58 protein-coding genes (2 of these 58 only partly in view) are annotated in these 56099 nt (G+C 70.3%); 38 read left to right on the top strand and 20 right to left on the bottom strand.

Going from position 1 to position 56099, the window contains the following annotated elements; genetic code table 11:
- Window positions 1-420, bottom strand: the 5' portion of a protein-coding gene (locus AB0N22_RS10940; protein ID WP_364639607.1) for an NADPH:quinone oxidoreductase family protein. Its footprint begins 543 nt before the window's first position; the window shows 420 of its 963 coding nt (coding positions 1-420); it begins with the start codon at window positions 418-420; its stop codon lies beyond the left edge, outside the window.
- A gap of 97 nt (window positions 421-517) precedes the next feature.
- Between AB0N22_RS10940 and AB0N22_RS10935 the strand changes: the two genes are divergently transcribed.
- A complete protein-coding gene (locus tag AB0N22_RS10935; RefSeq protein ID WP_364639604.1) occupies window positions 518-3037 on the top strand; it encodes a DUF3516 domain-containing protein in 2520 nt (839 codons plus the stop codon).
- Window positions 3038-3113: 76 nt separating this feature from the next.
- On the opposite strand, the gene AB0N22_RS10930 is transcribed toward AB0N22_RS10935, so the two are convergent.
- The gene (locus AB0N22_RS10930) at window positions 3114-4421 is read right to left on the bottom strand and encodes a cytochrome P450 (protein WP_364639601.1); all 1308 of its coding nucleotides are present in this window, start codon (window positions 4419-4421) and stop codon (window positions 3114-3116) included.
- Window positions 4421-5887, bottom strand: coding sequence for an NAD(P)/FAD-dependent oxidoreductase (locus tag AB0N22_RS10925; protein WP_364639599.1), 1467 nt, complete (start codon window positions 5885-5887; stop codon window positions 4421-4423). Before AB0N22_RS10925 ends, AB0N22_RS10930 begins: the two co-directional genes overlap by 1 nt.
- 53 nt (window positions 5888-5940) lie before the next feature.
- Here AB0N22_RS10925 and AB0N22_RS10920 point away from each other — a divergent pair, with 53 nt between their 5' ends.
- Entirely contained in the window at window positions 5941-6549 is a 609-nt protein-coding gene (locus AB0N22_RS10920) for a TetR/AcrR family transcriptional regulator (RefSeq protein ID WP_364639596.1), read from the top strand.
- Here AB0N22_RS10920 and AB0N22_RS10915 read toward each other — a convergent pair.
- Both AB0N22_RS10915 and AB0N22_RS10910 read right to left on the bottom strand, forming a co-directional pair.
- Complete coding sequence (locus tag AB0N22_RS10915; RefSeq protein ID WP_364639593.1) at window positions 6530-7681, bottom strand: PQQ-dependent sugar dehydrogenase; 1152 nt, start codon at window positions 7679-7681, stop codon at window positions 6530-6532. The genes AB0N22_RS10920 and AB0N22_RS10915 overlap by 20 nt on opposite strands.
- Before the next feature lie 41 nt (window positions 7682-7722).
- Window positions 7723-8214 (bottom strand): inorganic diphosphatase, encoded by a 492-nt coding sequence (locus tag AB0N22_RS10910; protein ID WP_056209957.1) that lies wholly within the window; start codon window positions 8212-8214, stop codon window positions 7723-7725.
- A 76-nt stretch (window positions 8215-8290) separates the two neighbouring features.
- Here AB0N22_RS10910 and dacB point away from each other — a divergent pair, with 76 nt between their 5' ends.
- The 4 genes from dacB to hpt are packed head-to-tail and all read left to right on the top strand — an operon-like array spanning window position 8291 to window position 12301.
- Complete coding sequence (dacB, locus tag AB0N22_RS10905; protein ID WP_364639590.1) at window positions 8291-9697, top strand: D-alanyl-D-alanine carboxypeptidase/D-alanyl-D-alanine-endopeptidase; 1407 nt, start codon at window positions 8291-8293, stop codon at window positions 9695-9697.
- A 31-nt stretch (window positions 9698-9728) separates the two neighbouring features.
- Window positions 9729-10775, top strand: coding sequence for a zinc-dependent metalloprotease (locus tag AB0N22_RS10900; RefSeq protein WP_364639587.1), 1047 nt, complete (start codon window positions 9729-9731; stop codon window positions 10773-10775).
- A gap of 10 nt (window positions 10776-10785) precedes the next feature.
- On the top strand, window positions 10786-11739 hold the full coding sequence (tilS, locus tag AB0N22_RS10895) for a tRNA lysidine(34) synthetase TilS (protein ID WP_364639584.1): 954 nt from the start codon (window positions 10786-10788) through the stop codon (window positions 11737-11739).
- 4 nt (window positions 11740-11743) lie between these two features.
- Complete coding sequence (gene hpt / locus AB0N22_RS10890; protein WP_364639581.1) at window positions 11744-12301, top strand: hypoxanthine phosphoribosyltransferase; 558 nt, start codon at window positions 11744-11746, stop codon at window positions 12299-12301.
- Here the strand turns inward: hpt and AB0N22_RS10885 are convergent.
- Window positions 12298-13278, bottom strand: coding sequence for an ATP-grasp fold amidoligase family protein (locus AB0N22_RS10885; RefSeq protein ID WP_364639578.1), 981 nt, complete (start codon window positions 13276-13278; stop codon window positions 12298-12300). The two genes, hpt and AB0N22_RS10885, sit on opposite strands and share 4 nt — an antisense overlap.
- 149 nt (window positions 13279-13427) lie before the next feature.
- Here AB0N22_RS10885 and ftsH point away from each other — a divergent pair, with 149 nt between their 5' ends.
- From ftsH to AB0N22_RS10850, 7 genes are read left to right on the top strand one after another with little or no spacing between them, the layout of a single operon-like run.
- Entirely contained in the window at window positions 13428-15437 is a 2010-nt protein-coding gene (gene ftsH / locus AB0N22_RS10880) for an ATP-dependent zinc metalloprotease FtsH (RefSeq protein ID WP_364639575.1), read from the top strand.
- The gene (gene folE / locus AB0N22_RS10875) at window positions 15434-16000 is read left to right on the top strand and encodes a GTP cyclohydrolase I FolE (RefSeq protein WP_364639572.1); all 567 of its coding nucleotides are present in this window, start codon (window positions 15434-15436) and stop codon (window positions 15998-16000) included. Before ftsH ends, folE begins: the two co-directional genes overlap by 4 nt.
- Before the next feature lie 39 nt (window positions 16001-16039).
- On the top strand, window positions 16040-16861 hold the full coding sequence (gene folP, locus AB0N22_RS10870) for a dihydropteroate synthase (RefSeq protein WP_364642728.1): 822 nt from the start codon (window positions 16040-16042) through the stop codon (window positions 16859-16861).
- Entirely contained in the window at window positions 16858-17292 is a 435-nt protein-coding gene (locus tag AB0N22_RS10865; RefSeq protein WP_364639569.1) for a nuclear transport factor 2 family protein, read from the top strand. The genes folP and AB0N22_RS10865 overlap by 4 nt, the downstream gene beginning before the upstream one ends.
- Window positions 17289-17666: a dihydroneopterin aldolase gene (gene folB, locus AB0N22_RS10860; RefSeq protein ID WP_364639567.1), complete on the top strand. Its 378-nt coding sequence runs from the start codon at window positions 17289-17291 to the stop codon at window positions 17664-17666. The genes AB0N22_RS10865 and folB overlap by 4 nt, the downstream gene beginning before the upstream one ends.
- Complete coding sequence (gene folK, locus AB0N22_RS10855) at window positions 17663-18226, top strand: 2-amino-4-hydroxy-6-hydroxymethyldihydropteridine diphosphokinase (RefSeq protein ID WP_364639564.1); 564 nt, start codon at window positions 17663-17665, stop codon at window positions 18224-18226. The genes folB and folK overlap by 4 nt, the downstream gene beginning before the upstream one ends.
- Before the next feature lie 13 nt (window positions 18227-18239).
- Window positions 18240-18743, top strand: coding sequence for a DUF3180 domain-containing protein (locus tag AB0N22_RS10850; protein ID WP_364639561.1), 504 nt, complete (start codon window positions 18240-18242; stop codon window positions 18741-18743).
- 4 nt (window positions 18744-18747) lie between these two features.
- On the opposite strand, the gene AB0N22_RS10845 is transcribed toward AB0N22_RS10850, so the two are convergent.
- Window positions 18748-20409, bottom strand: coding sequence for a DUF885 domain-containing protein (locus tag AB0N22_RS10845; RefSeq protein WP_364639558.1), 1662 nt, complete (start codon window positions 20407-20409; stop codon window positions 18748-18750).
- Window positions 20410-20431: 22 nt separating this feature from the next.
- Here AB0N22_RS10845 and AB0N22_RS10840 point away from each other — a divergent pair, with 22 nt between their 5' ends.
- Window positions 20432-20719, top strand: coding sequence for a DUF1330 domain-containing protein (locus AB0N22_RS10840; protein ID WP_364639555.1), 288 nt, complete (start codon window positions 20432-20434; stop codon window positions 20717-20719).
- 118 nt (window positions 20720-20837) lie between these two features.
- Here the strand turns inward: AB0N22_RS10840 and AB0N22_RS10835 are convergent, their stop codons facing one another.
- The 3 genes from AB0N22_RS10835 to AB0N22_RS10825 are packed head-to-tail and all read right to left on the bottom strand — an operon-like array spanning window position 20838 to window position 24387.
- Window positions 20838-21980 carry an NADH-quinone oxidoreductase subunit D gene (locus AB0N22_RS10835; protein WP_364639552.1) on the bottom strand — a complete coding sequence of 381 codons (1143 nt, stop codon included), beginning with the start codon at window positions 21978-21980 and terminating at the stop codon, window positions 20838-20840.
- Window positions 21977-23458 (bottom strand): polysaccharide pyruvyl transferase family protein, encoded by a 1482-nt coding sequence (locus tag AB0N22_RS10830; protein ID WP_364639548.1) that lies wholly within the window; start codon window positions 23456-23458, stop codon window positions 21977-21979. The genes AB0N22_RS10835 and AB0N22_RS10830 overlap by 4 nt, the downstream gene beginning before the upstream one ends.
- On the bottom strand, window positions 23455-24387 hold the full coding sequence (locus tag AB0N22_RS10825) for an SAM-dependent methyltransferase (protein ID WP_364639545.1): 933 nt from the start codon (window positions 24385-24387) through the stop codon (window positions 23455-23457). The genes AB0N22_RS10830 and AB0N22_RS10825 overlap by 4 nt, the downstream gene beginning before the upstream one ends.
- A 36-nt stretch (window positions 24388-24423) precedes the next feature.
- Between AB0N22_RS10825 and AB0N22_RS10820 the strand changes: the two genes are divergently transcribed.
- From AB0N22_RS10820 to AB0N22_RS10790, 7 genes are all read left to right on the top strand, one after another.
- Window positions 24424-25884 carry a glycosyltransferase family 2 protein gene (locus tag AB0N22_RS10820; RefSeq protein WP_364639542.1) on the top strand — a complete coding sequence of 487 codons (1461 nt, stop codon included), beginning with the start codon at window positions 24424-24426 and terminating at the stop codon, window positions 25882-25884.
- A 127-nt stretch (window positions 25885-26011) separates the two neighbouring features.
- On the top strand, window positions 26012-26914 hold the full coding sequence (locus tag AB0N22_RS10815) for a Rossmann-like and DUF2520 domain-containing protein (RefSeq protein WP_364639539.1): 903 nt from the start codon (window positions 26012-26014) through the stop codon (window positions 26912-26914).
- Window positions 26915-26916: 2 nt separating this feature from the next.
- Window positions 26917-27756: a pantoate--beta-alanine ligase gene (gene panC / locus AB0N22_RS10810; protein ID WP_364639536.1), complete on the top strand. Its 840-nt coding sequence runs from the start codon at window positions 26917-26919 to the stop codon at window positions 27754-27756.
- The gene (gene panD, locus AB0N22_RS10805) at window positions 27753-28190 is read left to right on the top strand and encodes an aspartate 1-decarboxylase (RefSeq protein ID WP_364639533.1); all 438 of its coding nucleotides are present in this window, start codon (window positions 27753-27755) and stop codon (window positions 28188-28190) included. Before panC ends, panD begins: the two co-directional genes overlap by 4 nt.
- A 1-nt stretch (window position 28191) precedes the next feature.
- Complete coding sequence (locus tag AB0N22_RS10800; RefSeq protein ID WP_364639531.1) at window positions 28192-28971, top strand: type III pantothenate kinase; 780 nt, start codon at window positions 28192-28194, stop codon at window positions 28969-28971.
- A gap of 125 nt (window positions 28972-29096) precedes the next feature.
- The gene (lysS, locus tag AB0N22_RS10795) at window positions 29097-30554 is read left to right on the top strand and encodes a lysine--tRNA ligase (protein WP_364642725.1); all 1458 of its coding nucleotides are present in this window, start codon (window positions 29097-29099) and stop codon (window positions 30552-30554) included.
- A gap of 132 nt (window positions 30555-30686) precedes the next feature.
- Window positions 30687-33200 carry an ATP-dependent Clp protease ATP-binding subunit gene (locus AB0N22_RS10790; RefSeq protein WP_364639528.1) on the top strand — a complete coding sequence of 838 codons (2514 nt, stop codon included), beginning with the start codon at window positions 30687-30689 and terminating at the stop codon, window positions 33198-33200.
- Between the two features lie 68 nt (window positions 33201-33268).
- Here AB0N22_RS10790 and AB0N22_RS10785 read toward each other — a convergent pair whose 3' ends face one another.
- On the bottom strand, window positions 33269-33595 hold the full coding sequence (locus AB0N22_RS10785; RefSeq protein WP_364639525.1) for an SMR family transporter: 327 nt from the start codon (window positions 33593-33595) through the stop codon (window positions 33269-33271).
- A gap of 67 nt (window positions 33596-33662) precedes the next feature.
- Here AB0N22_RS10785 and AB0N22_RS10780 point away from each other — a divergent pair, with 67 nt between their 5' ends.
- On the top strand, window positions 33663-34199 hold the full coding sequence (locus tag AB0N22_RS10780) for a TetR/AcrR family transcriptional regulator (RefSeq protein WP_364639522.1): 537 nt from the start codon (window positions 33663-33665) through the stop codon (window positions 34197-34199).
- 9 nt (window positions 34200-34208) lie between these two features.
- Here AB0N22_RS10780 and AB0N22_RS10775 read toward each other — a convergent pair whose 3' ends face one another.
- The gene (locus AB0N22_RS10775) at window positions 34209-35105 is read right to left on the bottom strand and encodes an A/G-specific adenine glycosylase (protein WP_364639520.1); all 897 of its coding nucleotides are present in this window, start codon (window positions 35103-35105) and stop codon (window positions 34209-34211) included.
- Between the two features lie 105 nt (window positions 35106-35210).
- Between AB0N22_RS10775 and AB0N22_RS10770 the strand changes: the two genes are divergently transcribed.
- The gene (locus tag AB0N22_RS10770; RefSeq protein WP_364639517.1) at window positions 35211-35900 is read left to right on the top strand and encodes a hypothetical protein; all 690 of its coding nucleotides are present in this window, start codon (window positions 35211-35213) and stop codon (window positions 35898-35900) included.
- Window positions 35901-35903: 3 nt separating this feature from the next.
- Here AB0N22_RS10770 and disA read toward each other — a convergent pair whose 3' ends face one another.
- From disA to AB0N22_RS10745, 5 genes are read right to left on the bottom strand one after another with little or no spacing between them, the layout of a single operon-like run.
- Window positions 35904-37004 carry a DNA integrity scanning diadenylate cyclase DisA gene (gene disA, locus AB0N22_RS10765; RefSeq protein ID WP_364639514.1) on the bottom strand — a complete coding sequence of 367 codons (1101 nt, stop codon included), beginning with the start codon at window positions 37002-37004 and terminating at the stop codon, window positions 35904-35906.
- A gap of 45 nt (window positions 37005-37049) precedes the next feature.
- Window positions 37050-38426 (bottom strand): DNA repair protein RadA, encoded by a 1377-nt coding sequence (gene radA, locus AB0N22_RS10760; protein ID WP_364639511.1) that lies wholly within the window; start codon window positions 38424-38426, stop codon window positions 37050-37052.
- Window positions 38427-38462: 36 nt separating this feature from the next.
- Entirely contained in the window at window positions 38463-39254 is a 792-nt protein-coding gene (locus AB0N22_RS10755; protein ID WP_364639508.1) for an alpha/beta fold hydrolase, read from the bottom strand.
- 34 nt (window positions 39255-39288) lie between these two features.
- Window positions 39289-39927 (bottom strand): VOC family protein, encoded by a 639-nt coding sequence (locus tag AB0N22_RS10750; RefSeq protein ID WP_364639505.1) that lies wholly within the window; start codon window positions 39925-39927, stop codon window positions 39289-39291.
- Between the two features lie 42 nt (window positions 39928-39969).
- A complete protein-coding gene (locus AB0N22_RS10745; protein ID WP_364639502.1) occupies window positions 39970-40713 on the bottom strand; it encodes a hypothetical protein in 744 nt (247 codons plus the stop codon).
- Window positions 40714-40778: 65 nt separating this feature from the next.
- Here AB0N22_RS10745 and AB0N22_RS10740 point away from each other — a divergent pair, with 65 nt between their 5' ends.
- The 9 genes from AB0N22_RS10740 (at window position 40779) to AB0N22_RS10700 (ending at window position 48195) form a co-directional block, all read left to right on the top strand.
- On the top strand, window positions 40779-41690 hold the full coding sequence (locus AB0N22_RS10740; protein WP_364639500.1) for a Ppx/GppA phosphatase family protein: 912 nt from the start codon (window positions 40779-40781) through the stop codon (window positions 41688-41690).
- A gap of 24 nt (window positions 41691-41714) precedes the next feature.
- Window positions 41715-42500: a sugar phosphate isomerase/epimerase family protein gene (locus AB0N22_RS10735; protein ID WP_364639497.1), complete on the top strand. Its 786-nt coding sequence runs from the start codon at window positions 41715-41717 to the stop codon at window positions 42498-42500.
- A 102-nt stretch (window positions 42501-42602) separates the two neighbouring features.
- On the top strand, window positions 42603-43247 hold the full coding sequence (locus AB0N22_RS10730; RefSeq protein WP_364639494.1) for a LysE family translocator: 645 nt from the start codon (window positions 42603-42605) through the stop codon (window positions 43245-43247).
- Between the two features lie 20 nt (window positions 43248-43267).
- Window positions 43268-44074, top strand: coding sequence for a pyrroline-5-carboxylate reductase (proC, locus tag AB0N22_RS10725; protein ID WP_364639491.1), 807 nt, complete (start codon window positions 43268-43270; stop codon window positions 44072-44074).
- 69 nt (window positions 44075-44143) lie between these two features.
- Window positions 44144-45319, top strand: a complete 1176-nt coding sequence (locus tag AB0N22_RS10720; protein WP_364639488.1) for an acetoin utilization protein AcuC — start codon at window positions 44144-44146, stop codon at window positions 45317-45319.
- A gap of 155 nt (window positions 45320-45474) precedes the next feature.
- Window positions 45475-45660, top strand: a complete 186-nt coding sequence (locus tag AB0N22_RS10715; protein WP_364639485.1) for a helix-turn-helix domain-containing protein — start codon at window positions 45475-45477, stop codon at window positions 45658-45660.
- A 199-nt stretch (window positions 45661-45859) separates the two neighbouring features.
- On the top strand, window positions 45860-45961 hold the full coding sequence (locus AB0N22_RS10710) for an AURKAIP1/COX24 domain-containing protein (protein WP_019143756.1): 102 nt from the start codon (window positions 45860-45862) through the stop codon (window positions 45959-45961).
- 6 nt (window positions 45962-45967) lie between these two features.
- Window positions 45968-46951 carry an NAD-dependent epimerase/dehydratase family protein gene (locus AB0N22_RS10705; protein WP_364639482.1) on the top strand — a complete coding sequence of 328 codons (984 nt, stop codon included), beginning with the start codon at window positions 45968-45970 and terminating at the stop codon, window positions 46949-46951.
- The gene (locus AB0N22_RS10700; protein WP_364639479.1) at window positions 46948-48195 is read left to right on the top strand and encodes a lysophospholipid acyltransferase family protein; all 1248 of its coding nucleotides are present in this window, start codon (window positions 46948-46950) and stop codon (window positions 48193-48195) included. Before AB0N22_RS10705 ends, AB0N22_RS10700 begins: the two co-directional genes overlap by 4 nt.
- 24 nt (window positions 48196-48219) lie before the next feature.
- Here AB0N22_RS10700 and AB0N22_RS10695 read toward each other — a convergent pair whose 3' ends face one another.
- The 3 genes from AB0N22_RS10695 to AB0N22_RS10685 all read right to left on the bottom strand — a co-directional run bounded on the left by AB0N22_RS10695 (window position 48220) and on the right by AB0N22_RS10685 (window position 51008).
- Window positions 48220-49278, bottom strand: coding sequence for a DUF5667 domain-containing protein (locus tag AB0N22_RS10695; protein WP_364639476.1), 1059 nt, complete (start codon window positions 49276-49278; stop codon window positions 48220-48222).
- 97 nt (window positions 49279-49375) lie between these two features.
- Window positions 49376-50077 carry a sigma-70 family RNA polymerase sigma factor gene (locus tag AB0N22_RS10690; protein WP_364639473.1) on the bottom strand — a complete coding sequence of 234 codons (702 nt, stop codon included), beginning with the start codon at window positions 50075-50077 and terminating at the stop codon, window positions 49376-49378.
- Window positions 50078-50123: 46 nt separating this feature from the next.
- Window positions 50124-51008, bottom strand: a complete 885-nt coding sequence (locus AB0N22_RS10685; protein ID WP_364639470.1) for an HAD-IB family hydrolase — start codon at window positions 51006-51008, stop codon at window positions 50124-50126.
- Window positions 51009-51061: 53 nt separating this feature from the next.
- Between AB0N22_RS10685 and AB0N22_RS10680 the strand changes: the two genes are divergently transcribed.
- The 6 genes from AB0N22_RS10680 to AB0N22_RS10655 form a co-directional block, all read left to right on the top strand.
- Window positions 51062-52633: an AMP-binding protein gene (locus AB0N22_RS10680; protein WP_364639468.1), complete on the top strand. Its 1572-nt coding sequence runs from the start codon at window positions 51062-51064 to the stop codon at window positions 52631-52633.
- Window positions 52630-52893: a glutaredoxin family protein gene (locus AB0N22_RS10675; protein ID WP_364639465.1), complete on the top strand. Its 264-nt coding sequence runs from the start codon at window positions 52630-52632 to the stop codon at window positions 52891-52893. The genes AB0N22_RS10680 and AB0N22_RS10675 overlap by 4 nt, the downstream gene beginning before the upstream one ends.
- 143 nt (window positions 52894-53036) lie before the next feature.
- Entirely contained in the window at window positions 53037-53729 is a 693-nt protein-coding gene (locus tag AB0N22_RS10670; RefSeq protein ID WP_364639462.1) for a redox-sensing transcriptional repressor Rex, read from the top strand.
- 79 nt (window positions 53730-53808) lie between these two features.
- Window positions 53809-55104 carry a glutamyl-tRNA reductase gene (locus AB0N22_RS10665; protein ID WP_364639459.1) on the top strand — a complete coding sequence of 432 codons (1296 nt, stop codon included), beginning with the start codon at window positions 53809-53811 and terminating at the stop codon, window positions 55102-55104.
- On the top strand, window positions 55101-56021 hold the full coding sequence (gene hemC / locus AB0N22_RS10660; protein WP_364639457.1) for a hydroxymethylbilane synthase: 921 nt from the start codon (window positions 55101-55103) through the stop codon (window positions 56019-56021). The genes AB0N22_RS10665 and hemC overlap by 4 nt, the downstream gene beginning before the upstream one ends.
- Window positions 56022-56068: 47 nt before the next feature.
- Window positions 56069-56099 carry the start of a uroporphyrinogen-III synthase gene (locus AB0N22_RS10655; protein WP_364642722.1) on the top strand. The gene runs 1580 nt beyond the window's last position, so the window shows 31 of its 1611 coding nt (coding positions 1-31); it begins with the start codon at window positions 56069-56071; its stop codon lies off the right edge, out of view.

Genomic DNA, 56099 nt, shown 5'->3' with positions numbered 1-56099 from the left:
CTCGCCCTCGGTGATCCGGCCTCGCTCGACGAGGGCGAAGATCGCGGTGCCGTAGTTGAAGACGATCGCGGCCCCCTGCTCGTACGAGATGGAGTCGGGGATGGGGAACGTCTGGTCGACCGGGGCGACGGCCTCCTCGGCGAACCCGCCGAGCAGGCACAGTGCGGCGACCCGGTCGCCGGGGGCCAGTCCGGACCCCTCGGGCGCACTGATGACGTCGCCGGAGATCTCGGCGCCCGGCGTGAAGGGCAGCGGTGGCTTGAGCTGGTAGAGCCCACGGCTCTGCAGCACCTCGGGGAACGCGACGCCGGCCGCGCGGACCCGGATCAGGACCTGGCCCTCGGCGGGCTGGGGGCTCGGGACGTCGACGAGCTCGACGGCGGCAGGACCGTCGAGGGTCGTGATCTGCACGGCTCTCATGGTCGTGAGACTAGCGCACGAACTAAGCGATCGCTTAGTGCCAGGCGTGCTTGGTGCCGGGGGCCCGCGCAGCGTGCCCTCAAGGGACAATGGCGCGATGCGACTCATCGACCTGCTGCCGAAGGGTGTGACGGACGACGAGGACGTCGTCTACGACGCGATCACCCAGTGGGTCGAGCACCGCGGCCTGACCCTCTATCCCGCACAGGACGAGGCGATCCTCGAGTGCGTCGCCGGGTCCAACGTGATCCTCGCGACGCCGACGGGCTCGGGCAAGAGCCTCGTGGCCACCGGCGCGATGGCCGCTGCCTTGGCACGTGGCGAGTGCAGCGTCTACACCGCCCCGATCAAGGCGCTGGTGAGTGAGAAGTTCTTCGACCTCTGCGAGATCTTCGGGGCCGACAACGTCGGCATGGTCACCGGTGACGCGGCGGTCAACGCCGACGCCCCGATCATCGCCGCCACCGCCGAGATCCTCGCCAACATGGCCCTGCGCGAGGGTGCCGGCGCCGACATCGGCCTGGTCGTGATGGACGAGTTCCACTTCTACGCCGACCCCGACCGCGGCTGGGCCTGGCAGGTGCCGTTGATCGAGCTGCCCAAGGCGCAGTTCCTGCTGATGTCGGCGACGCTCGGCGACACGACGCGGTTCAAGGCCGACCTCTCCCGGCGCACCGGGCGCGAGACCACGCTCGTGACCACGTCCGAGCGCCCCGTCCCCCTGGTCTCGGAGTACGTGTCGACGCCGATCCAGGAGACCCTCGAGCAGCTGATCGAGACGCACCAGACCCCGGTGTACGTCGTGCACTTCACGCAGGTCTCGGCCCTCGAGCGGGCGCAGGCGCTGACCAGCATCAAGGTCGCGACGCGCGAGGAGCGCGACGTCATCGCCGAGCACCTGGGCGACTTCCGCTTCTCGTCGGCGTTCGGCAAGACGCTGTCGCGCCTCATCCGCATGGGTGTCGGTGTGCACCACGCGGGGATGCTGCCGCGCTACCGCCGGCTCGTCGAGACGTTGACCCAGGCCGGTCTGCTCAAGGTGGTCTGTGGCACCGACACCCTCGGCGTCGGCATCAACGTCCCGATCCGCACCGTCTTGTTCAGCGGGCTGTCCAAGTACGACGGTGTGCGCCAGCGCCAGCTCCAGGTGCGCGAGTTCCAGCAGATCGCGGGTCGCGCCGGCCGCGCCGGGTTCGACACCGTCGGGCACGTGGTCGTCGAGGCGCCCGAGCACGACATTGAGAACGCGCGACTCGTCCGCAAGGCCGGTGACGACGTCAAGAAGCAGCGCAAGATCCAGCGCAAGAAGGCGCCCGAGGGCTTCGTGTCGTGGGGCGAGGGCACGTTCACCAAGCTCTCCACCGGGGTGCCGGAGCCGCTCGTGTCCCGCATGCGCGTCAGTCACGCCATGGTCCTCGACGTCATCTCGCGTCCCGGCGACGCCCGCGCGTCGCTCGAGCGCCTGCTGAGGGAGAGTGACGAGACCGAGGAGTCGCAGGACCGGCTGCTCGCCCAGGTCGACGAGATCATCGACGCGCTCCTGACCGGCGGGGTCGTCGAGCAGGTCGACCCTCCGGATGCCGACGGACGTACGCTCCGGCTGACGGTGGACCTTCAGGCCAACTTCGCGCTCAACCAGCCGCTGTCTCCCTTCGCCGTGGCGGCGTTCGACCTGCTCGACCGCGACGATCCGGCGTACGCGCTGGACATGGTCTCGGTCGTCGAGGCGACCCTCGACGACCCGCGCCCGATCATCAACGCCCAGCGGCACCGAGCCCGCGGCGAGGCCATCAACGAGATGAAGATGGACGGCATCGAGTACGACGAGCGGATGGAGCTGCTCGAGGAGATCACGCATCCCAAGCCGCTCGAGGAGCTGTTGGGTGCCGCCTACGAGTCCTACCGCCAGGGCCACCCTTGGGTGGCGGACCACGAGCTCCGGCCCAAGTCGGTCGTGCGGGAGATGTGGGAGCGGGCGATGACGTTCTCGGAGCTGATCGGCGACTACCAGCTCGCGAGGTCCGAGGGACTCGTGCTGCGCTATCTCTCCGACGTCTACAAGACGCTGCTGCGCACCGTCCCCGAGCAGCTGCGCAACGAGGAGCTCATCGACCTGACGGAGTGGCTCGGCGAGCTCGTGCGGCAGACCGACTCGAGCCTGCTCGACGAGTGGGAGCAGCTCATCAGTCCCGGCACGGACCCCGTCGAGGTCCGGGCCAAGGCCGAGGGCAGCGCCCCGCCGCGACCCGTCACCGGCAACGCCCGCGCGTTCCGGGTGCTGGTGCGCAACGCGCTGTTCCGCCGGGTCGAGCTGGCGGCACTCGGCCGCTGGAGCGAGCTCGGGGCGCTGGACGGCGAGGACGGCTGGGACGCAGCGGCGTGGATGGAGGCCATCGCGGCCTATCGCGAGGAGTACGACGCGATCGGCACCGGACCGGCTGCCCGCGGCCCCGAGCTGTTCATGGTCGAGGAAGGCGCGTCGACGTGGGCCGTGCGCCAGACGTTCGACGATCCCGAGGGCGACCGCGACTGGGGCATCACGGCCCAGGTCGACCTGCCGGCATCCGACGAGGCCGGCGAGGCCGTCGTCACGATCCTCGACGTCGGCCCCCGATAGCTGCCCCGACTTCTGAAGGGTTGCGGCCCACACGACGGGCAGAACTGGGCCCCAACCCTTCGAGAGTTGGGGGCGGTCAACGGGCGGTCAGCCGCAGCGGGGCCTTGTCGCCGGGGACGTTGGTGATGTTGCGGAGCTTGTTGGGCGCGACGGCGTCGGCGCTGACGGCGAAGCGCTGCAGCACCTCGCGCAGCACGACCGTGCCCTCCATCAGGGAGAAGGCCGCGCCGATGCACCGGCGCACCCCGCCGCCGAAGGGGATCCACGTGTTGGCGGCGAGCTTGCCGGCGGTGAACCGCTCGGGCCGGAACACGTGCGAGTCGGCGAAGCTCTCCTCACGGCTGTGCGACAGCATGATCGACGGCGTGACGGTGGTGCCACGCGGCAGACGCCGCCCGGCGACGACCTGGTCGCTCTGCAGCGTGCGGGCGACGAAGTCGATGATGGGGTGCAGCCGCATGCCCTCCTTGAGGCACGCCTCGAGGTAGGCGTCGTCGCCGGAGTCGGCGGCTGCGAGCGCGCGGGCATGGATCTCGGGATCGCGGCCGATCTCGTGCAGTGTCCAGGACAACGCCGATGCGGTCGTCTCGTGACCGGCGAGCAGCAGGGTGACGAGCTGGTCGCGCATCTCGACGTCGGTGAGGGGTTCCTCGCCCTCGTCGCCGACCCGCAGGAGCCGGGACAGCACGTCGTCCCGGCCGTCGAGGTCGTGGGCCGCACGCCGGTCGGCGATGACGTCGTACAGGAGCTCGTCGACCTCCTGCTGGTTCTTGAAGTAGCCGCGCCACGGCGGGAGCTTGAACAGGCGGGGGTACGACCACGCGAGCAGCATCTTCGCGTCGATGTTGACCATGCGGTTGACCTTGGGCCGCAGGACCGCGAGCCGCTCCTCGTCAGTGACGCCGAAGACGACCTGCAGGATGACGTCCAGGGTGATGGCGTTCATCCGGTCGAGGGTCACCAGGGTGTCGCCGTCGTGCCACGAGTCGACCTCCACCTTGGCGATCGCCTCCACCAGCGGCTGGTAGCCCCGCATCGACGGCCCCGTGAAGGCCGGCATCAGCAGCTTGCGGGCCCGCTGGTGCTCGAGGTCGTCCGTCAGCAGGACCGAGTGCTTGCCCATGACCGGCTTGAGGATCTCGTTGCCCTTGCCGGCGTGGAACTGCGACGGATCGGCGGCGAAGATCTCCTTGATGTCCGCCGGGTCGCTGAACACGACGAGCATACGAGGCCCCGGCAGGATCCGGAGCGAGAACGTGTCGCCGAACTCGCGGTGGTACGCCGGCACGGTGCCGGCGCGGTCGCGCAGGAACTTCCACGTCATCCGGGCGGGCGAGCCCTTGGGCCCTGCGGGGATGTCGTAGCCGTCGCTGCGCGGCGCCATCAGGCGGCCTTGTCCCAGACGAAGTCGGGGGCGTTGACCTTGCGCGTCTCCCACCAGTACTGGAACGTGAACTTCGGCCAGATCGTGCGGTTCTTGCCCTGGCTGTCGAGGTACCACGAGGTGCACCCGCCCTGCGTCCAGATGCCCTTCTCGACGAGCCGCTGGACCTCTTCGTTGAACTCGTCCTGCGCGGCCTGCGTCGGTTCCGCGGAGACCGCGCCCCGGCGGTCCATCTCGTCGAGCATGCGGATGATGAACTTGGTCTGCTGCTCGATCATGAACACGACGGAGTTGTGTCCCAGGGCGGTGTTGGGGCCGAGCATGAAGAACAGGTTGGGGAACCCGTTGATCGTCATCCCCATGTAGGTCTCGACGCCCTGGTCGCGGAACTGCGTGGCGAGGTCGACGCCGTTGCGGCCCTTGATGTCGAGGTAGTCGAACGCGTCGATGACGTGGAAGCCGGTGCCGTAGATGATGATGTCGGCCTCGTGCTTGACGCCGTTGCCGTCGATGACCCCGTCGGCCACGATCTCCTTGACGCCGTCGGTGCTCAGCTCGACGTCGTCACGCAGGAACGTCGGGTAGTAGGTGTTGGACTGCAGCACACGCTTGCAGCCGAGCCGGTAGTCGGGCGTCAGCTTGGCCCGGAGCTCGGGGTCGGGGATCTTCTTCTCGAGGTAGCGCTTGACGATCTTCTCGGCGACCGGCAGCACGTTGAGGTGCCCGTTGAAGCCGATCGCTCGGGCCTCGAGGCCCCAGTAGAGCAGGTTGCGGTAGGCGCGGGTCGCGCCCGGGACCGTGGCGAACAGCTTCTTGCGCCACTCGGGGGTCGGCCGGTCCTTCTTGGGCAGCACCCACGGGGGCGTCCGCTGGAAGACCGTCAGCTTCTGCGTCTCCTGCGCGATGATCGGGATGAACTGGATCGCGCTGGCACCGGTGCCGATGACGACGACCTTCTTGTCCTTGAGGTCGACCGAGTGGTCCCACTGGGCGGAGTGGAAGCGCGGTCCCTCGAACGTGTCAGCGCCGGTGATCTCGGGGACGTTCGGGATATGCAGGCCGCCGACGCCGGCGATCACGACGCGCGCCTCGTAGTCCTCGCCGGAACGGGTGCTGATGGTCCAGACGCTGCGGTCCTCGTCCCACGACGCGCCGGTGACCTCGACGCCGAACGTGATGTACGGACGGATGCCCTGCTCGTCGGCGACCTTGCGCATGTAGGCCCAGATCTCCTCCTGGCCCGAGAAGCTCTTGCTCCACTCCGGGTTGAGCTCGTACGAGAAGGAGTACATGTGGCTCGGGATGTCGCACTCGCAGCCGGGATAGGTGTTGTCCCGCCAGGTGCCTCCGACGTCGTGCGCCTTCTCGAGGACCACGAAGTCCTCACGGCCGGCCTTGCGCAGCTTCATGGCCGCGCCCATGCCGGAGAACCCGGTACCGATGATGACGATGTCCTTTTTGATCACGTTTCAGATACTATCGGTATCTGAGTGGGTTGGAAAGAGATGAGGAAGCGGTTGTGACGACAGACACCACCAAGGTCACGAGGGCCGAGCGGCAGGCCATGACGCGGGAACGACTGATCGAGGTCGCCCGCGAGATGTTCCTGTCTGACGGCTATGCCGCCACCTCGCTCGACAAGGTCGCCGTGCGGGCCGGGTTCTCCAAGGGCGCCGTCTACTCCAACTTCGCCGGCAAGGAGGAGCTGTGCATGGCGGTGCTCGACAGCATCCACGAGGAGCAGATCGAGGGCGTCGTCACGGCGTTCTCGCAGGACACGGATCTCGACGGCCGGATCGAGGCCTTCGCCGGCTGGGCTCGGGAGGGTCTCGGCCAGCCGCGCTGGACCGCCCTCGAGGTGGAGTTCGGCGCCATCGCCAGGCAGAGTCCCTACGTCGCGACGGAGCTGGTCAAGCGCCACCGCGAGATCCGCGCGGCGATCGCCGAGCTCGTGCGCCGGGTGACGGCGGAGGAAGGCCTCGGTGAGACGGTCGACGCCGACCAGGCGGCCACGACGCTGCTGAGCCTCGGCATCGGCCTCGGCACGCTGCGCTCGCTCGACAGCTCGATCGACGTCGGCGTCTTCGCCGACACCATGCGGGCGCTGCTCAGGGGCTCGTCGGCGTGACCTTGAGGATCTTGTCGTCCGTGCCGTTGGACGTCGTCAGGTAGAGCGAGCCGTCGGGTCCGCGCACGGCGGCGCGCAGGCGGCCGTACGTGTGGTCGAGTGCCGCTGGCTTCCAGGTCTCCAGCAGCTGGCCGGCCGACGTGAACCGCATCATCCGGAGCGACGAGTCCTTGAGGGCGGTCACCGCGAGGGCGCCGTTCCACGCATCCCACGCCGAGCTGACGAACGCGGCGCCGCTGATCGCCAGCGTCGGCTCGCCGGTCCGCCACCGTGCCGAGCGCTGCGTCCCCGGCAGCCCATGATCGGTCATCGGTGAGTTGGCGCCCTCGTTGTACGCCGGATCGCCCGTGACACGCGGCACGGGGTGCCAGCCGTAGTTGCCGCCGTTGACCAAAAGGTTGATCTCGTCGTCGCGGTAGCTGCCGTGCTCGACCGACCACACGGGGCCCGTCGAACGGCGGGCCAGGCCCTGGACGTTGCGGTGGCCGTAGGTGTAGACCTTGCGCGCCATGGGGTCGGCACTGCTGCGGAACGGGTTGCCGGCGAGGGTGCCGCCGGTCGTGGCATCGACCCGCAGCACCTTGCCGCCTCCGGAGTACCGGTTCTGCGGGTTGCGGCCGGTCGCCGCGTCGCCGGTGCCGATGAAGAGCATGCTGCCGGCCCGGAGCAGGGCGCAGCCACCGTGGCGGCCGCTCGTCGCCGGAAGGCCTCGCACGAGCGTGCGCTTGACCGTCGCGGCCGTCATGGTCGCGTTGAGGTGCCAGCGCACGACCCGGACGTCCCGGGTGGTCCCGGACTGGTAGCCGTGGCACGTGATGATGTCGCGGGTCGACGCGAAGTCCGTCGGCACCTCGACCGACATCAGGCCGGTCTCGCCGGACGCCCACATGCCCGGGGGCGAGTCCAGCAGCACGCGTTCGTCGCCGTCCGGCTCACGCAGCGTCAGGCGCTTGCGGGACCGCTCGGTGTAGAGCATCGAGCCGTCCGGGAGGAACGCCAGGTCCCAGGGGATCTGGAGACCGGACTTGACGACGCTGACGTCCAGACTCGGTCGAGTCGTCTCCGCCGAGGCCGGGGCCACGACGGTTGCCAGCAGGAGGACGGCGACAGCCGCAAGGCACCAGCGCTTCATGCCACCAGTGTGCGCCCAGGCAGGGGCAGGTTGTCCAGGCCTCAGTAGCCGCCGTTGGCCTTGAAGCGGTCGTAGCTGGCCTGGATCTCGGCCTCAGCCTCGACCCGACCGGTCCAGGTGGAGCCCTCGACCGACTTGCCGGGCTCGAGGTCCTTGTAGACCGTGAAGAAGTGCTCGATCTCGAGCCGGTCGAACTCCGGGACGTGGTGGATGTCGCGCAGGTGCTCCTGGCGCGGGTCCTTGGCCGGGACGCAGAGGACCTTGTCGTCGCCGCCGGCCTCGTCGGTCATGCGGAACATGCCGATCGTGCGGCACGAGATGACGCAGCCGGGGAACGTCGGCTCCGACAGCAGGACCAGGGCGTCGAGTGGGTCGCTGTCGAGTCCGAGCGTGTCGTCGATGAAGCCGTAGTCGGCCGGGTACTGCGTGGCGGTGAACAGCGTGCGGTCGAGGCGGATGCGATGCGTCGCGTGGTCGACCTCGTACTTGTTTCGGCTGCCCTTGGGGATCTCCACGGTGACGTCGAAAATCACTGGTGCCTCCGGCGGTTGAATGTGGGGTGCGCGAGCCATGAGGGCGGCGCGACGGGTTCTCTATAGTCTGGCGCATGTGCCATCTCACGGGGGAACCAGGGTCGCGAAGCCTCGCGGCGCGATCCTCGTCCCTGCACTGGTCGTCGCGGTCGTCGTGGCCGTGGGCATCTCCCTGTGGTCTCGCGGCGACCTCAACGGGCTGATCTGTGACGGCGACTGCGGGCCCGCGAACGTCGTCCCGCCGCGGTCGCTGACCACGAGCACCGAGCCCGCCGACCTTGCCTCCGGGGCCCCGTCGCCGGGCGACGTCGACCGAGCCAAGCTCGAGGCTGCCGTCGGCCCGACCCTCCGTGCGTCCGTCCTCGGACCGCGCATCGGGTTCTCCGCCGTGTCGCCGTCGGACGGCACCGAGCTGATGTCCGCAGGATCCGGGCCCTACGTCCCGGCATCCACGACCAAGGTGCTCACGGGGTTCGCGGCGCTGTCGCTGATCGATCCGCAGACCCGGTTCGCCACCAGGGTCGTGCGGTCGGGTGACGAGGTCGTGCTGGTGGGCGGCGGGGACCCCTATCTCGCCGTCGAGCGGACGAAGAAGGATGACCCGGTCGTCCGCGCCGATCTCAGGACGCTCGCCGCGCGCGCGGCCGAGGCGCTGGAGCGGGACGGGACGAGCCGGGTGTCCGTCGGCTTCGACGCCTCGCTGTTCGCGGGTCCCGCCGAAAGTCCCGGCTGGGAGCCGACCTACGTCAGCCAGAACATCGTGACCCCGGTCAGTGCCCTGTGGGCCGACCAAGGGGTGCAGGACGGCGTACGCGCGGGGGAGCCCGCGGCAGCCGCGGCGCGCACGTTCGCGAAGCTCCTCGCCGACCGGGGCATCACGGTCACGGGCGAGCCCGCGCCGGCTGAGGCGCCGCAGGGTGCGTCGACCCTGGCCGTCGTGCGCAGCGCCACGGTGGCGCGCATCGTCGAGACACTCATGCGGATCAGCGACAACCAGGCCGCCGAGGTCATGCTGCGGCAGGCGGCGATCGCCGCAGGCAAGCCGGCGACGTTCGACGGCGGAGCCGAGGCGGTCACCGAGGTCCTGGACTCGGCCGACGTCTCCACGGAGGGGCTCCGGCTGAACGACGGGAGCGGCCTGTCGCGCCGCAACCGGATCACCCCTCTGACGCTGGCACAGGCCGTCAACGTCGCGGCGTCGACGGCGCGCACCTCGGCGCTGGTCACGGACCTGCCCGTCAGCGGGTTCACCGGGACACTGGTCGACCGCTTCTCCCGGCTGACCTCGTCGCTGGGCATGGTGCGGGCCAAGACCGGCACGTTGACGGGCGTGCACTCGCTGGCCGGCTACGCGCTCGACGCCGGCGGCCGGCCGGTGGTGTTCGCGGTGATGGCCGACCGCACCAGCAAGGTCGCGCCCTTCGAGGCGCAGGCCGCTCTGGACAAGGTCGCGGCGGCCATCGCCGACTGCAACTGCGGCTGAGGACCGGGGCCCGACCCCGTAACGTAGCGACATGATCGATTGGAAGCTCGCGCTCTCGACGGCGACGAGGTTGTCGAAGCCCGGGCCGGACCTCTCGGCCGCCGAGGTGGCCGAGGCGGTGGCCGAGCTGCGTGAGGGTGCCGCCCGCTCCGAGGCGCCGGTCCGCGAGTTCAGCGACCTGCACGCGACCTCGGCGACGGCTCCGGTCCTCGTGGTCGACCGGCCTCGCTGGATCGAGGCCAACCTCGACACGTTCAAGGTCATGATGGACCCGGTCATGGCCAAGCTCGCCGCGTCCAACAAGACGCCGACCGGCATGGGCCGCGTCGTCGGCGAGAAGATCAGCGGTGCCGAGCTCGGCGCACTGATGTCGTTCATGTCGAGCAAGGTGCTCGGCCAGTTCGACCCGTTCTGGGACGGCCCCAACGGTGAGGGCGGTCGGCTGCTGCTCGTCGCCCCCAACATCGTGCAGGCCGAGCGCCAGCTCGAGGTCGACCCCCACGACTTCCGGCTCTGGGTGTGCCTCCACGAGGAGACGCACCGGGTGCAGTTCACCGCGGTCGACTGGATGCGTGACCACATGCGCACGTTGCTCGACGAGTTCGTCGAGGCCACGGACCTCGACGCTTCGGCGATCTCCTCGCTGCTGTCCGACGGGCTGGGCGAGGCGATCCGCATCGCGCGCGGCGACTCCGAGGCGTCCCTTGCCGACCTGTTCCAGAATGACCGGCAGCGCGAGATCGTCGACCGACTGACCGGCATCATGTCGCTGCTCGAGGGACATGCCGACGTCGTGATGGACGGCGTGGGTCCCGACGTGATCCCCAGCGTCGCGGAGATCCGGCGCAAGTTCACCCAGCGTCGCAAGGGCGCCGGTACGTTCGACCGCCTGCTGCGCCGGCTCCTGGGTCTCGACGCCAAGATGCGGCAGTACCGCGACGGCGCGGAGTTCGTGCGTGAGGTCAACGGCAAGGTCGGCCTCTCGGGCTTCAACGCGGTGTGGGCCGAGCCGGCCAACCTGCCCACCAAGTCCGAGATCCTCGACCCGTCCGCGTGGGTCGCCCGCGTGCACGGCTGAGCGGTCCGGCATGGGCGGCGCACTCGACCCGGCGGTCGCGACCGGTCGCAACCTCGTCCGCGGCGCCCTGGCCGACCTCGGACCCGGCAGCCGGGTCGTCGTCGGCGTCTCCGGAGGCGCTGACTCGCTGGCGCTCGCCGCGGTGACGGCCTTCGTGGCCGACCGCGCGGCGTACGACCTGTCGGCCGTGATCGTCGACCACCAGCTGCAGGCCGGCTCGGCGCAGGTCGCGGCCCGGGCGGCCGAGCAGGTCGCCGGACTGGGGGTGAGGGCCGAGGTCGTCGAGGTCGAGGTCGGCACGGCCGGCGGCCCCGAGGCGTCCGCCCGACGAGCGCGCTACGAGGCGCTCCGACGCCCAGGAGCCGACGCGATCCTGCTGGCGCACACCCTCGACGACCAGGCCGAGACCGTCCTGCTGGGGCTGGGCCGCGGCTCGGGCCCTCGCTCGATCGCGGGCATGTCGCCGGTCGACGGGTCCCTGCGCCGCCCGTTCCTGGCCCTGCGACGCTCCACGACCGAGCAGATCTGCCGGGCGTACGGCCTCGAGTGGTGGACCGACCCGCACAACGCCGACCCGGCCTACCGGCGAGCCCGCCTGCGGCGCGAGGCGCTGCCGCTGCTGGAGGAGGTGCTCGGCGGCGGCGTCGCCGAGGCGCTCGCCCGTACGGCCGGCCAGCTCGCCTCCGACAACGCCTGCCTCGACGAGCTGGCGGCCGCGGTGGCGACGCCGCTGGACGTCGCGACGCTGGCCGCTCTGCACCCGGCCCTGCGGTCCAGGGTGCTGCGCCGGGGTGCGCTCGAGGCGGGTGCCGAGGCGTCGGACCTGGCCGCGACGCATCTTGCCGAGCTCGACCGGCTGGTCACCGACTGGCGGGGACAGCAGCGGATCGAGCTGCCGGGAGGCGTCGCCTGCGTCCGCAAGGGGGATTCCCTGTCGTACGTCAGGACGCCTGTGGGAGGCTGATCCCGTGGACCTGACTCATGTCGAAGGCGACCTCGAGCTCGATCAGACCCTGTTCACCGAGGAGCAGATCGTCTCCCGGTTGAAGGAGATGGCTGCGGACATCGAGCGTGACTACGAGGGCAAGGACATCCTGCTCGTCGGCGTGCTCAAGGGCGCCGTCATGGTCATGGCCGATCTCGCCCGCAGCCTCGACCGGCACGTCGAGATGGACTGGATGGCCGTCTCGTCCTACGGCTCCGGCACCAAGTCGTCCGGCGTCGTCCGCATCCTCAAGGACCTCGACACCGATCTGCAGGGGCGTCACGTCCTGATCGTCGAGGACATCATCGACACGGGGCTGACCCTGTCGTGGCTCATCACCAACCTCCGCTCGCGCGGCCCGGCATCGGTCGAGATCGCGACGCTGCTGCGCAAGCCCGAGGCGCAGCAGATGGACGTCGAGGTCAAGTACGTCGGCTTCGACATCCCCAACGCGTTCGTCGTCGGCTACGGCCTCGACTTCAACGAGCGCTACCGCAACCTGCGGGCCATCGGCACGCTCGCGCCGCACGTCTACTCCTAGAGCAGGCTCGCGGGTCCGGCCGGCCCGACGGCGTCCGGCGCGGCCTCCACCAGGTCACGCCACACGCGTACCTCCGCCCGCTCCCAGGCCTCGCCCAGCAGCAGGTCGACCTCGGCGCCGAACCACTGGCCACCACCCGGCGAGGGGGACACCTCGCCCAGCACCACGCGGTCGCCCGTGACGTAGATGTCCGAGCGCATGAACGGGGTGCGGGCGATGCGGGACACCAGGGCGCCGATCTCGACCGCCCGGGAGAGCTGCGCGGGCGGCTCGATCGTCGGGTCGATGACCTTCTTGCTGTAGGTGCTCGAGAGGTCGCGGCCCTCAGGATCGATGACCCGGAACGCCATCCCCGTCGCCGACCAGTGCCGGTCGACCCGGCGCAGCAGCACCAGCGGGACCTCGCCGTAGAAGGCGTAGATCTTGACCTCGACCGGCAGCAGGTCGTCATCGGGCTCGAGCGGTCCGATGAACTCCTCCGCGAAGTACGGTGGCGCGGTCACGCCGAGGTCGGCCGGCTTGCGCATGCGCTCCATCAGCTGCTCGACGGACTCCACGCCCGGCCGGCTCACCAGGTGCCAGCCCTCGGGGTCGCGCCGCAGCGGCAGGACGCCGTTGCTGTTGTGGCCGTGGGCCGACTTGAGCACGACCCGGTCGGGCAGGTCGTCCCACGGGATCTCCTCGATCGTGTCCCACGTGCCGAGGACCTCGGGCACGTCGATGCCGTACGACCGCATCAGCCGGCCGACCTCGAGCTTGCCCATGGCGTTGAGCGAGGCAGGGACACCGGCCTCCAAAGCCAGCTGGTAGAACCGCCGGCGGGCATACGAGTGCGCCCGGAACGACGGCCGGACCAGGTCGTCGTCCGGCGGGAGCTCGGGATTCCATGTCGGGGCCGGCGGCGCCGCGGACGGCTCGGGTGCCGGGGACGGCAGGCGCTTGCGGCCGAATTGGCGTCCTGCCGTAAGGTCTTTCACCGGCCAACCGTAGCGATATCACGCGCCACCGGGGGCCGGATCGGGAACCATCGTCGGGCGCGAATGCGTTCCACAGGTGGATGGTGCTGCGTGTACCGTTCCCATACCGACAAGCACATCAGGAGGAGTGGACCCGCTCCACGCCGTACATGAATCTCAAACGCCTCTTCAAGGGCCCTTGGCTGTTGATCCTCGTCATCGTGGTCGTCGTGATCGCGATCTTCGCGGCCACCTCCAACGCCGATGGCTACAAGTCCGTCAAGACCGCCACGATGGTGAGCTACCTCGAGGACAACAAGGTCAAGGACGTCACGTTCATCGAGGGTGACCAGGAGATCCAGGCCACCCTCACCGACGGCAAGAAGGTCAAGGCCAAGTGGCTGGGTGACCAGGGCGCAGCCCTCGCGACCGAGGCGCAGACGGCGTTCAACGACAAGAAGCTCAAGACGTACGACGTCAAGGTGCCCAAGCAGGGCCTGCTGAGCGGGCTGATCAGCACGCTGCTCCCGCTCCTGCTGTTCATCGGCATCTTCATCTTCATCATGAGCCGCATGCAAGGGGGCGGCAGCGGCGTCATGAAGTTCGCCAAGTCCAAGGCGAAGCTCATGACCAAGGACACCCCGAAGACCACGTTCGCCGACGTCGCCGGCGTCACCGAGGCGATCGAGGAGCTCGGCGAGATCAAGGAGTTCCTCCAGGAGCCGGCGAAGTTCCAGGCCGTCGGTGCCAAGATCCCCAAGGGCGTCCTGCTCTACGGCCCGCCCGGCACCGGCAAGACGCTCCTGGCCCGTGCGGTCGCGGGCGAGGCCGGCGTCCCGTTCTACTCGATCTCCGGCTCCGACTTCGTCGAGATGTTCGTCGGCGTGGGCGCGAGCCGCGTGCGCGACCTGTTCGAGCAGGCCAAGGAGAACGCCCCGGCCATCGTATTCATCGACGAGATCGACGCCGTCGGACGTCACCGCGGCACCGGCATGGGCGGCGGCCACGACGAGCGCGAGCAGACCCTCAACCAGCTGCTGGTCGAGATGGACGGCTTCGACGTGCGCGGCGGCGTCATCCTGATCGCGGCGACCAACCGGCCGGACGTGCTCGACCCGGCCCTGCTGCGCCCCGGCCGCTTCGACCGGCAGATCGGCGTCGAGGCGCCCGACCTGGCCGGACGCACCCAGATCCTCAAGGTGCACTCGCGTGGCAAGCCCATCGCGCCCGGCGTCGACCTCGAGGCGATCGCCCGCCGCACGCCCGGGTTCAGCGGCGCCGACCTGGCCAACGTCCTCAACGAGGCCGCCCTGCTGACCGCCCGCAACGGCGCCAAGACGATCGACGACGCGTCGCTCGACGAGGCGATCGACCGCGTCATCTCGGGTCCGCAGAAGCGCAGCCGCCTGATGAACGAGAACGAACGCCGCATCACGGCCTACCACGAGGGCGGCCACGCACTCGTGGCCGCAGCGCTGCCGCAGAGCGACCCTGTCCACAAGATCACGATCCTGCCGCGAGGCCGGGCGCTGGGCTACACGATGGTGCTGCCCGACGAGGACAAGTACTCGCAGACGCGGGCCGAGCTGCTCGACAAGCTCGCCTACATGCTGGGCGGCCGGGCGGCCGAGGAGCTCGTGTTCCACGACCCGACGACGGGCGCCGGCAACGACATCGAGAAGGCGACGGGCCTGGCCCGCGCCATGGTGACGCAGTACGGCATGACCGAGCGACTGGGCGCCGTACGCCTCGGCGAGAACGAGTCGCAGCCGTTCCTGGGCCGCGACATCGGGCACGCCCGCAACTACTCCGAGGCCGTCGCGGCCGTGGTGGACGAGGAGATCAACAAGCTGATCTCCTACGCCCACCAGGAGGCGTTCGACATCCTCGACGAGAACCGGGACGTCCTCGACGCCCTGGTCACCGAGCTGCTGGAGAAGGAGACCCTCGACAAGTCGCAGGTCGCCGAGATCTTCGCCCCGCTGCGCAAGCGCGAGATCCGGCCGGCGTGGACGGGGTCCGAGACCCGCGTGCCGTCGACCCGGCCGCCGGTCGCGACGATCCCCGGCAAGTCCTACAGCGGCAGCAACGGCACGCCGGTCGTGATCGGCCCCGACAGCGGTGTCGACGCCCCGACGCCCGCTGCCGGCGACGTGCACGGCAACCCCGAGCTGCCATGACGGTCGACCGTCCGCGGGCCGAGGCGGCGATCCGCGAGCTGTTGATCGCGGTCGGCGAGGACCCCGACCGGGACGGTCTGCGGGACACCCCGTCCCGGGTCGCCAAGTCGTACGAGGAGCTGCTCGCCGGCCTCGACCAGGATCCCGAGGAGGTCCTCACCGCGGTCTTCGACGTCGGTCACGACGAGCTCGTCCTGGTCAAGGACATCGAGATGTGGTCGATGTGCGAGCACCACCTGGTGCCGTTCTTCGGGGTCGCGCACGTGGGCTACATCCCGACCGAGGGCGGCCGGGTGACGGGCCTGTCCAAGCTCGCCCGCGTCGTCGACGTGTTCGCGCGGCGCCCGCAGGTGCAGGAGCGCCTGACGACCCAGATCGCCGACGCGCTCATCAAGCACCTCAACCCGCGCGGCGTGATCGTCGTGATCGAGGCCGAGCACCTGTGCATGACGATGCGCGGGGTGCGCAAGGGCGGCGCCAAGACCGTCACGAGCGCAGTGCGGGGCCAGCTGCGTGACCCGGCGACCCGAGCCGAGGCCATGGGCCTCATCACGGGTCGATAGTCCGCTGTGCTGGGGCTGCCCGAGGACCGGTGCCTCGTGATGGGTGTCGTCAACGTCACCCCTGACTCGTTCTCGGACGGCGGCCGGTGGCTCGACGCGCCGACGGCGATCCAGCACGGAATCGACCTGGTCGGTGCGGGAGCCGACCTGGTCGACGTGGGCGGTGAGTCGACCCGTCCGGGAGCGGCCCGCATCGACGCCGACGAGGAGCTGCGTCGCGTCATCCCGGTCATCCAGGGACTCGTCGCCGAGGGTGTCACGGTGTCGGTCGACACGATGCGGGCATCGACGGCGCAGCAGGCGCTCGAGGCCGGCGCGGTCCTCGTCAACGACGTGTCCGGCGGTCGCGCCGACCCCGGGATGCTGCCCCTCGCCGCCCGGACCGGCACGGCGATCGTCCTCATGCACTGGCGCGAGCACTCCGCGGTGATGCAGAACCACACGCACTACGACGACCTGGTCGACGACATCGTCCGCGAGCTCATGGGCCAGCTCAACCACGCGATCGTCGCCGGTGTGGACCCCGAGCAGATCATCCTCGACCCCGGCCTGGGGTTCTCCAAGACCGGCGAGCAGAACTGGACCGTGCTGGCGCACCTCGAGGCGTTCACGCAGCTGCGCCACCCACTCCTGGTCGCGGCGTCCCGCAAGCGATTCCTCGGCGAGCTGCTGGCCGAGGGCGACGAGCTGCGGCCGACGGACGGCCGCGACGACGCCACGGCCGCGATCTCGACGCTGGCAGCACAAGCCGGCGCGTGGTGCGTCCGCGTGCACGAGCCGGCCGCGTCGGCCGACGCCGTACGCGTCGTGGCCCGGATGGAACATGAGCTGGCTCCCCGTGCCCCGGAGGAGACGGGGTGAGCGACTACCTGACGATCCACAGGTCGTTCTACGACGCGGTCGAGACCGGCGACGTAGACCTCATGGCGTCGCTCTGGGTCGACGACGCCGACGCCTCCTGCGTGCATCCCGGCGCACTCCCGCTGCGCGGCACGGCGCAGGTGCTGCGGTCGTGGACCGTGCTGATGGCCAACGTCGGCTACATCCAGTTCTTCCTCACCGACGTCGAGGTCGCGACGTTCCCGCGCGGCTCCGACGACCCCACGACCGCGGTCGTGACGTGCACCGAGAACATCCTGTCGGGCGAGGGCCTGGCGTCGCCGGGGGCCTTCTCGGGCGGCACACTGGTGTGCACCAGTATCTTGGTCCACGAACCGGGGGGCTGGAAGTTCCTGTCGCGCCACGCGTCCCCCATCGCCGAGATTCATGTCGAGGACGAGGACGCCCAGTGACCATCCCGGAGGGTCTCGACCGCATCGACCTGCGCGGCATCGCCGCGCACGGGTACCACGGTGTCTTCGCCGAGGAGCGGCAGAACGGCCAGACGTTCGTCGTCGACGTGAGCATCGGGCTCGACCTCGGTCCGGCCGCCCGCGAGCACGACCTCACCAAGACGGTGCACTACGGCGTGCTCGCGCAGCAGATACACGATGCCATCGGCGGGGAGCCGGTCGACCTCATTGAGACGCTCGCGCTCCGTATGGTGGACTTGTGCCTGGCCGAAGAGTCGGTCCAATGGGCTAGCGTGACGGTGCACAAGCCGGAAGCGCCCATCGAGGTGACGTTCGAAGATGTCGCCGTCACGATAGAGCGGAGCAAACTGTGACCGAAGCGCCCACACCGTACGTCCTGGACGCCGACACGATGACCGGCGGGATGCGTCCCATCCGCCAGGCCGTCCTGTCCCTCGGCTCCAACCTGGGCGATCGGCACGGCAAGCTTCAGGGCGCGGTCTCCGCGCTCGAGGACACCCCCGAGGTCACCGTCGTGGCGATCTCCTCGGTCTACGAGACGGATCCCGTCGACGCGCCCGAGGGCTCCGGCAGGTTCCTCAACGCGGTGGTGCTGATCGACACGACCCTGACGGTCCACACGCTGCTCGACCGGGCCCTGGCGATCGAAGACGCGTTCGGCCGCGAACGCTCCGAGCCCGGCGCTCCGCGCACCCTCGACGTCGACCTGATCGTCGTGGGACCCCGGGTCGCCGACGACGAGTCGCTCAAGCTCCCGCACCCCCGTGCCCACGAGCGGGGCTTCGTCCTCGTCCCGTGGCTCGAGATCGACCCCGAGGGCGAGATCCCCGGTCGCGGTTTCGTCGCCGACCTCCTCGAGGGCATCGACACATCAGGTGTCCACAAGCGCGAGGACCTCGAGATCATCCTGTGATCTCGGCTCGCGCATGAATCGGGTCCGCCCCACGTCGGCGCTTCTGGTCATCGCCCTCATCGGTGCCGGCCTCGTCGTCGGGCGGCTCATCCCGCCGGCGGTCGTCCGGCTCGACGGCAGCGTGCCCCGGCTCAGCTGGGCCGCTCCCCTCACCCTGGTGCTCGCGGCGGCGCTCGTCGGCGCGTTCGCCTGGAACACCTGGCAGGCCCTGCACAAGAAGCACGAGCGCATGACGTCCGACCACGGCATCCGGATGCTCGCGATGGCCAAGTCGTCGATCTTCGTCGGCGCGCTCGTCGCCGGCGTCTACACCGGCTTCGTGCTGGCCTACGTCGGCGCGATGGACTCACCGCTGGGCAAGGAGCGAGTCCTGCGCGGCGGGGCGGCCGCGCTGGCCAGCCTCGCCCTGCTGGTCGCCGGGCTGCTGCTCGAGCGGGCGTGCCGGGTGCCCGGTGACGACGCTGAGGGCACGAACGGGTCGCCCAAGAAGGGCCGCCCCGACCCGTCCCCGGCCTGACCCGTCAGCGGGGGTTCTCGAGGAGGGTCTGGCGCAGCGTGCCGAGACCGATGCTGCCGACCGCGAGCGCCTTGCGGTGGAACTCCTTGAGGTCCGGGCCGTTGGCGGCGACCCACTCGTCGCGCAGCTGCTCCCACATGCGCTGGCCGACCTTGTAGGACGGTGCCTGGCCCGGCCACCCCAGGTAGCGGTTGGACTCGAAGCGGATGAAGGGCTCGTTCATGTTGACGTGCTGCGACAGGAACGGGAACGCGTCGTCGCCGGTCCAGGTGCCGGTGCCGTCGGGCTTGGGCTTGCCGAGGTGCACGCCGAGGTCGATCACGACCCTCGCGGCCCGCATGCGCTGCCCGTCGAGCATGCCGAGCCGGTCCGCGGGGTCGTCGAGGTAGCCGAGGTCGGACATGAGCCGCTCGGCGTACAACGCCCAGCCCTCGCCGTGACCGGAGTTCCAGTTGAAGCGCCGCCAGCCGTTGAGCTCGGCGCTGTTGTGGACCGCGAGGCCGCACTGGAGGTGATGCCCGGGCACGCCCTCGTGATAGACCGTCGTGAGCTCTCGCCAGGTGTCGAACTCGGTGACGCCCTCCGGCACGCTCCACCACATCCGTCCGGCGCGCTCGAAGTCCTCGCTCGGCGGGGTGTAGTAGATCCCGCCCTCCTGCGTCGGGGCGATCATGCACTCGAGGCGGCGCATCGGCTCCGGGATGTCGAAGTGCGTACGTCCGAGGTCGGCGACGGCGCGGTCGCTGGTCTCCTGCATCCACGCCTGCAGGGCGTCGGTGCCGTGGAGCTTGTGGGCCGGGTCGGCGTCGAGGTGCTGGATCGCCTCGACGACCGTGGCGCCGGGCAGGATCTGGTCGGCGATCCGCTCCTGCTCCTCGACCATGCGGGCGAGCTCCTCGATGCCCCACTCGTAGGTCTCGTCGAGGTCGATCTCGGCCCCCACGAACGAGCGGGACGCCAAGGCGTAGTGATCACGGCCCACGCCGTCGGCCTCGGGGGCGTGGGGCGCGAGCTCACGCTCGAGGAAGTCGGCCATGGCGGCGTACGCCTCGGTGGCTGCGCGGGCGCCCGCCTCGAGGTCGTTCTTGAGGGAGGCGGGGACGTCGGCACCGGCCGCGAGCGCCAGGAAGAAGCTGTCGGCGCCGGCCTGCTTGCGCGCCTGGTCGGCGACCTCGCGCACCTGCCGGATCGCCGGCACGTTGTCCGCCGCGATGCCGGCGCGCAGCGAGTCGAGGTAGCCCGCCATCGCGCCGGGCACGTGGTGCAGCCGCCGGGCGACATGGGCCCAGTCGTCCTCGGTCTCGGTGGCCATGAGGTCGAAGATGTCGCGCAGGTCCTGGCCGGGCGACGCGATCACGTTGAGGTCGCGCTGCCAGAACCCGGCCTCGTGCTGCTCGACGTCGAGAGTCAGGGTGCGAATCAGCTCGGCCTGGGTGACCGAGTCGACCTCGTCGACCGGCGTGGCCGCGCGGACCCGCGTCAGCATGGACCGTGCCGCATCGGCGGCCGCCGCCGCGCCGTCGGGCGACCGGTCGGCGTAGTCCGCCTCGCGTCCGGGCCGGCCGAGGTGGATGTGGAGCTCCGGCACGAGCTCGAGCAACGTGTCGAGCCACTCCTCGGCGAGGGTGTCGATCGGGGTCGGGACGCGGGGCGTGGTGTCGGCCATGGACCGACCCTACGATGACCCCATGTCACTCATGCTGTGCGTCCGGCTCTGGGCCGTCCCCGGCAACGAAGGGCTGCTCGCGACCTACGAGGACGAGGTGCTGAGCCTGCTCGGCGACCACGGCGGACGTCTCGTGCAGCGGGTCCGCAGCGTCGAGCGGGGCGAGGGCCCGTACGAGATCCAGCTGGTCGAGCTGCCCGACGAGGCGGCGCTCGAGGCCTACCTGGCCGATCCCCGCCGACTGGCCGCCGCGCCGATCCGCGACCGATCCGTCGCTCGTACGGAGGTCACGCGGGTGACCCAGGTGTGAACCACAGGTCGGCGACGCCACGAGCTCGCGCGTTCCCGCCCTGACCCCCTCGCAAGTCTCTGTGTGGGCTCACGCAACTGATCGAGATCGAAGCGACCTCAGGGCGTCAGCGTGATCGCTACTTGTCGACGTCGCCGACGACGAAGAACATCGAGCCGAGGACCGCGACGAGGTCGGCGACGACGGCACCGCCCACGATCTCCGGCAGCACGGCGACGTTGTTGAACGACGCGGTGCGCAGCTTGAGCCGCCACGGGGTCTTCTCGCCCCGTGACACGAGGTAGTAGCCGTTGAGCCCGAGCGGGTTCTCGGTCCACACGTACGTCGAGCCCTCCGGCGCCTTGAGGATCTTGGGCAGCCGTACGTTGACGGGGCCGGGCGCGATGTCGGCGAGTCGAGCCAGGCAGGCGTCGGCGAGGTCGAGCGACACCTTGGTCTGCTCGAGCAGCACGGCGAACCTGGCGTAGCAGTCGCCGTCCGTCAGCACCGGCACGCGGAGCACGTCCTGGAGCTCGCCGTACGCGAGGTAGGGCTCGTCGCGGCGCAGGTCCAGGTCGAGCCCCGACGCGCGGGCGATCGGCCCCGAGACCCCGTACGACTCGGCGAGGGCGGTCGACAGGACGCCGACGCCACGGGTGCGGGCGCGGAAGATCTCGTTGCCGAAGATCAGGTCCTCGAGCTCCTGCAGGCGGGTGCGCACGGTGGAGATCGCGGCGGAGGCGCGCCCGGTCCAGCCGGCCGGGATGTCCTCCTTGAGGCCGCCGACGCGGTTGAACATGTAGTGCATGCGGCCGCCGGAGACCTCTTCCATGACCTCCTGGATCGTCTCCCGCTCGCGGAACGCGTAGAAGATCGGGGTGATCGCGCCGAGCTCGAGCGGGTAGGAGCCGAGGAACATCAGGTGGTTGAGCACCCGGTTGAGCTCGGCCAGCAACGTACGGATCCAGGTCGCCCGCTCAGGGACCTCCATGCCGAGCATGTCCTCCACCGCGAGCACGATCCCCAGCTCGTTGGAGAACGCGCTGAGCCAGTCGTGCCGGTTGGCGAGCATGATGATCTGGCGGTAGTCGCGGACCTCGAACAGCTTCTCGGCGCCGCGGTGCATGTAGCCGATGATCGGCTCGCACGCCACGATGCGTTCGCCGTCAAGCGTCAGGCGCAGCCGCAGGACGCCGTGCGTCGCGGGGTGCTGCGGGCCGATGTTGAGGACCATGTCGGTCGTGGCGAAGCCGGTGCCGACGCTCGCGGTCACCTCGGTCATGAGCGGCGGAACGTCCGCTGGAGGAACCGGATCAGCCGCTTGGTCAGGCCGCGGGGCGAGTTGCGCTCGACGCGCTCCAGCCGGGCGTACAGCTCGTCGATCTGCCGCTTCTGGGTCTTGAGCTGCTCGGCAGTCGTCTCCTGGATGCGCGCGTGCCGGCTCCCGGCGCCGCTCCACGGCGGGTGCGGGAACGGCAGCTCGTACGCCTGGGGGTGGCGCGTGATGTCGAGGACCATGCCGTCGCGCAGCCACTTGAGCCGGGAGGCGATCTCGTGGCCGTCCGACGCGATCAGCGGCTGCACGGGTCGCGGGAACGTCGCCGCGGCGAGGCGCTCGTCGAAGTCGCCGGTGCCGTTGCCCTCGGTCCAGATGTGCTCGAGACCGTTGCGCTGCAGGAACGCGGTGTAGCGGTCGAAGCCCTCGGGCAGCGCGGCGTTGAACCCGGACATGTCGGTCGACTCGTAGAGGTCCTCGACCTTGAGCTCGGCGGTGAACTCCGGCATCAGCGTGTAGGGCATCTGGTGGTACTGGGCGAGCTCGAGGGTGCGGGAGTCGTGCGCGAGCAGCAGGGCCGGCGTGCGGCCGAGCAGCGCTGCGACGTTGCCGTGGAAGCGGGTTCCGTAGGCGAAGTCCTGCGTCGCCAGGAAGTCGTACCAGGTCCAGGTGTCGAGGAAGAGCCGGATGCGGTCGGACTGGTAGAGCGGGTGATCGAGGTGCACCGGCACGAGGGGGTCGTGGACGTGCGGGAACGGGGTGCCCCAGAGCAGCATCCGCAGGTCGTGGGCGTCCTGGCCGATGTAGGTCAGGTTGGGGTGCCGCTCGGCCTGGGCGGTGGCGAAGGCGCCGATGCCGGCGACCTCCGGCGTCAGGTTGAGGGCGAGCAGGCTGTCGGCCGAGAGGGCGTCGACCTTCTTGTCGACCCTGAAGTCGCGACCGTGGAGGAACAGCGAGGGGCAGCCGATGACCTCGACCGCCGATTCCGGGAAGCCGAGCCCCAGCAGGTACGACCGGGTGAACTCGCCCCGCACGCCGATGCTGGCTGACCGGTCGAGGACGAGGCCCACGAACTTCTTGACGGTCTTGGCGATCGCCTCCAGCGACTCGACGCCCTGACCGTGAGCGGCCTGCGCGCCGATGCCGACGACCGTGACCGGGATCGTGAGGTCCTCGAGGAGCTCGCTCAACCGGTCGAGCCGCGGGGCGAACTCCGGGCGGAAGGCGTTGGCCATCGGGACCACGAAGTGGTCGAACTGCTCGTTGACGCGAGCGGCGTCGCCGTGGACCGGCGGCACCCGCTCGGACAGCGTGCCGTTGGAGACGAGCTCGGCACGATCGGTGGACAGCGCCTTCCACACCGAGTGCTGGAAGAGGTAGTTGCCGCTGTTGCTGTTGAACACGTCCTGCGTCAACGTCGTCTCGGCCACGACCGGGGTGAACGGGTCCTTGCCGGAACGGATCAGCAGCCGGGTCTCGCTCATGGGTTCAGTGTTCCATGGCCGAGGGTGTCGGTGACCAGCCACCAGAAGTCGCCGAGCCCACCGCGAGCCAGGAGCTCGGCGGCCTCCCCGGCCGCGGACAGCCCGCGTACGTACGCAGCCGGATCGGAGTGCGCGAGCTCGAGGGGTGGGCGCGAGCCGTCGAGGCCGAGCCGGCGCAGTGCGTCTCGTTGCCGCACGAGCGTCGAGCCGGCTGCTGCTGCCGCGGAGTCCACCGCGACGTGCGCCGTGACGTCGCGGCTGCCGTCGGGGACGACGTCCAGCTCGCGGCCCTCGGCGTACGAGCGCAGGGAGCCGAACGGCGGCCGGTCGCCGCGGGTGTGCCCGTAGTCGATCGCTATCGCCATGCCCCTGACCCGCGACACGGCGTCGGCCCAGGCGGCGTCACGCGCGTCGCCGACCTCGGCCCGCTGCCCGGGCTCGGTCATCGGCCACCAGTCGCGGAGCCATGCCGAGTCGTACGGGTCGCCGAGCGTCTCGGCACCCGTGCTCGGGTCGACCAGCAGCTCCCGGACGACGCCGGCGTCGTCGACCTCGACGACGTCGCACGGGATGGTGTCGAGCCACTCGTTCGCGATCAGCAGCCCGCCCACGTGCTCGGGCAGGGACGGCAGCCACGAGATGGACGGCGAGAGGTCGTCGGGGCAGTCGGCCACCTCGACCCCGACGAGCTCCACGTCGTCGCTGACCAGCGGCAGCAGCGCCGTCAGCAGCTCACCACCGCCGGCGCCCAGGTCGACGACCATCGGAGGATCGATGCGCCGCACGAGCTCGGCGATCGCCCCGGCGAACGCCTGGACGTGCACGCTGGTGCGGAAGTGCTCGGCCGGCCGGGACGTGCGGAAGAACCCGTTGTCGGCGTACAGCGCCTGCTGCCAGGCCTCGCGCCACGGCACCACGCCACTCGTCATGGGATCAACCTAGAGACTCGTCGATATGCTCGGCGCGTGGCTCGACTTCGGAGGCGCCTGCGACGGGCCGTGGCGCTCCCGCTCGACCGGTGGCGTCAGCGCTCGCGACCGTTGCTGAGCATCGTCGTGCCGGTCTTCAACGGCGAGGCCTACCTCGACGAGTGCCTGACGTCGGCGCGGCGCCAGGACTACCGGCGCATCGAGGTCGTGGTCATCGACGACGGGTCGACCGACGGCAGCCTGGCGATGGCCCGCCGGCACGCCTCGGCCGACCGGCGGGTGACGGTGCTGAGCCAGGACAATGCGGGCGTGGGGGAGGCCCGCCGGGCCGCGGTCGAGGTCGCGACGGGTGAGTTCCTCACGTTCCTCGACGCCGACGACACCCTCACCCGCGGTGGCGTCAAGGCAGCGATGGACGTGATCGAGCAGACCGGGTCCGACATCGCGGTGATGCCCTACCAGCGCCAGGAGGGGGACGCGATCCGCCCGCCCGCGCCCTGGATCCGCGCCCTGCACGCCCGACCGGCACGCCACACGTCGGTGGCCGAGCGGCCCGACGTCCTGGTCAACGCCATCGCCTGCGCCAAGATCTTCCGCCGCACGTTCTGGGACACGACCCAGCTGTCGTTCCCCACCGTGCTGCTCGCCGGCGACCAGATCGTCACGGCCACGGCGTACCGTGACGCCGACGGCATCGACATCTGCGGCCTCACCGGCTACACGTGGCGCCGTCAGGAGACGTCGATCTCGCAGGGGCAGGTGACGGCCGAGGCCGTGCATGCCCGGCAGGACGCGATCGACGCGGTCCTGGCCGTGCTCGGGCCACTCCCGGACGTACGGGCCGAGCGCGCCCTGCAGTACCTCCGCTACAACATCCCCAACTCGGTCCTCAAGCTGGAGCGCGCGGACGACGCCTATCTCGACGCGCTCGTCGAACGCGTGCCGCCGATCGTCGCGGCCGCGCCCACCGAGCGGTACGACCGAGAGGTGCCGGCGCAGTACCGCGTGCTCTACGCGCTGCTGGCCGACGGCGATCGCGAGGCGATCTGGCGCTACGTCCGCGCCGAGGGCATGCAGTCAGAGATGCATCCGTCGGGGCCGGAGCCCGCGGGACTCACGTCGTACCTCCCCGGCTGGCGGAACGATCCGGTGCCGGCCGAGGCGTACGTCCTGACGACCGAGCAGACGGCGCTCAAGGTGCAGGTCCGCGGCTCGCGCGTCGACGGCACGGACCTCGTGCTCGACGTGGCGGCGTGGTTCCCCAACGTCGACCCGGTCAACCCGGTCCTGGAGGTCAAGACCGACGGCGACGTGGCGGACGTTCGCCACGTTGGGGCGCCAGCGGTGTTCACGTCCCGCATGGGCAGCGAGCGCACCTACCCGGGGTCCGGGTGGACCGTGACGCTGCGAGGCGCCGCCCGCCGGGCGCCCAAGACCGTCACCGTCAGCCTGCGCGACGGCCCCCACCATGGCTCTGCAACCGCCAAGGTCCCGTGACAGGGCCCTCGGCTCATGTGACTCATGGCATAGCTCGTCCCTCTGTCGGCGAGCCGCCTCGACGGTAGACTGAAGTCGTCAGTTTGTCTGGTACCCGCTCGCGGGACTGGAACGAAAGGCACCACGCATGCAGCGTCTCTCCATGGGCGTCATCGGAGCCGGCAGGGTCGGCGCCGTGCTCGCCGCACGATTCCTCGCCGCCGGACATCCCCTCGTGGGTGTGACCGGCCGGTCCGAGGCCTCCCGTCTCCGCATCACCACGCTGCTGCCCGGCGTCGAGGTGCGCACCCCGGCCGAGCTCGCCGCCTCGAGCGACGTCCTCGTGCTCGCGGTGCCCGACGACGACCTCATCGCGGTCGCCGAGGAGCTGGCCGCCTCAGGCGCGGTCCGCCGGGGCCAGTACGTCCTGCACACGAGTGGTCGGCACGGCCTCGACGCCTTGGCCTCCCTGACCCGGCTCGGCGCGCGCCCCATCGCCTTCCACCCGGCCATGACCTTCACCGGCACACCGGTCGACCTGGACCGCAACCCCGTCTTCGGCCTCACCGCCGGTCCCGCCGAGCGTCCGCTCGCCGAGCAGCTCGTCGCTGCCGTCGGTGGCACGGCGATGTGGGTCGCCGAGGCCGACCGGGTGCTCTACCACGCAGCACTCGCGCACGGCGCCAACCACCTCGTCACGCTCGTCGCGCAGTCGATGGACCTGCTCCGCACGGCCGGCGCTGCCGACCCGGCTGCCGTGCTCCGCCCGCTGCTGACCGCGGCACTCGACAACGCCTTGGCCTACGGCGATGCCGCGCTCACCGGGCCGGTCGTCCGCGGTGACGTCACCACGATCCGGGCCCACGTCGACGCGCTGGCCGCCGCCGACGTGGACGATGCGACGGTCGATGCCTACCTCGAGCTCGCCCGGGCGACCGCCGGTCGCGCCGCTTCTGACGGCCGGCTCGCACCGGCGCAGGCCAGCACGATCCGCCAGGTCCTCGACGAGGCCGACTGGGACACGCTCGCCGAGATCGCCGCCGGGATCTGACCGTGCCGGACCCGACCATCGCACGTACGCGTGCCGAGCTCGACGCTGCCCGCGGCGACTCGACCGTGGCGTTCGTCCCCACGATGGGCGCGTTGCACGACGGTCATCTCCAGCTGCTGAAGCACGCCCGCCCGCTGGGGGACACCCTCGTCGCGTCGATCTTCGTCAACCCGACCCAGTTCGCGCCGGGTGAGGACTTCGACGCCTACCCCCGTACGTTCGACGCCGACCTCGAGCGCTGCGCCGAGGCCGGGGTCGACGTCGTCTTCGCACCGGTCGTGGAGACCATGTATCCCTCCGGCCTGGTCGACACCGTCACGGTCGACCCCGGCCCGCTCGGCACGATCCTCGAGGGCGCCGCCCGGCCCACGCATTTCCGCGGCGTGCTGACCGTCGTGGCCAAGCTGTTCGGCCTCGTACGGCCGGACGTCGCGGTGTTCGGCGAGAAGGACTATCAACAGCTCACCCTGATCCGGCACCTGGCGCGCGAGCTGGCGCTCGGCGTCGAGATCGTCGGCTGCCCCACCGTGCGCGAGCCCGACGGTCTCGCGATGAGCTCGCGCAACCGATACCTCTCGGTCGAGGAGCGTCAGCGGGCCGCGCACGTGTCCGCCGCCCTGCGTGCGGGCGTCGCGGCCGCGGCCGCCGGTGAGCAGGCCGTGCTGGCGGCGGCCCACGATGTCCTCGAAGCCGCCGGCATCACGCCGGACTACCTCGTCGTGACCGACCCCGAGCTCGGCCCGGCCCGACCAGGCGCTGAGGCGCGCCTGCTGGTCGCCGCCAAGGTCGGCAGCCCGCGACTGCTCGACAACACCGCCCTGACGCTAGGAGCCCTCTCGTGATCCGCACCATGATGAAGTCCAAGATCCACCGGGCCACCGTGACGCAGGCCGACCTGCACTACGTCGGCTCGGTGACGGTCGACCAGGACCTGCTCGACGCCGCCGACCTGCTGGCCGGGGAGCTCGTGCACATCGTCGACATCGACAACGGCGCACGGCTCGAGACCTACACGATCGCCGGCGAGCGGGGCAGCGGCGTCATCGGGATCAACGGTGCCGCCGCGCACCTCGTGCACCCGGGCGACCTGGTGATCCTCATCGCGTACGCGCAGATGACGGATGCCGAGGCGCGGGCGTTCGAGCCCAGCGTCGTGTTCGTCGACGCCGACAACCGCGTCGTCGGCACCGGCAGCGACCCGGCCGAGGTGCTGCCGGGTTCGGGCCTCGTGCGCGGCGACGTCATCGACAACCCGCTCGTGGCATCGCGGTCATGACATGACGCTCATCTGCCTCGACGTCAGCAACAGCCACACGACGATCGGCGCCTTCGAGCGCGACGACCTGATCGCGCACTGGCAGGTGTCGTCCGACGAACGGCGCACGTCCGACGAGTGGCACATGCTGCTGATGGGTCTGGTCGACCAGGAGGGCATCTCGCACGTCAGCGCCGTCGCCGTGTGCTGCACCGTGCCGTCGATCCTCGTGGAGCTCCGGGCGATGCAGGACCGCTACTGGGCCGACCTGCCGGTGTCGGTCGTCGGACCCGGCGTCAAGACGGGCATCCCCATTCACACCGACAACCCCCGCGAGGTCGGTGCCGACCGCATCGTCAACGCGCTCGCCGCTGCGGAGCTCTACGGTGGCCCCGCCATCGTGGTCGACCTCAACGGGACCGCCACGATCTTCGACGTCGTCGACGACACCAACCGCTACATCGGCGGCGCGATCGCCCCCGGCGTCGAGCTCTCCCTCGAGGCCCTTGCCCGCCGCGGTGCGCAGCTGCGCAGCGTCGAGCTGGCGCTGCCCCGTGACGTCATCGGCAAGAACACCGTCGAGGCGTTGCAGTCCGGCCTCGTCTACGGCTTCGCCGGGCTCGTCGACGGCCTCGTCACCCGCATCATCGAGTCGCTCGGTGCCGATCCCGACCACGTCACGGTCATCGCCACCGGGGCCTATCCCGAGGCCGTCGTCGACCACTGCACGACGATCACGACCCGGGACCCGTGGCTGACCCTCACCGGCCTGCGCCTCGTCCACGAGAAGAACCACGACTGAGGCTCGCCCACGTCCTGCCGCAGCCGTCACGCCGCGGAATCGATGTGAGACAAGCACCGATAGGATCGTCCCTCGTGAGCGACGCGACCAGCACCCCTGCCCCCGAGGACGATCTCCCCGAGCAGATGCGCGTGCGCCTCGACAAGCGGCAGCAGCTCATCGACCGCGGCGAGGAGCCCTACCCCGTCGTCGTCGGCCGCACCCACACGCTCAAGCAGGTCGTCGAGACGTACGACGCCGAGACGCTGGGCCCCGACACGCAGACGGGCGACGTCGTGACTGTCGCGGGCCGGGTCATCTTCGTGCGCGGCACCGGCAAGCTCGTGTTCGTGGCGCTGCGTGAGGGTGACGGCACCCCGCTGCAGGCGATGGTGTCGTTGGACGGCGTCGGCGAAGAGCGTCTGGCGGCGTTCAAGACGACGGTCGACATCGGCGACCACCTCGCGGTCACCGGCGAGGTCATCACGAGCAAGCGCGGCGAGCTCTCGGTCATGGCGACGTCGTGGCAGGTCGCGGCCAAGACCGTGCGACCGCTGCCCAACGAGCACAACCCGTTGTCCGACGAGGCCCGCAGCCGCATGCGCTACGTCGACCTGATCGTGCGCCCCGAGGCGCGCGAGAACGTACGCGTCAAGGCCAAGGTCCTGCAGTCGCTGCGGGCGACCCTCGACGGCAAGGAGTTCGTCGAGGTCGACACCCCGGTCCTGCAGCACACCAACGGCGGTGCCGCGGCCCGGCCGTTCACGACGCACACCAACGCGTTCGACGAGGACATGTACCTGCGCATCGCGATCGAGCTCGACCTCAAGCGGGCACTCGTCGGCGGCGTCGACCGGGTCTACGAGATCGGCAAGACGTTCCGCAACGAGGGCGTCGACAACACCCACAATCCCGAGTTCATGATGCTGGAGGCCTACGAGGCCTACGGCTCGTACGACACGATGGCCGACACGATGCGCGACCTCGTGGTCAACGCCGCCCGTGCCGTCGGCAGGACCGTCGTCACCGCGCGTGACGGCAGCGAGATCGATCTCGAGGCCCCGTGGCGTCGCGCCTCGATCCACGAGCTCGTCGCCGAGGTCACCGGCACGGTCGTCGACGACTCGACCACCGTCGACGCCCTCACGGCGCTCGCGGCCGAGCACGACGTCGCGCTCCAGCCGCACTGGGACGCCGGTGAGATCGTGCTCGAGCTGTTCGAGAAGCTCGTCGAGCACACGTTGATCCAGCCCACGTTCGTGTGTGACTACCCCGAGTCCGTGCGCCCGCTCGCCAAGCGGCACCGCACCAAGGCGGGCCTGGTCGAGGCGTGGGACATCGTGATCAACGGTGTCGAGCTCGGCGTCGCCTACTCCGAGCTCAACGACCCGGTCATCCAGCGGGAACGGCTCGAGGAGCAGTCGCTCCTCGCGGCCGCAGGCGACCCCGAGGCGATGGACGTCGACGAGGACTTCCTGCGCGCGCTCGAGTTCGGCATGCCGCCGGCCGGTGGCATGGGCCTGGGCGTCGACCGTCTCGTCATGCTGCTCCAGGGCATCGGCATCCGCGAGGCGATCTTGTTTCCCCTCTCGCGCGCCGAGTGACACCCGTTTACGCCGACGGCGAACGAGGGAACGTCCCCGCCACGGTGACGGTTGAGTGACATATGGACATCACTGCGTGCGGATTTCCATACCCGACTAAACTGAACTGATAGTCCAGCAGAGGGGGACGCCATGTTCGAAAGATTCACCGACCGTGCTCGTCGCGTGGTCGTGCTTGCCCAAGAAGAGGCACGCATGCTCAGCCACAACTACATCGGCACGGAGCACATCCTCCTCGGCCTCATCCACGAAGGTGAGGGCGTTGCGGCCAAGGCTCTCGAGAGCCTCGACATCTCGCTCGAGGCTGTCCGCGGCCAGGTCGAGGACATCATCGGCCAGGGCCAGCAGGCGCCGAGCGGGCACATCCCGTTCACGCCCCGTGCCAAGAAGGTCCTCGAGCTCAGCCTGCGCGAGGCACTGCAGCTCGGCCACAACTACATCGGCACCGAGCACATCCTGCTCGGCCTGATCCGCGAGGGCGAGGGCGTCGCCGCCCAGGTCCTCGTCAAGCTGGGCGCCGACCTCAACCGCGTACGCCAGCAGGTCATCACGCTCGTCAGCGGCTTCCAGGGCAAGGAGGCCGAGCAGGCCGGCGCGCCCAGCGAGTCGGCGCCGAGCACGTCCGCCGTGCTGGACCAGTTCGGCCGCAACCTGACGCAGGCCGCCCGCGAGGGCAAGCTCGACCCGGTCATCGGCCGGGACGACGAGGCCGAGCGCGTCATGCAGACGTTGTCGCGACGCACCAAGAACAACCCGGTGCTCGTCGGCGAGCCCGGCGTCGGCAAGACCGCCGTCGTCGAGAGCCTCGCCCAGGACATCGTCCGGGGCGACGTGCCCGAGACGCTCAAGGACAAGCAGATCTACACGCTCGACCTCGGCGCGCTCGTGGCCGGCTCGCGCTACCGCGGTGACTTCGAGGAACGCCTCAAGAAGGTCCTCAAGGAGATCCGCACCCGCGGCGACATCATCTTGTTCATCGACGAGATCCACACCCTCGTGGGTGCGGGTGCCGCCGAGGGCGCGATCGACGCCGCCAGCATCCTCAAGCCGATGCTGGCCCGTGGTGAGCTGCAGACCATCGGTGCGACGACGCTCGACGAGTACCGCAAGCACTTCGAGAAGGACGCGGCGCTCAACCGCCGCTTCCAGCCGATCCTCGTCGAGGAGCCGTCCGTGCTCGACACCGTCGAGATCCTCAAGGGGCTGCGCGACCGCTACGAGGCGCACCACCGCGTCTCCATCACCGACGACGCCCTCGTGGCGGCGGCGACGATGGGTGACCGTTACGTCTCCGACCGGTTCCTGCCCGACAAGGCGATCGACCTGATCGACGAGGCTGGCGCCCGCCTGCGCATCCGCCGCATGGCGACGCCGCCGGAGCTCAAGGAGTTCGACGACAAGATCGTCGACGTCCGCCGCCGCAAGGAAGGCGCCATCGACGCGCAGGACTTCGAGGCGGCCGCCTCCCTGCGCGACGAGGAGAAGAAGCTCATCAACGCCAAGGGCGAGCGTGAGAAGGCCTGGAAGTCCGGCGACCTCGACACCGTCGCGGTCGTCGACGAGCAGCTCATCGCCGAGGTCCTCGCGAAGGCCACGGGCATCCCGGTCGGCCAGCTCAGCGAGGCCGAGTCGAGCCGACTGCTCAACATGGAGGCCGAGCTGCACCAGCGGGTCATCGGTCAGGACGAGGCCATCAAGGCGCTGTCGCGGGCCATCCGTCGTACGCGGGCGGGTCTCAAGGACCCCAAGCGTCCGGGCGGGTCGTTCATCTTCGCCGGGCCCTCGGGCGTCGGCAAGACGTGGCTGTCCAAGGCGCTGGCCAACTTCTTGTTCGGCGACGAGGACTCCCTCATCCAGCTCGACATGTCGGAGTACAGCGAGAAGCACACGGTCTCGCGACTGTTCGGCTCGCCTCCCGGTTACGTCGGCTACGAAGAGGGGGGCCAGCTGACCGAGAAGGTCCGCCGCAAGCCGTTCTCCGTCGTGCTGTTCGACGAGATCGAGAAGGCGCACCCCGACATCTTCAACTCGCTGTTGCAGATCCTCGAGGAGGGCCACCTCACCGACGGTCAGGGCCGCGTCGTCAACTTCAAGAACGCCGTCGTCATCATGACCACCAACCTCGGTGCGCGTGAGATCTCCAAGGGCGTCAACCTGGGCTTCAGCCAGGCCGGCGACACCGCGGGGTCCTACAACAAGATGAAGGAGCGCGTCTCGATCGAGCTCAAGCAGCACTTCCGGCCCGAGTTCCTCAACCGCGTCGACGAGATCATCGTCTTCCCGCCGCTGACCCAGGACGAGATCCTGCAGATGGTGGACATGATGATCGACTCGCTCGAGAAGCGGCTCGCCGAGAAGGACATGAACATCGAGCTGACGGTGGAGGCCAAGGACCTGTTGTCCAAGCGTGGCTTCGACCCGGTGCTCGGTGCTCGGCCCTTGCGTCGCACGGTGCAGCGCGAGATCGAGGACGTCATGGCCGAGAAGCTGCTCTACGGCGAGCTCCGACCCGGTCAGCTCGTCCTGGTCGGCGTCGAGGGCGAAGGCGCAGAGGCGGTCTTCACGTTCGAGGGCCGCAACAAGGCCGATCTCGAGCTCGAGATGCCGGCTGACGTGCCCCCGGCCGTCGAGGCATCAGCCGAGTAGTCCTCCGTACGCACGAAGCCCCCGCAGCCTGGCTGCGGGGGCTTCGTCGTTCCTGGAGCGGTCCGAGCTCAGTGCGAGGTCTGGGTGTTGAGCAGGACGACGCCGGCGATGATCAGCGCGATCGCGGTGACCTTCGTCAGGCTGACGGGCTCGTCGAGGAACAGCACTCCGACGACCGCGATCGCAGCGGTGCCGAGCCCGGCCCAGATCGCGTACGTCACCGACACCGGGATCACCTTGACGACGACCGTGAGGAGCCAGATCGACAAGGCGTAGCCCGCGACGACGACCGTCGTCCACGCGGGGTTGGTGAATCCTTGGGCACGGGGGAGCGCGGCGGTGGCGAACACCTCGGTGGCGATCGCGACCGCGAGCAGAGCTGCTGCGACGAACATGGGACGGGCCTGGCTTTCTGTAGCACCTGCTACATATTCAAGCGTAGCACATGCTACGTTTGTCGCGATGACGAAGCGAGACGACCTCACCGAAGCCGCGACCGACTACGTGCTCGAGCACGGCCTGATCGGGCTGAGTCTTCGGCCGATGGCCGCCGAGCTGGGCACGAGCGACCGGATGCTGATCTACCACTTCGGCACCAAGGACGAGCTCGTCGCAGCCGTCCTCGCGACGTCCAACGAGCGCTCGATGGCACACATCACCGCGATGGAGCCGTCGGCGTCGCTGCGCGATGCCGTGCTCGATCTCTGGTCGACCTACTCCGACGGGCAGGTGCAGCGCTGCCAGCTGATGTACGTCGAGGCGGCCGCCTTGGGGCTGTTCGGCCGCGAGCCGTACGCCTCGTCGATTCGTGCCTCGAACGCCGTCTGGATGGCGGCGATGGCTGCCCACCTCCAGCGCTCCGGCGTCCCGGCTGCCGATGCCCCGCGGTTCGCCGCGTTGATCGACGCGACGTTCAACGGCGTGCTGCTCGACCGGCCGCTCGACGACGAGGCCGACTCACGTCAGATCATCCACGACCTCGCCGCCGCCCTGGGCTGACCGCCGGGGTCAGCGGGGGAGGGCGTACGTCTCGCCGGCCAGAGGCTCGACCAGGCCGTCGGCGACGAGGCCGTCGAGCGCTCGTTCGCGCTGGACGGCCTCGGGCCAGACGAGATCAAGGGCTGACTTCGGGACCGGCCCAGGTGCATCACGCAGGACGGCCAGCAGTCGGCCTCGGCACTGCCGATCCGTGCCGTGCCAGGCCTGTCCGCGCCGGGGCGGGCCGTCGTACGCCGGGTAGCCCGCGGCCCGCCACCGGCACAGGTCGGCGACCGGGCACTCGTCGCAGCGCGGTGATCGGGCGGTGCAGACGATCGCGCCCAGCTCCATCGTCGCGGCCGCCCAGCGGTGCGCGTCGCGGACGGGCAGCAGCGCCGCCCCCAGGTCACGCTCCGCGCTCGTCACGGCGGCGGGCGGGAACTGCGTCCCGGAGACGATCCGCGCGAACACCCGGCGGACGTTGGTGTCCAGCACGACCTGCCGCTCGCCGAACGCGAACGACGAGACGGCCGCTGCCGTGTAGGCGCCCACACCCGGCAGGGCGAGCAGGTCGTCGAGCGACCGCGGCACCTGGCCACCGTGGCGGTCGACGATCGCGGACGCCGCGGCGTGCAGGCGCAGCGCGCGGCGCGGGTAGCCCAGGCGGCCCCAGGCGCGGACGGCCTCGCCCGGCGCCTCGGCGGCCAGCGCAGCGGGGACCGGCCAGCGGTCGACCCAGGCCTCGTAGACCGGGAGGACTCGGGCCACCGGTGTCTGTTGCAGCATGAACTCCGAGACCATGACGGCCCACGGCGACGCGTCGCGGCGCCACGGCAGGTCGCGCGCGGCGCGGCCGAACCAGTCGAGCAGGTCTTCGTGCAGACGCGTGAGGTCGGCGACGGGAAGCGGGCCGGCTGAGGTCGTCATGACCAGACGATCCTCGCACGGGCTCGGTGGCGCTCGTGACGCGCTGTGAAGCCGCGAGGGCGCGTCGAGCCGTCCCCGAGGCAGACCCACGGATAGCGTAGGCATGTGAGTCAGAAGCGGTTGCCTGCGGAGATCTACTGGCGCCGTCGGCTGCTCGTCCTGGCGGCCGTCATCGCCGTGGTGTGGCTCGCGCTGCGCGTCGTCGGCGGGGGCGACGACCCCGATCCGAAGCCGGCCGCCAAGACTCCTGCCGCGACCACCGCAGCACCCGTCGCCACCGCCCCGGTCAGCGGGATCGTCGATGTGGCGCTCGTCAGCGAGAGCCGGCCGTGCGACCCCGAGAAGATCCGCATGACGCCGACCGTGGACTCCGGCCAGTTCACGAAGGCTCCGGTCAAGATCGGCCTGGTGGTCAGCTCGACGGAGAAGTCCGCCTGCACCCTGGATCCCGCCGATGCCGACCTCGTGGCCGTGATCAGCGCCAACAAGACGCCGATCTGGGACTCCACGGTGTGCAAGTCGGCCCTGCTCGTCGACAAGGTGTCGGTGTCGCCCCAGTGGTCGACCCTCGCGACGACGACGTGGTCCGGACGGGGATCGGGCGCCGGGTGCTCGCCCAAGGAGGGCTATGCGACCCCGGGCACCTACACGCTGCAGATCGGGACGCTGGGCGGTGAGCCCGGCAAGACGAGCTTCACGCTCGACCGGAAGCCGCAGCCCAAGCCGGCCAGGACGACGGCCACACCGACGAAGCCGGCCCCGTCGGCCAAGAACACCGCCAAGCCCAACGACTGACGGTCACACGTAGCGTTCGAGGATGCTGGACTCCGCCAGCCGGGACAGGCCCTCCCGCACGCCGCGGGCTCGCAGGTCGCCGACCCCCTCGACGGTCTGCAGGTCCTCGATGCTGGCGGCCAGGAGCTTCTGCAGCGAGCCGAAGTGCTCGATGAGGCGCTCGACGACGGTGATCGGGAGGCGTGGGATGCGGGCGAGCAGTCGGTAGCCACGGGGCGCCAGAGGGCTGTCGAGCGTCTCCTCGGTGCCGATCCGCAGCGCGCGGGCGACCGAGCCGAGGTCGACGAGGTCGGTCGACTCGATCGCCGCGAGCTCGGCCAGGACGGCCTCGGGCGTCCGACCGCGGCGTCCGGTCGGCATGTAGTCGCGGATGATGAGCTCGCGCTCGGCGTCGACGCCGCTGATGAGCTCCTCGAGCTGGAGGGCGAGCAGCCGGCCGTCGGAGCCGAGCTCGAGGACGTAGGTGTCGATCTCACCGGCGATGCGGCTGACCATCTCGAGCCGCTGGGCGACGGCCGAGACGTCGCGAACCGTGACGAGGTCCTCGATCTCGAGCGCGGACAGCGCGTCGGACACCTCGTCGAGCCGGTTGCGGTAGCGCTCGAGCGTCTGCAGGGCCTGGTTGGCGCGGCCGAGGACCGCTCCGGTCTCCTCGAGCACGTGACGGAGGTCCTCGAGGTAGAGCGCGATGATGTGCATCGACGCCGAGACCGAGATGACGGGGGCGCCGGTCTGGCGGGCCACCCGGTCAGCGGTGCGGTGCCGCGTGCCGGTCTCCTGCGTCACGATCGACGGGTCGGGCATCAGGTGCACGCCGGCCTTGAGGATGCGGGTCGCGTCGCGGTCGAGGATGATCGCGCCGTCCATCTTGGCGAGCTCACGCAGGCCGGTCGCTGTGAACGGCACGTCGAGGGCGAAGCCGCCGGTCGACATCGCCTCGATCTGCCGGTCGTGGCCGACCACGATCAGAGCACCGGTGCGACCGCGCAGGATGCGCTCGAGTCCCTCGCGCAGCGAGGTGCCGGGAGCAACCGTGGCCAGCGTCGCGCGCAGGCGTGCGGAAGCCTCGGCTGCCGCCGCGGCTCGCTCAGCTGCTGACGCCATGGCGCCTCACCACTCTCACTCAGGTCGCCACACAGTGTATGCGGGTCAGTAGGGCGCCGTGACATCGAGACAGGCCATCGCTGCCTCGATGTTGCTGACCGCGGCGATCGAGAGGGTCGTGCGCAACCCCTCGAGCCCCTCGGACCCGGCCGGGACCACGGCCCGGCGAAACCCGATGCGCTCGGCCTCGCGCAGTCGGGCGGCGAGGTTGCTGACCTTGCGCACCTCGCCCGCGAGGCCCACCTCGCCGATCGCCACGAGGTCGGCCGGCACGGCGGTCTCGCGCTGCGCCGAGACCGTCGCGATCGCGACGGCCAGGTCGACCGACGGCTCGACGAGCCGGGCGCCGCCCACCGTGGCGGTGTAGACGTCGTGCTCGGAGAGCTTGAGCCCGCAGTGCTTGGTGAGGACCGCGAGGATCATCGCGACGCGTGACGAGTCGAGGCCGCTCGACGTACGTCTGGGAGAAGGCGTCGAAGACGGGACCGTCAGGGCCTGGACCTCCGCCAGCAGAGGGCGGCGACCCTCCATCGTCACGGTGACGCACGAGCCGGGCACGGGCTGCTCGTGGCGGGAAACGAACAACCCCGTGGGGTCGGGGACCTCGACGATGCCGTCGTCGACCAGGTCGAAGCAGCCGATCTCGTCGACGGGGCCGAACCGGTTCTTGACGGCGCGCAGCAGGCGCAGGCGCGAGCTCCGGTCGCCCTCGAACTGCAGCACGACGTCGACGAGGTGCTCCAGGACGCGAGGCCCCGCCACCGAACCGTCCTTGGTGACGTGGCCGACCAGCAGCGTCGCGATGTTGTCGCGCTTGGCCTGCTGGATCACCGCCGACGCGACCTCGCGGACCTGGGTGACCCCGCCCGGGACACCGTCGACGCCGGACGAGCCGATCGTCTGCACCGAGTCGACGATGAGCAGCCCGGGCTTGACCGTGTCGACGTGCGTCAGCACGGCGCCGAGATCGGTCTCGGCCGCGAGGTAGAGGTTGTCGTCGACGGCGCCGGTGCGCTCGGCGCGGAGCCGCACCTGCGCCGCGGACTCCTCGCCGGAGACGTAGAGGGTGCGACGGCCGGCCCTGGCCCAGCGGGCCGCGACCTCGAGCAGGAGCGTCGACTTGCCGACCCCCGGCTCGCCGGCCAGGAGCAGCACGGCACCCGGCACGACACCGCCGCCCAGCACGCGGTCGAGCTCACCGATGCCCGAGGTCGTGGAGCGCGCGGACTCGATCGTCACCTGGCTGATGGGGACCGCGGGGGTCGCGACGGGGGCAGCCTGGGTGCGACCGGCGCGGGAGGGTGCGGCGACGTCGACGGTGCCCCAGGCCTGGCACTCGCCGCACCGGCCGACCCACTTGATCGTCGTCCAGCCGCAGTCCGCGCAGACATAGGCCGGTCGGGCGGTCTTGGTGGCTGCCATGCACGCCAGCCTAGGTGCCCCGTCGGACAGAGTCGGTCAGGCGACGAGGAACGGGAGGAGCTGCGGCACGACCACCTCGGGACCGGCGTCGTGCCCGGCGCCCACCAGGTGCTCCATGCGGCCGTCGGGCAGGTCGTCGGTGAGCTGCCGCGCCACGTCGATCATGAACCCGTGATCGGCGCCACCCGCGAGCACGAGCGCCGGCACGTCGACCCGGGCCAGCAGCTCTGAGGGGACGAGCCCGCCCGCGCTGTCGCCCATGGCCGCCGAGTCGTACGCGAGGCTGGGCGCGATCGCCTCCATGGCCGGCCACCCCGGGCCCTGCCGCATGCCGTCGATCATGCCGTCCGGCATGCCGACCATCCTCAAGAACGCCGCGACGGCGTCACCACGTCGGCCGTCCTCGAGCATCTCGTGCAGCTGCGCGTGCCACTCGCGGGCCGACTGCTCACCGCCCGGCAGGCTGTAGGGCGCGTCGTGCATCACGAGCCGGCTGACGCCGGCCCCGGCGACCGTGGCATGCAGAGCGAGGGCCGCACCCGATGAGTGGCCGTAGACCGCAGCGCTGCCTCCGACCGCCGCGACGACCGCGGCCACGTCCTCGACCTCGCGCTCGACGACGTACGGAGGAGGATCGGCCAGGTCGTTGCTGTCGCCGCGTCCACGGCGGTCGATCGTGACGGCGGTGACGTGGTCCGACAGCGCCTCTGCCAAGGGGCCCAGGACACCGCGGGTGCACGTGGCGCCGGGCAGCAGCAGGACGGGCGGACCCTCGCCCACCCGGTCGTACGCGATGACGGTACCGTCGGCCGAGGTGATGGTCTCCATCCGGCGATCCTAGATCGCGGGAGGACGGGCGGTGCTAGATCCGGACGACGCCCTTGGGGGTCGCGAACTCGGCAGCGAGGATCCCGGGAGTGCCGTGCGGCGCGACCCAGCGGACCTCGATGTCCTCGAGCGCCTCGACGGCGGGCTCACCGAGGTAGTCGGCAAGGCGGCGGGGGTCACCGGCGATCTCGAGCGCTGTGAGCGTGATGTCCGACTCGGCCATCTGCGACGGGTGCTCGGCCGGGTCCTTCTCCCACTTAATGACGAACGGCAGCTGGGGGTCGGCCTTCATGCCGCTCGTGCCGATCTGGCGCCACTCGAGGTTGTAGCCGTCAGGGCGACGCCGGTTGCCGGGGACCGCGTGGCGGCCCATGCGGTGCTCGACCTCGGTGATGTCGTCGACCGAGACGACCCAGCCGAGCCAGCCGCCGCCGGCGTCGCGGCGGGCGCGCACGGCCTGGCCGAAAGCGGCCTTGTCGGCAGCCGGGTGGTCCAGCACCTCGACGACCTCGAGGTACTGGCGGTTCTTGAGCGGGAGGATCATGTTGCGGGTGCCGAACCGGGGGTGGGCACCGCCGTCGATGAACGTGGCGTCGAGCAGCCGGCCGAGCTCTGCGGTCGTGCCGGCGAGGCCGTCTGGGCCGACGGCGAACGAGACGTGGTCGAGGTGCATACGGCATTCTTGCCTGACCCCGGATCGCGGTGGTGCGGGGGGTCAGCGGTGCGGGTCGGCCGGGTGTGGTGTATTGGTCCCGCCGGCCTCGTGCTCCCTGCAATACCGGGCCAGCTCGGCATATCCGGCCTCGCCCATGAGCTCGGTGAGCTCATCGCGATTGGTCACGTAGACCGGCTCCGGGCCCACGTGCGCCTCGGTGTTGGACGAGCAGTACCAGTCGAGGTCCGCACCACCCGGACCCCAGCCGGCTCGGGTGTACTCGCCGATCTGCGTCTCGGTGTACGTCGTGCCGTCGCCGCGGTCGACCTCGCGGAACTGACGCCGGAGCGGCAGCTGCCAGCACACGTCGGGCTTGGTGGTGTGCGGCTTGAGGTCCTGCTCGAGCGCGTAGCCGTGCAGGGCGCAGCCGTAGCCGCCCTCGAACCCGCGCGAGTTGTGGAAGATGCAGGCGCCCTCGAACGCGCGGGTCTTGAGCTCGCCCTCGTCGTCCCGCTCGGTCCAGCCGGATCGCCGTCCCTCGTCGTGCCGCTCCCAGTGCGCGGGGGTCAGCTGCTCGACGATCGCACCGACGCGCTGGGCGTCGTCGTCATCGGCGAAGTGCGCTCCCAGGGTGCAGCAGCCGGCCTCGGGGCTCGTCTCGTAGATCCCTGGACAGCCGGCGCCGAAGATGCAGGTCCATCGCGAGGTCAGCCACGTCAGGTCGCAGCGGAAGACCTCTTCGGCGTCCGCGGGATTGGCGAACTCCACGTACGTACGGGGGAATCCGAGCTCGACTTCTGGCATCGCGTTCCATGCTAGTCGCCGGTGCGCGACGACGATCGGCCTCCGGCCAGTGAGAGGATGGCAGCATGCGCATGGGCGTCCTCGACATCGGCTCCAACACGGGCCATCTGCTGGTGGTCGACGCGTTCCGTGGCGGACCCCCGGTGCCGGCGCACAGCTACAAGGAGCCGCTGCGCCTGGCCGAGCACCTCGATGCCGACAACGCCGTGAGCGAGGAGGGCGTCGCCCGGCTGGTCAAGTACGTCGTCGAGGCGCGTGCCGAGGCCGAGGACAAGGGGTGCACCACGATCCTCGCGTTCGCCACCTCGGCGGTGCGCGACGCCGTCAACGCCGATGACGTCATCGACCGGGTCAACGTGGCCAGCGGTCTCGACCTGCAGGTGCTCAGCGGAGAGGACGAGGCACGCCTGACGTTCCTTGCCGTACGCCGCTGGTTCGGCTGGTCGGCCGGTCGGCTCGGTGTCTTCGACATCGGTGGCGGATCGCTGGAGATCGCCGCGGGTCGCGACGAGACCCCCGACATCGCCACGTCGATGCCGCTGGGCGCAGGCCGACTGACGCGGGACTGGCTCGATGCCGGGCGCGCGCCCGCAGAGCTTCGGCTCCACGTGCGCTCCACCATCGCCGAGCAGGCCGGCGCCGTGCTGCGCGGAGGAGGGTTCGACCGCGCGGTCGCCACGAGCAAGACGTTCCGCTCCCTGGCCCGCATTTGCGGAGCCGCCGCGTCGAGCGACGGCCAGTACGTGCGCCGGGTGCTGCGCAAGCAGGATCTCTCGGTGCTCGTCGAGCAGCTCAGGACGATGACCCCGCAGGAGGTCGCGGCCCTGCCCGGGGTGTCGCCGGACCGATCGCACCAGATCAAGGCCGGTGCGATCGTGGCCGAGGCGACGATGGACCTGTTCGACCTCACCGAGCTCGAGATCTGCCCGTGGGCCCTGCGCGAGGGCGTGCTGCTGGAACATCTCGACGGGCTCTAGTGCCTGCGGTCTAGCCTTGGGCACGTGCCCGATCCCATCCGCGTCTCGCTCTCGACCTCGTCGGTCTACCCGGGGTCGACGGCGAGCGGCTTCGAGTCGGCGGCCCGGCTGGGCTACGACGGCGTCGAGGTCATGGTCGGCATCGACGACGTCAGCGCCGACATCACGGCGGTCAAGGCCCTCAGCGCGTTCCACGAGATGCCGGTCGTCTCGATCCACGCGCCCTGCCTGTTGGTGACGCAGCGCGTGTGGGGCAACGACCCCTGGGGCAAGCTGCACCGCAGCGCCGAGATGGCGCACGAGGTCGGCGCGTCGGTCATCGTCGTGCACCCGCCGTTCCGGTGGCAGCGCGACTACGCCAAGGGCTTCGTCGAGGGCATCGCCGACCTCGAGGCCCAGCACGGGGTGACGTACGCGGTCGAGAACATGTATCCCTGGCGCACCGGCCGGCGCGAGTTCCAGGCGTACGCGCCGGGCTGGGACCCGCTGCAGCACGACTACGACCACGTGACGGTCGACCTCTCGCACAGCTCGACCGCCGGGGAGGACCCGGTGGAGATGGCCAAGGCGCTCGGGGACCGTCTGGCGCACATCCACATGACCGACGGCTCGGGGTCGGCCAAGGACGAGCACCTGGTTCCCGGCCGGGGAACCCAGCCGTGCCGGGAGTTCCTGGAGCACGTCGCGGACTCGGGCTACGCCGGCGAGATCGTGGTCGAGATCAACACCCGCAAGGCCAAGGACCAGAGCGAGCGAGAGGCCGACCTCCTCGAGGCCTTGGCCTTCACCCGCCTCCACGCCACCGTCTGAGGCCGCCGACAGTCGCGTCCTGAAGGGTTGCGGCCCGGCTGGCCGGGGCCAGTGGGCCGGAACCCTCCAAATGGCGGGGGGTTGTGGCGTTAGCATCGGCTCATGATCACCGTCGACCAGCTCCTCGCCTTCGGGCTCGCCGCCTTGATCCTCATCGCGATCCCGGGGCCGAGCGTCGTGTTCGTCATCGGGCGGGCGCTGGCGTACGGCCGCGGTGTCGCGCTGGCGACCGTCGTCGGCAACACCCTGGGCCTGCTGGCGATCGTCGTCCTGGTCGCGCTCGGGCTCGGCGTGATCGTCGAGGAGTCGATCGTGGTCTTCACGGTCCTCAAGCTCGCCGGCGCCGCCTACCTCGTGTGGCTCGGCATCCAGGCGATCCGGCACCGCAAGGCGTTCAGCGTCCAGGACGCCGGCGCCGGCGGGTTCCCAGCGATGACCTGGACCACGGTCGTCCGGCAAGGATTCATCGTCGGGATCTCCAACCCCAAGGCGTTCATGATCATCGGCGCCGTCCTGCCCCAGTTCATCGACCGCGGCAACGGCAACGCCCAGACGCAGATGCTGCTGCTCGGCCTCATCGCAGTCGTCATCGGCCTGCTGTCCGACAGCCTGTGGGCGGTCATCGCGAGCCAGCTCCGTGCCTGGTTCAACGCCTCACCGAAGCGCGGCGAGGCGATGGGTGCGATCGGCGGCACGTCGATGATCGGTCTCGGCGTCGGCCTCGCGGTCTCCGGCAACCACCGCTAGGCCCGGCCTAGACTCGGCGCATGACTCAACGCATCGCGATCCTCGGTGCCGGCGTGATGGGCGAGACCCTGCTGTCGGCGATCCTGCGATCCGGGCACGCACCCGGCGACGTCGTGATCTCCGAGAAGCGCGACGAGCGAGCGGCCGAGCTCCGGGACGCGTACGGGGTCACGGTGACCGGCAACGCCGAGGCGGTGGCCGAGGCCGACATCGTGCTGCTCGTCGTGAAGCCCCAGGACGTCTCGGCGCTGCTCGACGAGATCGCCGGTTCCGTACGTCCGGAGGCCACGGTCGTCTCCCTCGCGGCCGGCATCACGATCGCGACGATGACGGCCGCGCTGCCCGACGGCGTCGCGGTCGTCCGGGCGATGCCCAACACCCCGGCGCTCGTGGGTGAGGGAATGTTCGGCATCTCACCCGGAGCCGGTGTCAGCGCCGAACGGGTCGCTGTCGTCGAGGCGTTGCTGAAGTCCGGCGGCAAGGTCGTGGTCGTCGACGAGGCGCTGCAGGACGCCGTCACAGCGGTGTCGGGGTCCGGCCCCGCGTACGTCTTCTACCTCGCCGAGGCGATGATCGCCGGCGGCGTCCAGGCGGGGCTCGACGATGCGACGGCCCGTACACTCACCGCGCAGACCCTCGTCGGTGCGGCGAAGCTGCTCGCCGAGTCCGACGACACCGCCGACGAGCTCCGCCGCCGGGTGACGTCGCCCAACGGCACGACGCACGCCGCGATCACGACGTTCGACCAGCACGGCGTCAAGGACGGGCTGGTCGCCGGCGTCGCGGCTGCGGCAGCCAGGTCCGCTGAGCTGTCCGGCCCCGCATAGTCCGGCAACAGGCCGCCGCGCAGCGGACGCGCCCACCACCGTGCGGCGGCCCGGCCTAAGGTGGACGGCATGACCGAGCGCGCGTGCGTCGTCTTCGACCAGCAGCTGACCGAGTACAACTTCGGTCAGTCCCACCCCATGGCGCCGGTCCGCATCGACCTCACGATGGCGCTCGCCCGCGAGATGGGGATCGTCGACGAGCTCGACGTCGTGGGCGCGATCCCGGCGACGGACGACGAGCTCAACCTGATCCACTCCGCGGCGTACATCGAAGGGGTCCGCAAGCTCAGCGACCACCCGACGTACGCCGATCCCAGCATCGGCCTCGGCACCGATGACAACCCGGTGTTCGCGCACATGCACGAGGCCAGCGCGCTGATCGCCGGCGCCAGCGTCGAGGCGGCCCGCCGGGTCTGGACCGGCGCGGCGCCGCGGGCCGTCAACGTCAGCGGCGGGCTGCACCACGCGATGCCCGGCAGCGCGAGCGGGTTCTGCATCTACAACGACGTCGCCTTGGCGATCCGCTGGCTGCTGGACAACGGTGCGCAGCGGGTCGTGTACGTCGACGTCGACGCGCACCACGGCGACGGCGTGCAGCAGATGTTCTGGAACGACCCCCGGGTGCTGACGATCTCGATCCACGAGGGGCCGCAGACGTTGTTCCCGGGCACAGGCTTCTCCACCGAGACCGGCGGCGAGGGAGCCGAGGGCTCGGCGGTCAACATGCCGCTGCCCCCCGGTACGTCCGACGCCGGCTGGCTCCGCGCGTTCCACGCCGTCGTGCCAGCGCTGGTCCGTGAGTTCAAGCCCGACATCCTGGTGACCCAGCACGGCTGCGACTCGCACATGGACGACCCGTTGACCAACCTCATGCTGAGTGTCGACGGGCAGCGCGCGTCCTACCTCGCCCTGCGGGACCTCGCCGAAGAGGTGTGCGGCGGCAAGTGGGTCGCGACCGGCGGCGGTGGCTATGCCGTCATGGACGTCGTGCCGAGGGCGTGGGCGCACCTCCTGGCGATCGTCTCCGGCTCTCCGCTGGACCCCTCGACCCTGACTCCCGAACGCTGGCGAGCCCGCATCGAGGAGATGCGCGGGTCGCCCGGCCCGCTGCGGATGACCGACGGCCGGGCCGTCGGCTACCGCTCGTGGGAGCAGGGCTACGACCCCGCGAGCTGGCTGGACCGGTCGATCCAGGCCACCCGCACCGCAGCGTTTCCGCTGAACGGTCTCGACCCCCAGCCGTGACGCGCGAGGCAGGTGTGTCGTGGGTCCCCGAGCGATTTTCCGCAACTACTGTCCCGGAAGCATCACGAGGCACTACTCTCGACCAAGGCACGCGCGCTGTTTCTCCGGTGGGGAAGCCGGAGAGCGCGCGTGCCCCTCAGGAAGCAGGTGGTGACATGGCATCCGGACCGACGTTCTTGACCGTCGCGGAAGTGGCGGCTCAGATGCGGGTCTCGAAGATGACGGTCTACCGTCTCGTGCACTCCGGCGAGCTCGAAGCCGTGCGGGTGGGTCGTTCCTTCCGCGTGCCGGCGGACGCCGTCCAGGAGTTCCTCGGCAAGTCCTACTTCCAGGCCGGCTGACCGACCGCCGCCCGTACGTCCGGCCGCCTCCGGCACGACCCCGGTCGGGGAAAATCCCCGCCGATGATGCCGTGTAGGCTGTTCGCAGTCGTCCCCGGGTACCGCAGCCGCGCCATGCGCCGGACGTGGGTCACCGGAACGACCACCAATCTCAGGCACCAGCCACTGCGCGTGGCCAACAAGAATTGAGTCGTGACCCGTGGGTTCAGTCATCAAGAAGCGTCGCAAGCGGATGTCGAAGAAGAAGCACCGCAAGATGCTCAAGCGCACCCGAGTGCAGCGTCGTCGTCTGGGCAAGTAGGTCTGCATGGCCCGGTCTGTCCTTGTCACCGGTGTAGCGGGTTCGTTCGCGTCGCTCTTCGCGCGCCGACTCGCCGACCTTGGCGAGGGCGCGGGCATCAGCAAGGTCGTCGGCATCGACACGATGCTGCCGGCGGGTGACCTCGGTGGCGTGAAGTTCGTCCGCGCCGACATCCGTACGCCCGTCGTGGGCAAGGTCATCGCCGTCGAGGACGTCGACACCGTCGTCCACCTCGACGTCAACCCGCCCCAGCGCGGCCGCGTCGGCGGGGCCAAGGAGCTCAACGTCATCGGCACGATGCAGCTCCTGGCCGCCTGCCAGCGGGCGTCGACCGTCGCCAAGTTCGTCCTGGGCTCGTCGACCGCCGTCTACGGCTCGTCGCCGCGCGACCCCGCGATGTTCACCGAGTCGCTGCTGGCCCGCGACGGGGTGCGCAGTGGGTTCCCCAAGGACATCGTCGAGGTCGAGTCGTACGTCCGCGGGTTCGCGCGACGCCGGCCCGAGGTCATCATCACGACGCTCCGGGCCGCCCAGATCCTGCACCCCTCGGTCGACACTCCGCTGGCGACCTACTTCGCCAGCCCCGTCCTGCCCGCCGTGATGGGCTTCGACCCGCGGCTGCAGTTCACCGACCTCCACGACGCGTTCGCGGTGCTGGAGCAGGCCATCGTCAAGGATCGTCCCGGCACGTTCAACATCGCCGGCGACGGCGTCGTGCTGCTGAGCCAGGCGGCGCGCAAGCTCGGCCGGCCGATCATCCCGCTGCCGCCTTTGGGGTTCGCCACCGCGGCCCGCCGGGTGCTGCGCGCTGCCGGTTCCGACATCCCGCCCGACCTGCACCGGCTGTTGACCTACGGCCGGGTCGTTGACACGACGGCGCTGCGCGACATCTTCGGCTACGAGCTGACCCGCACGTCGCTCGACACCTTCGACGAGTTCCGCGCGACGCTGAGGCCCGGCATCATGTCGGCAGTGGGGGGACGAGCATGACCGACGAGCGCAAGACCATCGGATCGGGTGGCAAGCCCGGCCGGGGCAACCGCGAGACCTCACCCTCGGCGGCCGCCCGGTCGCTCGCCGGCACGGCACCGGCCAAGAAGCCGGTCACCAGGGCGAAGCCGGCCGCCCCCGAGCCGGCTGCCGGCAAGGCCGCTACCAAGAAGCCCGCTGCCAAGAAGTCCCCACCCAAGCCCGCCGCCAAGAAGTCGGCACCTTCCACACCGCCGCCGCCCAAGCCGCGCCTCCGTGCCGTGACCGAGGAGGACGCCGCCGCAGCAGCGGCCGCCGCTGCCGAGGAGGCGGCGAAGCGTACGCGCACCGCCGGCGCAGCGCCGTTGTCCGCCGGCATTCCCCTCGACGAGATCGTGGTCGCGGTCATCCAGGCCGCCCAGCGCGTGCTCGGCTCGGACTGGGAGACGCGCGTCGCCACGCTGCTCGCGACGCTGCGCCGGCGCATGAGCGGCGACTACGAGGTCGACGAGTTCGGCTTCGACCCCCAGATCACCGAGGTCCTCACCGCTGCCATCGAGCCGCTCGCCGAGAAGTGGTTCCGGCTCGAGGTCCGCGGCGTCGAGAACATCCCGACCGAGGGTGGCGCACTCCTCGTGGCCAACCACTCCGGCACGGTGCCGATCGACGGGCTCATCACGGGCTACGCCGTCAAGCAGTACTCCGGACGCAACCTGCGGCCCCTGGGAGCCGACCTGGTGTTCTCGCTGCCGTTCGTCGGCCAGGTCGCCCGCAAGGTGGGTGCGACGCTGGCCTGCCAGGAGGACGCCGAGCGTCTCCTCACGACGGGTGAGCTCGCGGGCGTGTGGCCCGAGGGCTTCAAGGGCATCGGCAAGCCCTTCGCCGAGCGCTACAAGCTCCAGCGGTTCGGCCGGGGCGGGTTCGTGTCGTCGGCCATGCGCGCGCAGGTGCCCATCGTGCCGGTGTCGATCGTCGGCGCCGAGGAGATCTACCCGCTGGTCGGCAATGTCCCGTCGCTGGCCCGGCTGCTCGGGCTGCCCTACCTGCCGATCACGCCGTTCTTCCCGCTGCTCGGACCCCTGGGCATGATCCCGTTGCCCAGCAAGTGGATCATCGAGTTCGGCGAGCCGATCCGCACCGATGCGTACGACCCGGAGGCGGCGGACGACCCGATGCTGTTGTTCAACGTCACCGACCAGGTGCGCGAGACGATCCAGCAGACCCTCTACGGACTGCTGGTCGACCGCGGCAACGCCTTCTTCTGAGACCGGAGCGAGCGGCCGCGCGGCCTACTTCTTGCCCAGCAACCCGTCGAGCAGGCCGGGGATCAGGCCCTTCTGGTCCTCGTCGCCCAGCACGGCACCCAGGACCGGGTCCGTGATGTCGCTGAGCGACGGTGCCTTGGTGGTCGGCGCGGGCGCGACGGGAGGTGCAGCGACGACGGGCGGCTTCTCGGTGGGGCCGCTCGTCACCGGCTTCGACGTCGGCTTGGCCTCACGCGTGTGGGACGAGCTCGGCTTGTCGGTCTTGTCGTGGGAGCCGGTGCTGCCCTTGGGGGTGACCGCCAGTCCCTCGACCGAGGAGACCAGCTGCTGCAGGTCGCCGGTCGTGCACGAGGCGCACAACGACGAGGCCTGGATGGCCAGGTCGCTGATCGTCGCCGTGGCGGCATCGAACGAGTCGTCAGCCCCGGGCGGCAGCTGCGACGACAGAGCGGAGAGGTTGGCCGTCGCGGCGACTGCGAAGTCGTTGACGGTGCGGATCGACTTCTGCTCGCCGTTGCCGGTGAAGTCGCTGAACAGCGCCGTCGATCCGGACTCGGCCTGGGTCGCGAAGTCCTCGAGGGTCTCGGCGATCAGGCTCTCGTCGCCGTTCGTGGTGCTCAGCTGGCGCGCCTCGGCGAGGCGTTCTGCGGCTTGGCGCAGCTGGAACGAACCGCGGGAGGCCTCGTCGCGGTGCAGGGCCAGCTCGGCCGACTCGACACTGCGCTTGATCGGGTAGAGCAGCTCGCCGGGAACCGCCGACGCGCTCGAAGCCACGATGCCGACAGCGCCGACGGACGCGACCATGGCGGCGGTGAGACCCGCGACGCGACGACGGGCGGGGCTGCTCTCCCGCACCGGTGCGGTGCGGACCTTGGCCGGCATCGGGACGAGGACCGTCTCCGCCTCGGTCATGAGCTGGGTGCGAAGCGACTCGCGGAAGGCCGGCGACGGCTCGGCAACGGCGGCCTCGCAAAGACTCTCGGCGAAGCGCACGAGCTCGGCGACGTGCTCGTTGCCGGGTGCGCGGCCGCTCCAAGCCTCCTCGAAGGACTGGGCGTCGTCGTGGGAGCGACGGCCGATCATGATGGGTTCCTCACTGCTGTGGACGTTCCACCCAGTGCAACGAGCCGGTGCGCCCTGAAGTTACGGGCAAATGACAGGACAAAGGGAGCGGCGGCGATCATCGGGCGTCCTCCGGCATCGTCTTGGCCAGGCTTCGCACGGCCCGCAGCTGGAGCTGCTTGATGGCACCTTCGCTGCGACCGAGTGCGGCGGCGGTCTGGGCGATCGACATGCCCTGGATGAAGCGCATCAGGATGCAGTCGCGCTGCTCGTTGGGCAGCGAGTTGACGGCCTCGAACAGCATCTCGTTGGAGATGAGCGCCAGGACCTCCTGCTCGGGGCTGGCGACCGTGACCTTGCTCTCGGGGATCGTCTCGGCGACGATCTCGAGCCGGGCCCGGCTGGACTTGAAGTGGTCGGCGACGAGGTTGCGGGCGATCGTGGTGAGCCACGCGCCGAAGTCCTTGCCCTGCCAGTTGAAGCGCTGGATCGCGCGCAGGCCACGGACGAAGGTCTCGCTGGTCAGGTCCTCGGCCAGCTGCTGCGAGCCGACGCGGTAGTAGACGAACCGGAAGACGCCCGACACGTAGTGGTCGTAGAGCTGGCCGAACGCCTCGGCGTCGCCCTCCTTGGCCAGGTCGACCAGTGCCCGCAGGCGGGTGGCCTCGGGATCGTTGTCGTCGCTGGGGCTTCCCGAGCCGGTCGACGGCGCGTACGCGGGTGAGTCCGCGACGGAAAGGGCGATCAGCAGGGAGCGGTCGTCAGGGGTTGCGAGGGCGAGCGACAGCGCGACGCGCAATCCACTGGTGGTGTTCCTCACAGGCCCTCCCTGATCCACGAAATACTAACCCGGGGGGAAGTTGCTGTCAGTTCCTTCGGATTTTTCCCTTGCGGAGCACCCGCCATGCTCCGGCGGCCGCGACTGCCGCCACGGCGCCCTTGCTGCCGACCAGCGCGACCTTGCGCCCCGTGCGGTAGTCGCGGATGCGCCAGCCGTTGGCCCGGGCGTGGGCGCGGAGGGTGGAGTCGGGGTTGACGGCACACGGATGCCCCACCAGTGACAGCATCGGCAGGTCGTTGCTGGAGTCCGAGTACGCGTAGCACTCCTCGAGCACCAGCCCTTCGCGCTCGGCGATCTCCCGGACGGCGGTGGCCTTGCCCTCGCCGTGCAGCATGTCGCCGACCAGCTCGCCGGTGTAGACGCCGTCGACGTGCTCCGAGACCGTCCCGAGCGCTCCGGTCAGGCCCAGGCGCCTGGCGATGACGCTCGCGATCTCGACCGGCGCTGCCGTCACCAGCCACACGCGCTGACCACGGTCGAGGTGCCATTGGGCGATGGCGCGGGTGCCGGGCCAGATCTTGTGCGCCATGTGCTCGTCGAAGATCTCCTCGCCGATCTCCTCGAGCTCGGAGACCTTGTGGCCGGCAATGAACGCCAGGGCCGAGGCGCGGGCCTTCGCGATGTGCTCGGGATCCTCGACCCCCGCGACGCGGAAGTAGAGCTGCTGCCAGGTCGCCTTGAGGATGTCCTTGGTGGTGAAGAACTGGCGGCGGTGCAGGCCACGCGCGAGGTGGAAGATCGACGCGCCCTGCATGATCGTGTTGTCGACGTCGAAGAACGCCGCGCCCCTCGTGTCGGGCTCCGTCGTCAGAGCGCTCTCCATCTCCGCGGCCGAGGCAGCCGCCTGCCCGGACAGCACGGATCGCGACCGCAGATTGCGGGGCTGATCGGGTCGTGCGTCCCGTGACATGCAACCGAGACTAACGTCCTCCCACGCGTACGACCTGTGGTTGACTCGGAGGCGTGACAGTCAATGTCAGCGACTACCTCCGAGACGCTGCCTCCAACGACCCGGACGGTGTCGCGCTGGTCGAGCACCGCAGCGAGCGGCGTGAGGTGACGTGGCGCCAGCTCGACGACGCGGCCGACGCGATCGCTCGTGGGCTGTCGGCCCGAGGACTGGTCGCGGGTCAGCGGGTCGCTGTCGTCATGGCCAACCGCGTCGACCTGCCGATCGCCTACTTCGGCATCCTGCGGGGCGGTATGGTCGCGGTTCCCATCAATCCGCGGTCCACGACTCGTGAGATCGGGCGGATGCTGGCGGACTCGCTGGCTCGCGTCGTGCTGTGCGACGAGGCCGGCGTCACCCAGGTCCGCGAGGCCGTGACCGACGACCACCGCGTCAGTGTCGTCGTCGACGGGGCGAAGCCGCGCAAGGGCGAGACGGCGTTCGAGGACTTCCTCGCCGGCGCCACCGGCAGCGATCCCGCCGCCCCCGCGGACGCCGAGGCTCTCGCGGTCGTGCTCTACACGTCGGGCACGAGCGGCAAGCCGCGCGGCGCGATGCTGACGCACCGGGCGCTGATCGCCAACATCGAGCAGGTCGCGCGGCTCGACCCTCCGGCCATGACGCCGGATGACGTCTGCCTTGGCCTCCTGCCGATGTTCCACATCTACGGCCTCAACTGCGTCCTCGGACAGGCGGTGCGCCAAGGAGCCCGGGTCCTGCTCGTCGACGGCTTCGACCCCGACGGGCTGCTCGACCAGATCGTCGCCGAGGGCGTCACCAACATCCCCCTGGCGCCACCCGTGGTCGCGGCGTGGGCCGGCCGTGACGACCTGCACGACAAGCTCGCCCGCGTGACGACGATCCTGTCGGGCGCCTCGGCGCTCGACCCCGACCTCGCCGAGACGTTCCACGCGTCGTCGGGCCACCACATCGAGCAGGGCTACGGGCTCACCGAGACCGCACCGGTCATCGCGACGACGTTCGGCTCGGCCCGCGGCGAGGGCGATCCGCCCAAGCCCGGCTCGGTCGGCCGCGCGCTGCCGGGCATCGAGGTCCGCATCGTCGAGGCGAGCGGCGCCGACGCCCGATCCGGCGACCCGGCCGAGATCTGGGTCAAGGGCGACAATCTCTTCTCCGGCTACTGGCCCGACGGGGTCGACGGCCCGCGCAGCGACGGCTGGTACCCCACCGGCGACATCGGCTTCCTCGACGAGGCCGGCGACCTCACGCTGGTCGACCGGCTTCGCGAGCTGGTGATCGTCTCGGGTTTCAACGTCTACCCGTTCGAGGTCGAGGACGTCATCGCCGAGGTGCCGGGCGTCACCCAGGTCGCTGTCGTGGGGCTGCCCGACGAGGAGACCGGCGAGGCCGTGGTGGCGTTCGTCGTGCCCGAGGACCCCGAGGCCGACGAGGTCACGATCATCGAGTCCGTCGAGGCCCATTGCCGTACGCGCCTGGCGCGCTTCAAGCAGCCCAAGCGCGTCGTGGTCGTGCAAGGCCTGCCGCACTCGGCGACCGGCAAGGTCGCCAAGGGCCGGCTCCGTGCCCTGGCCCGCAGCGAGACGCTCGGCCTCGACGCCTCGTGACGATCGCTCACGCAGGCGACGCGCGCGTCGTCGTCTACTCCCGCCCCGGCTGCCACCTGTGCGAGGTCGCCGAGGCACTCATCGCCGAGACCTGCGCCGAGACCGGCGACAGCTGGACGAGCATCGACATCACGGGCGACGGCGACCTGACGAGGCGGTTCACCGAGCAGGTTCCGGTGACGTTCGTCGACGGCAAGCAGCACGACTTCTGGCGCGTCGATCCCACGCGGCTGCGGGCTGCACTGGCGCGTACGTCCTGATCACCCGGGTCCGGTCGGCGTGTGAGATATGCCATCGCGCCAGGTCACGATTTTGTTAACGCGTTCACAAACTCTTAAACTGAGGACGCACCGCGCGCCAGTCCCGACAGGGATAATCCCCGGCCGTGCAGTGCAGGAGCACAGTGACCATACTTCGCACGCCCCACGCGGACGGCAGCGCTCGCGGCATCCCTGATGCCACCGTGGCCCGTCTGCCGGTCTACCTGCGCGCGCTCAACACGCTCACCGAGCAGGGCGTCGCGACGTGCTCCTCCAACGACCTCGCCGAGAACGCCGGCGTCAACCCGGCCAAGCTCCGCAAGGACCTGTCCTACCTCGGTTCCTACGGCACCCGTGGCGTCGGCTACGACGTCGAGTACCTCCGCTACCAGATCGCGCGCGAGATCGGCCAGACCCAGGACTGGGACGTCGTCATCGTCGGAGTCGGCAACCTCGGCTCGGCCCTCTCGGCCTACCAGGGCTTCAGCACGCGTGGCATCCGCGTCGCGGCCCTCGTCGACGCCGATCCCCAGCGCGTCGGCACCACGGTCTCGGGCATCGAGGTCTCGTCGCTGGACGACCTGCCCACGATCGTCGAGGAGCGGGCCATCTCGATCGGCATCATCGCCACGCCCGGCACAGCCGCCCAGGAGGTCGCCGACCGCCTGGTCGAGGCCGGCATCACGAGCATCCTGAACTTCGCGCCTGCGCTCGTGCAGGTCCCCGACGGTGTCGACGTCCGCAAGGTCGACCTGTCGATCGAGCTGCAGATCCTGGCCTACCACGAGCAGCGCAAGGCCGGCAGCGACACCACCGAGAAGGTGGTTGGAGCATGAGCGAGCGCAGCGAGCGAATCACGAAGGCAGCAATCATGCCGTCGCCTTCGTACCGTGCCCTTTCCTCGGAGGTGGCGGCATGAGCGTCCTCGTGGTGGGCATGTCGCACAAGTCGGCGCCGATCGACATCCTCGAGCGCGCGTCGCTCGACACCGATGCGGCGGTCAAGCTCTCGCACCTCGTGCTCGAGGCCCCCTTCGTCTCCGAGTCCGTCGTCATCTCGACCTGCAACCGGGTCGAGATCTACGTCGAGGCCGAACGCTTCCACGGAGCCGTCGAGGAGGTCTCCCGCCTGCTCGCGGAGCACTCGGGCCTCGACCGGGACGACTTCGTCCGCCACGTCTACGTCCACTTCGACGAGGCGGCCGTCGCGCACCTCTTCGGTGTCGCCGCCGGCATGGACTCGATGATCCTCGGCGAGAGCCAGATCCTGGGCCAGGTCCGCGAGGCGCTGCACAGCGCGCAGGCGGAGCAGACCGTCGGGTCGGCCCTCAACGCGTTGTTCCAGCAGGCGCTGCGCATCGGCAAGCGCGGCCACGCCGAGACCGGCATCGACCGGCTCGCACCGTCCATCGTGACGGCGGGCCTCGACGCCGCGGGTGCGATCGTCGACGCCGAGGACACGCGGTTCCTGGTCGCCGGCGCCGGCACGATGGCCAGCCTCGCCGTCCGCACGCTCGTCAACCGTGGGGTGGCGCCCAACCGCATCATGGTCTCGAACCGCACGTTCCAGCGGGCCTACGCCCTCGTGGCGTCGTTCGGCGTCAGCGCCGTCCGCTGGGAGGCCATGGACGTCGAGCTGTCGGCGACCGACGTGCTGATCAGCTGCACCGGGGCGACGGGCGTCGTGTTCGACCGCGAGCGCATCGCCCGGGCGACCGCCGGACGCTCCATGGCCCTGATCGACCTGGCCCTGCCGCGCGACATCGATCCGGGGGTCCGCGACGTCCAGGGCGTCGAGCTGGTCGACCTCGTGGTCCTGGCCCGGCTCGGCGAGAACACCGAGCTCGCCGGCGACATCGAGCAGGTGCGGGCGATCGTCGAGGACGAGGTCCGGACGTTCTTGGCCGCCAAGGCCGCGTCGCACATCACCCCGACCGTCGTCGCGCTGCGGACGATGGCGACCGACGTCGTCGCGGCCGAGCTCGCGCGCATCGAGACCCGCCTCCCCGACCTCACCCAGGACGAGATGGCCGCGGTCCGCAAGGCGCTCCACCGGGTCGCCGAGAAGCTGATCCACGCCCCGACGGTCCGCGTCCAGCAGCTCGTCGACGGCCCTGCCGACCTGACGTATGCCGAGGCACTCGCCCACCTGTTCGCCCTCGACCAGTCCACGGTCGACGCGGTCACCCAGGTCAAGGGGGAGTCCGCATGACGACCCTCCGCCTCGGGACGCGTGCCTCTGCGCTCGCCATCACCCAGTCAGGCCTCATCGCCGACCGGCTCCGGGAGACCGGTGTCGACGTCGAGCTCGTCACGATCTCGACCGAGGGCGACCGCAGCCTGCAGCCGCTCGTCGAGTTCGGCGGCCAGGGTGTGTTCGTCGCGGCCCTGCGCGAGGCCCTCGTGCGCGGCGACGTCGACATCGCGGTGCACTCCCTCAAGGACCTGCCGACGACCCCCGACCCCAGGCTCGCGCTTGCCGCGATCCCACGCCGCGAGGACCCGCGTGACGTGCTGGTGGCCCGTGACGGCCTGACGCTGGGCGAGCTGCCCCAGGGCGCCCGGATCGGCACCGGCTCACCTCGCCGGGAGGCCCAGCTCAACGCGCTCGGACTCGGTGTCGAGGTCACGCCGATCCGCGGCAACGTCGACACCCGCATCGCCAAGGTCGCCGCCGGTGACTACGACGGCGTGCTCCTCGCCCGTGCCGGACTGCTGCGGCTCGGCCGCGCCGACGAGGCGACCGAGGTCATCGATCCCCTGCAGATGCTTCCCGCCCCCGGGCAGGGAGCGCTGGCCTGCGAATGTCGCGCCGATGACGACGCGACGATCAACCTGCTCGGCGGCCTCGACGACAGCGACACCCGCGCTGCCGTCACTGCCGAGCGCAGCCTCCTCGCCACCCTCGAGGCAGGTTGCAGCGCACCTGTCGGAGCCCTAGCCGAAGTCGCCCAGGGCGACGACGGTGACGAGCTCTGGCTGCGTGCCGTGGTCGGAAGTCCTTCCGGCTCGCCCACCATCCGACTGTCCGCGACCGGCTTGCCATCCGAAGCCGTCGCGGTCGGGGAGCGTCTCGCTGCCGAGATGCTCGCCGAAGGCGCAGACACCCTTGTGGCTGTCGCCTCATAACCCCCAGGCAGATCGAGAAAAGGACCACCGTGACCATCACCACTGCGATGCGAGAAGCACCGTCGACGGCTCGACCGA

The sequence above is a fragment of the Aeromicrobium sp. NPDC092404 genome (assembly GCF_040684095.1).
Classification (GTDB): Bacteria; Actinomycetota; Actinomycetes; order Propionibacteriales; family Nocardioidaceae; genus Aeromicrobium.
Note: the sequence above shows the minus strand (reverse complement) of the source record. Positions and strands in the feature narration are given on the sequence as shown.

Coding starts and splice junctions, on each gene's coding strand:
- folE (WP_364639572.1), top strand. CDS start 15,434: ATGACGGTCGACCGTCCGCGGGCCGAGGCGGCGATCCGCGAGCTGTTG.
- proC (WP_364639491.1), top strand. CDS start 43,268: ATGACTCAACGCATCGCGATCCTCGGTGCCGGCGTGATGGGCGAGACC.
- disA (WP_364639514.1), bottom strand. CDS start 37,004: ATGGCGTCAGCAGCTGAGCGAGCCGCGGCGGCAGCCGAGGCTTCCGCA.
- hemC (WP_364639457.1), top strand. CDS start 55,101: ATGACGACCCTCCGCCTCGGGACGCGTGCCTCTGCGCTCGCCATCACC.
- AB0N22_RS10830 (WP_364639548.1), bottom strand. CDS start 23,458: ATGAGCGAGACCCGGCTGCTGATCCGTTCCGGCAAGGACCCGTTCACC.
- AB0N22_RS10775 (WP_364639520.1), bottom strand. CDS start 35,105: ATGACGACCTCAGCCGGCCCGCTTCCCGTCGCCGACCTCACGCGTCTG.
- AB0N22_RS10705 (WP_364639482.1), top strand. CDS start 45,968: ATGGCCCGGTCTGTCCTTGTCACCGGTGTAGCGGGTTCGTTCGCGTCG.
- AB0N22_RS10840 (WP_364639555.1), top strand. CDS start 20,432: ATGTCACTCATGCTGTGCGTCCGGCTCTGGGCCGTCCCCGGCAACGAA.
- AB0N22_RS10800 (WP_364639531.1), top strand. CDS start 28,192: ATGACGCTCATCTGCCTCGACGTCAGCAACAGCCACACGACGATCGGC.
- AB0N22_RS10780 (WP_364639522.1), top strand. CDS start 33,663: ATGACGAAGCGAGACGACCTCACCGAAGCCGCGACCGACTACGTGCTC.
- folP (WP_364642728.1), top strand. CDS start 16,040: ATGGGTGTCGTCAACGTCACCCCTGACTCGTTCTCGGACGGCGGCCGG.
- AB0N22_RS10755 (WP_364639508.1), bottom strand. CDS start 39,254: ATGGAGACCATCACCTCGGCCGACGGTACCGTCATCGCGTACGACCGG.
- AB0N22_RS10740 (WP_364639500.1), top strand. CDS start 40,779: ATGCGCATGGGCGTCCTCGACATCGGCTCCAACACGGGCCATCTGCTG.
- ftsH (WP_364639575.1), top strand. CDS start 13,428: ATGAATCTCAAACGCCTCTTCAAGGGCCCTTGGCTGTTGATCCTCGTC.
- AB0N22_RS10815 (WP_364639539.1), top strand. CDS start 26,012: ATGCAGCGTCTCTCCATGGGCGTCATCGGAGCCGGCAGGGTCGGCGCC.
- AB0N22_RS10750 (WP_364639505.1), bottom strand. CDS start 39,927: ATGCACCTCGACCACGTCTCGTTCGCCGTCGGCCCAGACGGCCTCGCC.
- AB0N22_RS10835 (WP_364639552.1), bottom strand. CDS start 21,980: ATGACCGAGGTGACCGCGAGCGTCGGCACCGGCTTCGCCACGACCGAC.
- AB0N22_RS10790 (WP_364639528.1), top strand. CDS start 30,687: ATGTTCGAAAGATTCACCGACCGTGCTCGTCGCGTGGTCGTGCTTGCC.
- AB0N22_RS10700 (WP_364639479.1), top strand. CDS start 46,948: ATGACCGACGAGCGCAAGACCATCGGATCGGGTGGCAAGCCCGGCCGG.
- AB0N22_RS10845 (WP_364639558.1), bottom strand. CDS start 20,409: ATGGCCGACACCACGCCCCGCGTCCCGACCCCGATCGACACCCTCGCC.
- AB0N22_RS10695 (WP_364639476.1), bottom strand. CDS start 49,278: ATGATCGGCCGTCGCTCCCACGACGACGCCCAGTCCTTCGAGGAGGCT.
- AB0N22_RS10915 (WP_364639593.1), bottom strand. CDS start 7,681: ATGAAGCGCTGGTGCCTTGCGGCTGTCGCCGTCCTCCTGCTGGCAACC.
- AB0N22_RS10935 (WP_364639604.1), top strand. CDS start 518: ATGCGACTCATCGACCTGCTGCCGAAGGGTGTGACGGACGACGAGGAC.
- AB0N22_RS10745 (WP_364639502.1), bottom strand. CDS start 40,713: ATGCCAGAAGTCGAGCTCGGATTCCCCCGTACGTACGTGGAGTTCGCC.
- AB0N22_RS10785 (WP_364639525.1), bottom strand. CDS start 33,595: ATGTTCGTCGCAGCAGCTCTGCTCGCGGTCGCGATCGCCACCGAGGTG.
- AB0N22_RS10900 (WP_364639587.1), top strand. CDS start 9,729: ATGATCGATTGGAAGCTCGCGCTCTCGACGGCGACGAGGTTGTCGAAG.
- AB0N22_RS10850 (WP_364639561.1), top strand. CDS start 18,240: ATGAATCGGGTCCGCCCCACGTCGGCGCTTCTGGTCATCGCCCTCATC.
- AB0N22_RS10730 (WP_364639494.1), top strand. CDS start 42,603: ATGATCACCGTCGACCAGCTCCTCGCCTTCGGGCTCGCCGCCTTGATC.
- AB0N22_RS10930 (WP_364639601.1), bottom strand. CDS start 4,421: ATGGCGCCGCGCAGCGACGGCTACGACATCCCCGCAGGGCCCAAGGGC.
- radA (WP_364639511.1), bottom strand. CDS start 38,426: ATGGCAGCCACCAAGACCGCCCGACCGGCCTATGTCTGCGCGGACTGC.
- AB0N22_RS10720 (WP_364639488.1), top strand. CDS start 44,144: ATGACCGAGCGCGCGTGCGTCGTCTTCGACCAGCAGCTGACCGAGTAC.
- AB0N22_RS10685 (WP_364639470.1), bottom strand. CDS start 51,008: ATGTCACGGGACGCACGACCCGATCAGCCCCGCAATCTGCGGTCGCGA.
- AB0N22_RS10665 (WP_364639459.1), top strand. CDS start 53,809: ATGAGCGTCCTCGTGGTGGGCATGTCGCACAAGTCGGCGCCGATCGAC.
- AB0N22_RS10715 (WP_364639485.1), top strand. CDS start 45,475: ATGGCATCCGGACCGACGTTCTTGACCGTCGCGGAAGTGGCGGCTCAG.
- AB0N22_RS10825 (WP_364639545.1), bottom strand. CDS start 24,387: ATGACGAGTGGCGTGGTGCCGTGGCGCGAGGCCTGGCAGCAGGCGCTG.
- tilS (WP_364639584.1), top strand. CDS start 10,786: ATGGGCGGCGCACTCGACCCGGCGGTCGCGACCGGTCGCAACCTCGTC.
- lysS (WP_364642725.1), top strand. CDS start 29,097: ATGCGCGTGCGCCTCGACAAGCGGCAGCAGCTCATCGACCGCGGCGAG.